Consider the following 57,671-nt stretch of genomic DNA (forward strand, 5'->3'; position numbering starts at 1 on the left):
CTCAATGTCCTCGTCGATGGGGGCTTGAGATGACAGAAAAACTACCTCGGGGATAACTGGGTGGTCGCAGGCAAGAGCCCATATCGACCCTGCGGCTTGCTACTTCGATGTCGGTTCTTTCCATCCTGGGTGTGCAGCAGCACCCAAGGGTGGGGCTGTTCGCCCATTAAAGGGGAACGTGAGCTGGGTTTAGACCGTCGTGAGACAGGTTGGTTGCTATCTAATAGAAGTGTTTTGTTGCTTGAGCGGAAGGTGGTTCCAGTACGAGAGGAACGAGCCGTCGGTGTCTCTGGTCTACCAGTTGTCTGACAAGGCATAGCTGGGCAGCTACGCACTATGATAATAAAGGCTGAAAGCATCTAAGCCTGAGGTATTCCGTGAAAATAAGCAGCTTTTTTAGGGCATGAGTAGAAGACTTGTTTGATGGGATTGGGATGTAAGCTTCGAGATATTTCTTCGAGTTGTTAAGTCCGCATTTTCCAACGCCCGATTTTAACATAATTTCATATAAAAAGAGAAGATTTATTAACAATTAGTTAAACATTAACAAATAGCTTATAAATGTTCAGATCAGATTCTTGTAGTTTTATGAGTAAATTTGATTTAGATAATTTGTTCTTGTTACATGATTTAAATTAATTTTTGTGATTTATAAGAAATCTTTTTCTTATTCTAGTTAGGTGTATTCAGTATTTGGATTATAATACTATTTTTTACTTGGATATGCATCGATGATAGTAAAGTATATATACTAGTAATTGTATATATAATAGTATTCATTGGTACGGCGACCATAGCGATAGGGTCACATCTGATCTCGTCTCGATCTCAGTAATAAAGTCTATCCACGTTTTGTTTGGTACTATAGATGGTAAGTCTATGGGAATTTCAGAAAGTTGCCGGCCTTTAAATTATTTTTAAAAGCTTATTTTAATTATTGTTTCTTATTAATTGTTACTTTTATTTTAATATGCCGTGGTAGTTCAGTTGGGAGAACGCCAGACTGAAGATCTGGATGTCGCTGGTTCAAGTCCGGCCCACGGCATTACTAGTTTAATTTTTAGATTTTAATTATTTTATTGAATTCTTTTCAATCACTTTTTTTATTATTTTGTTTTTTTATCTTATTTTTTCTATAGGTGCATTCTATTAGGTACATTCTATTTTACTTAAATATTAATATCTTTTCAGAAATAATATTAATTAATTAAAATACATGAAGGTTTAATATTAATGATGAGTGAATTAGAAAAATTAAAAGCGGGATTAGATTACTGTTTTGATGATCCTGAAGTGGCTGCTATAAAAGATAATGCTATAAAACAATGTGCTAAATTTAATAGTATAGACCCAACAGATTATGATAAAAGAGAAAAATGTTTAAAGAAGATACTTGGATCTATGGGTGAAGATGTGTGTATAGTTACTAATTTTAATTGTGATAATGGTAAGAATATTCATATAGGATCACATTTTCTAGCAAACTATAACTTCACTGTTCTAGATATGGTGGATGTACATATTGGAGACAATGTAATGATAGGACCAAATGTACTTATAACTACTGTAGGTCATACATTATCACCAAAGGGAAGACGTGAAAAAATGGGAGTAACAAGTCCTGTTAATATTGGTAATGATGTATGGATTGGAGCTAATGTGGTTATACTACCTGGAGTTACAATTGGTAATAATGTAGTTATTGGAGCAGGAGCAGTAGTAACTAAGGATATTCCCGATAATTCACTAGCTGTGGGTGTTCCAGCAAGAGTTATAAAATCTATTGAAAATGATTTATAAAATAGATTTCCTTTATTTATTCAGATGTTAATTTATTTTATAGTATTTTATTAAGTATTCACTTAATAGTTATCTGCTATTTTTTGATATTTTATTTCATACTTTTTTTGTTTATTTATCTTTCTATTTTTTTTAGAAGTAGGATTTGGATTATTCTTATTTTATTTTTTTCTTTTATTATCCGGGTAGTTATTCTTTTATTTTCTGTTTTATGGATAGGTTTTTTATTTATATGGCTTGGTCTATATATTGCATGGTTTTTTTGGGTGTTGTCATCTACCATTTATATTGTTTGTTCTTGTTTTGTGTTATTGGGTCTTATTTTCTTATTTTCATTATCTTTTCTTGTTTTGTTATTTTGTATAATATTTTCATGGTTTTATTATAATATTTTCATTTATTTTTTATTTTAATCTTTATCCATTTTTGTATTATTTTTCATTTTCATGACGTGTTTCTTATACTTTTTTTTATTTATTATAATTTATTATAATTATAATTAGTATGTTTTATAGAATAGTATATGTTATTCATGGATTCTTTTTCATGTAATAACTGCCTGGTACGAGGGTTGCTCGGTGAGGAATGTTGGTAATCTACCTGTGATCTGGAGAGTTAGTAAACAGGCAATAATCTTATTTAAAAAAAGGTTATATGTAGAGGGGTGTGGATGTTAATTCTAGTACTAGAATTTATCTAATATGTCTTTATATACACTTTTTAGTGGTTCTTCTGATTTTTCATATATTTTCTTAAGTATTAGTTCTGGTGTACTGTTTGCCAGGTAATTTATTTTTGGACTTCTATCTACTATTAGATTGTATTCTTTATCAAGTCCTTTTGCTTCTATACCATCGGTTCTTATTTTTATATTTTCGGTTCTTTTCAGTATTTCCGGTGCCATGTGTGTTACTATTACTGCGTAGGAGTTCTCGTCTTGTATGTGTTCTATGAATCCTATGATTATTTTCACTGCGGCTTCTAGTTCTGTTATTGATTCAAGTTCATCGATTAGTATTAGTTTTTTTTCTTTTCCTATTGTCACGGGTATGAATGATGTTAGGAATGTTTCGAATGCTCCGGCGTTTAGTGAGTGTTTTTTGGTAAAGTAGTGTACTTCATTGGTTTTGGGTATTGTTGCTTTTTCTGAGCATACTCCTAGTCCCATGTGTGTCATGATGGTATGTTGTCCTAGTGTTTCCAGTAGTGTTGTTTTTCCTCCACTGTTTGCACCGGTTAGCAGTATTATGTTATTGTCTTTGTCAAGGTGGTAGTTTATTTTCTGTATTGGGATGTTGTTTATTTTTTCTTGTTGTTTTAGTGATAGGTGTAGTGCTCCTTCTAGTTTGTATTCATCTCCTATTTCTGGTATTGTTAGGTCGTAGAATTTTGTGAAGCTTGCTAGTGTGAATTGGTAGTCGTAGTGTATTAGTTCTATTGTTTCGTCTTCGATTTGTTTTTCATATTTTTCTAGGATGTTACATGCTGTCAGTTCTTGTTCGTATTCTTTTAGATGGATGTTTGCTATTGTTTTTTCCTGTATTCTTCTTACTTCATTGTAATCTATTTCTAGGGGATATTTAATTATGAATGGATCAAATAGTAATCCTGTCTTGTTTCCTAGTTTTTCTCTTGCCTCGTCTAGTACGTCATTGAATATGGTCATTATTTTTGGTGGTAGGTTTCCGTCATGGTTTAGTAGTTGTAGCACTTCATCTCCTTCTAGTTCTATATTTTTTATCTGCTGGTTTATTGTGTCATTTGCATGGTCTTTGATTTCTTCTATTGTTTCATCTAGTGCTATTTTGTTCTTGTTTTCTATTTTTATGTTGTCTAGAACATCCAGTACTTCGTCGATGCATGTTTCTAGTCCGAGGTATTGTCTTAGCTGGCATACATTTTCTAGTGTGTCTCTGTTTTGTTTGAAGTATTCTAGTAGTATGTTCGGTTGTATTTCATGGTCTGGACTGCTATTGCTTATGGTTACAATATTTGTCGCATCCCCAGGGTCCATGTTGAAGTCGTTGTATAAGTATACTATGAATTCATATTCATTGAAATTCACATTATCTTTCAATGGGTATATGTTTGTGTATCTGTCAAATCCCTTTTTTATCAATGACAGATAATCATCATAGTCTTCACATACTATTGCGTATTCATCATGGAATTTTGGTCTTATATTCTTGTTTAGCGGATGTATTTTTTCATATAATGCACGTATATAATGGTAGTCTAATTCCTGTGTATGGTCTAGTGTGTCCTGTATCAGTTGGTTTGTCTGTTTTATCTTATTGTAATCAGTTGTTGGTGTTAGAAGCAGTACTCTGTTTCTGGCATAATCAGTATTTGCAAATTCAAGTATTCTTTTTATTATATCATTATATAGGTTCTGTGACTGTTCTGTTTTTAGAAATTCATCTTCCCTGTATCCATGAATATATCTTACTATTTCTAATGCTTTCTTCTGACTAAGTCCTGATATACTCATTAACTTGTCAATATCATAATTTTTTATTGATTCTATGAAGTTGTCATATGAGCCGTAGGTTTGTATTATCTTGTTGATTATCTTACTGCCTATACCTTTTATTTCATCTATCTGTTCTATGAATAATCCCCCCTCATATTCCATGTTTATTATATTAATACTCTTTTAGCAGCACATGACTGGAGTATAATATATTATTAATTATTAAAAAGATATCTATTATTGTTATGTTAGTTGTTACTATCATAAATTTTTATATGAATTTTTTCCATATTGTATTAGAGAATTTATGATATTAGTAATAATTAATATGAATAAGTAATTAGGAATTGTTATTTTGGATTTTATTATTTATATTATTTTATTATTAATTGGAGGATGCTTCGGGGGTCTTATGGCTGGTCTTCTAGGTATTGGCGGTGGTATAATTCTTACACCTATACAGTACTTCCTACTGTTATCTATGGGTGTGGATGCAAGCACTGCTCTGCCAGTATCATTTGCAACAAGTCTTGCAGTAATATTTGTAACTATGCTTAGAAGTTCCCGGGAGCACTACAGGAATGGTTTTGTAGAAACAAGATTTATAAAAATCATAATGGTCCTAGGATTCATTGGTGCAATTTGTGGTGCATTTATTTCTACTCATATTAATGTCAGAATACTGGAGATACTATTTGGATTAATGTGTATCATCGCTGCTATCAACATGATTCTGATCAAGTATCCTGATAATGATGATAATATCAGTACAAGTAAGTTAGCACACGGACTTCTTGGTCTAGTTGCAGGATTACTCTGCGGATTACTTGGTGTCGGTGGCGGAATTATCATGATTCCAATATTAACCATAGTATTAAAATATCCTACACATAAGGCAATCGGTACCAGTTCTGCATCAATTATCACAACTAGTCTTGGTGGATTAATAGCATACATCATACTAGGATGGAATGTTCCAGGCTTGCCTGCATATTCACTTGGATATGTTAACCTTATACAATTCGTATTCTTAACAATCACAAGTACTATTATTGCAGGATATGCTGCTAACTGGTCAAAGAAAATAGATCCACGTATACTAAAGGCAATGCACATAGTTCTTGTAGTATATATTGGAGTTAAAATGCTTGGAATAATATAAAAAAAAATTTAAGTAAAAAAGAGATTGGGTGAGGAGAAATCAGTGGTGAATGTATTTAATTATAAAATACATCTTCAATTTAATCTTTTTTATAAACTCCTCTTGTGAAGTTACCTGTATAATATTCACGGTCTTCACTTAATTCTAGTTCTGCAAATTCATTATTTCTAATTTTATCATAATAGTTAAGTATATTCAAGATATCCTTATTATTAAAGAATCGTGCATCTATACTGAGACATTGAACACCCGTGCTATCTAGTTTTCTAGTAAGTTCACCTATGTTAAGTATCCTGTAGTCATAGATGTGACTATGATTATAGCAATCCATCACTAGTCTGAACCGGTTATCTCTTTTATCAATTAAGTAATAATACTTGCTTGCATCATCCCTTATGAGTTTTTCAAAGTTATCCTCACTAAGCATTAACTGAACATTTCCAAATACAAAGTATTCAAGCTCAGTTCTATCTGAAGATAATAATTCCACATCACTAACTGATAATTCATTTGAAACAACCAATCTCTTAAATCCGGGATCTTCTCCTAACTTTTTAATAGAATAATTATTATAAATGTTTAAATTATTTCCGTATACTGTGCCGTTTAACATTGAAGCAACACCAATATTATCAGTCTGCACACTGATATTAACATCCTCTATTTCCAGTTTTAGCATAATCTCTGCAATGTGAGGTATGTCCTTGTCTAGCAGTAGCTGTGGTAGAACTAGCACTATGTTCTTTGAAGTCTTAGAAGATAACTCTACTATGTCATCATATATATTTTTACAGTATTCATCAATTGATTTATACTTAAAACTTGCATCATAGTATATTGTGTCAATATAATCATAATCTTCTATGATTTCAGCCATACTGGTATCGTCTATGTAGATATTCCATGTTTTATCACTCGTGTTTCTTGTCCTGGTAGTGTAGTGATTTTCTTTGAATGATTCTATATTTTGTCTTGTTGCTTCTATCTTATTTTTGTTGGGAGTGTATGTTTTCTGTATTATCTTCTCCACTGTTTGTAATAGTTCTCTTCGTATGTTGTTTATTGCTGATATTGGCATGAACAGGTCTTCTCTAAAGTTAGTATATGTTATATTATTTATTGTATAGTTGGTGTTTCCTGTTTTTCTTAGTTGTTTGTTTAAGTTTTCCTTTGTCACTGGCTTCTTTGTTGCTTTTTCAAATGTTTCTTTACTTGTATAATTCACTGGTTTTCTGAGCATGTCACTAATACAATTAACTACAAGATGCATCTCATTATTAACAGAGATTTCAAGGTCAAGACCTATTTTATGAACATGTTTTTCATGAATTATCCTGTTAGTAGTGTCACGTAAATATTTTGAATATGTGATATAGACCATGGCATCCTCATCAACATGAATATTCTTATTAGCCCTGATAGTAATCTTATTCTTTGACTGTGAAAGAATCTTACTTACATACATGCCACAGCTTTCACCATCCAATTCAAACTTAAGACCGTCACCATTAACAATACGGGTAGGATAACGACGATTACCAAACTTAATAGTTATACTATCACCATTAACCTTAATTACACGGCCAATAGGATAACCCTGATTACCGGAACGTTGTCTGCCAACAACATCATCAGGCTGACATCCAGAAATATAACCTTCAGTTAAACCCCTATTAAATGCAAGATTAAGCAGTAGAAAATCCTTGTCACTAGCATTGCCATTAACAGCATTCATATATGCATAAGTGCTGCTGCTGACATATTCTCTGGATTTCATCCGGCCTTCAATCTTAATACAATCCACGCCGGCATCCACTATATCCTTAACATTCTTATAAGTACATAGATCCTTAGTGCTTAACAGGTAATTACTGTCACTAAGATGAGTATAATAATCATCCTCTAACCTGTAACGCATACGGCAAGGCTGAGCACATAAACCGCGATTACCACTACGGCCACCTAGAAATGAAGACATAAGACACTGACCAGAATAACAATAACATAAAGCACCATGACCAAATACTTCAATACTGATACTATGATGATACTCATGTAACCTGTCAATAATAGACTTGATATGAGTTAATGGAACTTCCCTTGAAATATTGGCATTACTGTATCCGTTCATACTCAGCCATCGGGTAAATGAATAATCATAAATAGTCATCTGAGTAGAAGCATGTAACTCCAAGTCAGGAATTAACTTGCTAATAACTGATGCAAGACCAATATCCTGGACAATCACAGCATCAGCACCATGACTGTACAGGAAAAACACGTAATCAATAACATCATCCATTTCAGATTCAAGAATGGAAATATTAACAGTTACAAACACCTTAACATTATATTTATGACAGAAGTTAATAGCATTAACAATACCATCATAATCAAAATTATCTGCAAAATCACGGGCACCATAACGTGTACCAGACAGGTAAACATAATCAGCACCACTATACACAGCTGCAGGTAAAACATCCTTAGAACCTACAGGTGCAAGAATCTTACAATTATTACTACTACTATTCAAACCAGTTATTCCTCCTCTAAATAAAAAATCATTAATATTATATCTTAACTTAATCATTATTAATAGAATAAGATACTATAAATATAAACATAAAAAGATAATGGGTGAGCATGATAATATGTACATAGTTCTAGAAGGAATAGATGGAGCAGGAAAATCAACACAGACAGAGCTGCTAAGACAATGGCTAGAAAAACAGGGATATAATACAAAAACAATAGTAGAACCAACAGATTCAAGTATTGGCCGGTTAATAAGAAATGAATTAAAAAAACCCGAATCAACAGAGGATATAAATCAGCAAATGTTAGCACTACTATTTGCAGCAGACCGTTTAACACTAAAACAGGAAATACTTGAATCCAAGTCAACAGAAAAGATAATCTTAAGTGACAGATCATTCTATTCAAGCATATGCTACCAAAATAATCAGTCAATAGAACCGGAATGGGTTTACCTTATAAATAAATATACACCAAAACCAGATTTAACAATAATATTAGACCTTGATGAAAAAGAGGCACTTAAACGCTGTGACAGGGAAGAAGTATTTGAAGAACTATCTTTTCTGACAACAACAAGAAAAAACTATCAGAAACTACTTACAACAGAAGATAATATTATCATGATAGATGCAGCACCATCACTAGAAGAAGTACAAAAAGCTATACAAGAAAAAATAAAAGAAAAACTACTATAAAATAGATTGGTGGTTAGTGAAGGATAAATCTAGAAATCTAGACGTTCCTTCATTAAATCAACAAGATAATTAACAGCATCATTAATATCATATAATGTTCCATGGAATTGTGGACCATCATCTGATTGTTTAAGTTCTATGTTAAACTTGTCAACAGTCTCCTTGATTTCACTAACAGTAGGGCCTGGTGGCAGGGTAACATCAACAACATGCTTAGAAGCACGACGTAAATCCTCAAGTTCACCCTCAAATAATAATAGACCCTTATCAGTCTGGAGCATGTTAAGATGATACTCTGTTATCATATCATCAACTTGTCTTGGCTGCATTCCAGATAAAACTCTCATTGTATGTTTAGCACACATATATAATCACTTCCAAAAAAATCTAATTCTCTTTTATAAGTTTTAGTGTGTTTCCATGTATTCACGTGCAGGAGCAAATTTCTCTATTAAATATTTACTAACTGAATTTTTTAAGTCCATTGGATGTAAATTCTCATTACTATAAACATCTAGTAATTCTTCCTCTGTTAATTCAAGATTTCCACCAAATTTCTCTGGTCTTTCAATTAACATCTTTTCATGTTCATCAAATATGTAGTAATGAGCCATTTCAAGAACAGGGTTATCTTCAACTACTCCTGTAGGACAGAAACTCTTATTAATCTTATTCTTTATATCTTTAGGAGAATCATCAATTGCTATGAAGTTTCCTTTACTACTGGACATTTTATCTGACCCATCTGTTCCATGAATTAAGGGTATATGAATACATACAGGTGCTTTATATCCTAGTTTTGGAAGAATTTCACGTGCTAACATGTGTATTTTTCTCTGTTCCATTCCACCTACAGCTACATCAACATTTAAATCATCCATATCTATTACCTGCATTATAGGATATAATGATTCAGCAACGTTATGTGTTTCACCACGTGATACCTGAGCCATACTTCTCTGTGATCTTTGTATAGTTGTTAGTGTTGCTGCTTTGAATACTTTCTCCATGTATTCCATGGTTATACGGTCTGATCCCATGATAAATTCTGTATCATCACTTAATCCTAGTGCTTTGAAACATTTAATATTATAATCAGCTGTTTTTTGTAATTCTTTTAATGTACCTTTACCATTAAGGTATGCGTGTAGGTTTGCTACGAATATTTTTATCTTAAATCCTGCATCCTGTAATGCTTTCATTCTTTTTATTGTTAAAGCATGTCCTAGATGTATTTTACCTGATGGTTCAAAGCCCACATATGCTATTTTCTCATCTTTTTGAAGTACTTCCTTTAATTCTTCTACTTCAATTACTTCTGCAGTGTTTTCTGTAATCTTTGCAATAGTTGCGTCTATATCCATTAACTCTCCTCCAAATATTCCTGTTAGTAAAATCATAATTTGATATAATTCTTTTTTTTTATGATATATTATATTACTATATATGTTTTATTCTTTATTTTTATGACGTTTATTTCCTGACCAATTTCAAGATTATTCATGTTATCTGTTTTCTGTAAATCCACAGTCATATACGTGTCAGGGTCAAGTACCTGTATCTCAGTTGGTGTGATATTAGTTATGGTTGTCAGTCTTAAATCATCCATAGTAGCCACTTTGTTAACATTATCATATTCCTTCCATGTTAATGATTCTGTTTTACCATTGTCCAGGTTTGTACCAGAGAATTTATGACTTCCAATTTTCTCTATCTTAATAATTTTATCTTTATATTCTATGAAGTCATCCCTATGGAATGATGGTAATCTTACAGATATCCATGACCTGTATAGGTCTCTGCTTTTACTTTTATCATGACCTACAAGTTTTCTGGATTCTGTTATTAATCCGCCATACTGTTTTTGCATGTTTACAGCTATCTTATGAGCAGCATTATATGATCCAATATGATAATCCACACCCTCTTTTAGCACAATTCTTTCTGTTACATATGCTAATTTATTTGTTTTACAAATTCTCTGTATTTCACTTGATATGAATTTATCAGCATCATTTATTTCAGTATCCTCTAGTTTTCTATCATCTGCTCGTAATTGGATTACTGCCTCATAATAACCAGAATAAAATTTACTGCAATCAGGACATACTCCACGTTCCACCTTCACTTCTATTGGGTATTCCTTTTCTATTCTGGTATCCAGTATATCTCCTGATACATGGAGTACACATTCATATACTGTTCCCCTGTTATTGGTTATTTCTGTGAACATTTCAACATTTTCTAGCTTATCATTTATTGTAATATCTTTCTGGATAGCATCATTAATTATTTCATCATCATAATATCCTGCCTGAATCCATTTATTATTCTTAAATGTCGCACCACAATGTGAACATACAGTAAATGTAGTATATTCTGGTAGTTCCACTAGTTTGAATTCTTTCAGATAACAGCTTTTACATAATCCGTCATATAATTTCTCTTCACTGTTACATAATATACAAAACATTTAATCACTTGTTGAATTAATTATTTTTCTTTCTAAAAATTTAATATTATTATAATAAGTTAGTTCTTTCTCTTCTCTGGGTTAATAATTGTAAAATAAAAAAAAAATAGTATAATATAGATGATATTACATCTAGATTATAATGATTTGAGTGGTGCTCTAGCTCCACATGCACTACATTTTAATATGTCAACACGGTCTTCACGTATGATAACAGTATCAGGTCTGTTACATTCATGACACATTACAAAGTCGTCAACATATTCTTTTATACGATCATTGATTACGTAGTGTGTAAATTTACCCTGGAGTATTGCACGGTTTCCTTCTACATTACCAGATGTACCTAATTCTCTTAATAAGTATTTAAGTACATGCTGTGGGTCTCTGTTTAATGTTCTTGAAACATCACCGAAGTTTTTGATAATGGTACGGTTTCCCTGAATAACAGAGTATCCTTTAGGTACTTTGAATCTTTTTGCTTCAAATATTTTATCTGGTAATTGTTCATATGCTTTGTCTAATAATTCTTCATATTCCCTAAATTCTGGGTCAGTTTTCTTATTGTTACCTTTTTTAGCCATCTAAGACTACCCTCCTTTTAATCTTGTATCCTTAAATTAATGTTATAAAACTACATCATCATGAATAATTTATTTTTTTATTATTTAATTATACAGTATAATATAATATTTATAAAACCTTATTAATTAATTTTTACAATTTTTTTTAAGCTATTTTATAGTGGTCAGATGTAGGTTCATAAATTACTCCTTTACTCTTGAGCATATTTATTATTTCATCAGCCTTAATTTCACCAATATTATATTTATCAGATAGTTCGGCATATACAATGTTTTTAGGAGCATTACCCTCATACTCATCACTTAAATCTCTAATAACTTCTGTTATTATGTTAATTTTATCTCTTTCAGAGTGTGATGTTCTTCCTTCAACTTTATCTATGTCTACTTTACCAGTATCTGGATCATAACCTACCTGTTTCATACAATCTTCTTGTAGTTTAATTGCTCTTTCAGCATCCTCTTTTAATACTTCATTACTTAATCGTATACGTGCACTGGCCTCTGATAAACGTACAAGTGCTTCTAGCTGACGAGCTGTAATTGGTACTGGTGCATCTTCATCTATTGCTCCACTACGCATGGTTACATAGAAGTCCTGTAATACTTTTGCTGCTTCATTAGTTAGTGTTGGATGTACATTTCTACGAGCATATGCAATGTATTTACGTAGTAATTCAGGTTCTATTGCATATGGAACAGTGTTTTCCTGGTGTATCTTTAGAATGTGTCCTGCTAGTTTATGGTCTCTTTCAGCATTAGGTTTATCTTCAATAATGAATATTAAGTCGAAACGTGATAGGATAGGTGATGGTAGGTCTATTTGTTCTGCTACAGATTTATATCGGTCAAATCTACCAAATTTAGGGTTTGCTGCAGCTAATACACTACAACGACTGTTAAGTGTAGCCATGATTCCTGCTTTAGCAATAGATATTGTCTGTTGTTCTAGAGCTTCGTGTATTGCTGAACGGTCCTCTTCACGCATTTTATCTAATTCGTCTACACATACATTACCTTTATCTCCCAGTACAAGTGCACCTGCTTCCAGGCTCCATCCTCCTAGGTCGTCACGTACTGCTGCTGCGGTAAGTCCTACACCACTAGTACCTTTACCACTAGTGTATATACCACGAGGTGCAAGTTTAGATACATATTTTAGTATCTGAGACTTACCAATACCTGGATCTCCAACAATTAGTATATGCATATCTCCTCTTATACGTGTTTTATCTTCTAATTCTTTTGCAGTACCACCAAATAATTGGAATGCTATAGCTTCTTTTACTTCATAGTATCCCTGAATGGATGGTGCAGTTGAATCAATAATTTTCTCGTATATGTCTGGAGATTTTGCTAGTTTAAGTATTTCTTCCTCGTCTTCTTCGTCAATATGTAGCTCCTCGAATTCCTGTTCTAATGGTTCAATATAATTACCATAGATGTAATTATTAAATCTCTTAGTTCTTTCGTCACGTGCAGTTTTTAAGATTCCTGTTACTCTGACTTTGTCTCCAGGAGCTAGTGTGTCGACCATGTCATCTTCTAATATGATGTTTATTTGTCTTGGCTGGTCTCCACCTGATAAGTTTTCAAGAGGTTCTTGTAGTTTTACGGTCTGAGTATCCATGTATCTGGATTCATCTTGTATTAGTTTGAATGATCGTCCACCACATTCCTGACAGACTGCGGGTTCATGGATAATATTGGTTTTTTGTTCTACTTCATGTATTCTCATACAACTTCTACATTCAAAAACAGCAGTCATTATTCGTGGATGTATTTCATCAGTTTTACGTACTATACCATCTACTGTAATGAATTTTCCTATGTATTCACTACGTAGATATCGTAATGGTACATTGTTACGCACATTTTTAAATCTTACATTTAGTTGTGCGTTTTTTCGTTGTGGGTCTATGTTTACAATAGATTTACTAGCTGCTTCGAGTGTTTCCGTAGGTTTTTCTATTAATAAATCAGCACTGTCCGGGTCGAACATTTCAAGTTCGTTGTAATCGACAACTACTGATTTTTCCTCTGGATATTTGTCTAGCACAGCAAATACTTCATCTTTACAACGAGTACTGAAGAATTCTTCCAGTTTTACTGTTGATGATGCAGATGAATTTCTACTATTTTCTGCTATCGGTGTCATATGATATACTTTATAAATTTCATGTTTTTTATATATTGGTCAGAATATTTTTCATGATATAATATTATATATGAAATTTAATGATATTCAAAGGGATATTGATTTTTTTAAATTAAATATGATATAAATATTAATAGTCTGAATTAGAAAAATAGTATAAGATATATAAGTATATTATAATATTATAGAATACTTATAGCGGGTAAAATTTTTTTATCAGAGGATTCACATGAAACGATCAAGGTTAAAATTATTCAAAACTACCTCTTTAACGATTTCTTTAATTGGAGTTATTCTGATTTTATTAACAGTGGTGGTAGCTGGTTACGTACTTGTTTCAGATTTAACAAATTCTGTTTCAAATACTGTTAGCACTGGTTCATCATATGATAATTTAACTCAGTTAAAATCAGAATATGCTAATGTTTCACAGCAATACTCTAAATTAGATGAACAGTTAGGTACAACTCCTGATGCTAATGTCAAATCAACATTTAATAATGGTAAATTAAAATTATCTGAGGTTAATTCGACATTAGGTTCAGCACAGAGTGATATTGAAGCTGGTGAACCTGATGATAAGGTCAATAATGAGTTGAATCAGGCAAGAAACGAGCTTCATGAAGCAGAGGGAATTTATAATAATATAACTGCTAATAGGTAGTTATATTATATTTTCCCTTATCAAAAAAATCTTTTTTTTATTATTTATTTTATTTTAAAAACTAGTTTTTGTTACTACCTTTAAATCCACGAGCAATAACATACATTTCAGCACTACGTTTTCTAGAAGAATTTGGCTTTGTTGTTTTAACAGTTTTAAACTGCTTTTTTAATGTCTTTATTAAGTCCTGATATGCTTCTCCTTGGAATGCTTTCATAATAAGATTACCGTTATTTTTAAGTATATTATTACTAATTTTAATCACAGCCATTGCAAGGTCATATGCTCTGAAATTATCAATATCCTTAATTCCTGTTAGTTTTGGTGAAGCATCAGATAATATTACATCTGCTTTACCATCAATGATTTCCATAATCATTTCCTGTATTTCAGGTGTTGTGAAATCTCCTTTTACTCCAGTATATGCTTCATGGTCTATTGGTTTAATATATTCAAGGTCTACACTAATAATTTGACCCTTGCCTTCTTCTCCAATAACCTCAGCTACAACTTGACTCCATCCACCAGGAGCAGCACCTAAATCCACTACATTATAGTCAGGTTTTAATAATTTATATTTCTTATCTAACTGTTTAAGTTTATAAGAAGCTCTTGAACGATAATTCTGCTTCTTTGCTAATTTATAGTAGTGTTCTTTATCATGTTTTGCTTTCCAACGACTCATAATAATCATTCTCCATTAATTTTAGTGATTAAATTGTGTGAAATCTAAAGCCTTACAGGTGGGTTTCCCAATTTTCACAATCTCTGCTTCAACATCTGACCCCTCAATTTTTAGTAACATTACAGTAGGATCAGTTAAACGTGGCTGTGTAGGACTTCCAGGATTTAATAATAATACATCATCCATTTTTTCAATCATTGCCTGATGTGTATGACCAGTAATTAGGATATCAACATCTAATTCCTTAGCAATATAATATAATTGTTGAGTATCACCCTTAGGATATACAACTCCATGAGCTAATCCAATTCTGACATTTTCTATTTCTATTACTTCTCTTTCATTAAGTCCTAAATTAGGGTCACAATTACCATATACTGCTGTAACTGGTGCAATTTCTTCTAATGATTTGATAACATCTAGTGATTCGATGTCACCTGCATGTAATATCATATCTACATTTTTAAATACATCAAATACCTTTTCAGGAATTTTTGAAGACCTGACAGGTATATGTGTATCTGATATAACGCCTATTAGCATAAATATCTCCTAACAATTTATTTTTAAATAGTCTATTATACAATCCAATTTTTATATTATTGATTCTAATAAAATATTTAACTATTCTTAATTATCAACTTTATGAAAATCAACTAAATTATATATAACTAGTGAAATATCATTTTATATAATAGAAAAGATTTAACATATACTTATAATTCTTAGTTTCATATAAGGGTAATTCAAGAAAAACGAGATATGATACTAGAAATAGGGGTTGAGAAATAATATGAATGAATTAATAATATGTGAAAAGCCTAAGGTAGCTGAGAAAGTTGCAAAAGCTTTATCTGATTCACCTGTTAAAAATTCTTACAAGAGAGTACCATATTATGAGATTGTAAAAGATAATGGAGAAAAGACAACAGTACTATCCGCTGTAGGACACTTGTTTTCTCTAAAAGCAACAAATAAAAAGGATAAAAGATTATTTGATGTAGAATGGGTACCATTAAGTGAAACAGATAAATCAAAAAAATATGTGAAAAACTACATAGACACTATAAAAAAATTTTCAAAAGATGCAGACCGATTCATACATGCATGCGATTATGATACAGAAGGAACACTGATAGGATACAATGCCTTAAGATATATTTGTGGTAAAGACAGTATTGATAAATCATTCAGAATGAAATTCTCTGCACTAACAAAAAAAGACCTGATAAAATCATACTCTGAGGCATATCCTCTGAAAAATGATGAAAAATGGGCAGATAGTGGAGAAGCTAGACACGTACTAGACTTCCTATTTGGTGTAAACATATCAAAAGCAATGACTGATTCAGTACTAGCAGTAACTAAGAGATATGTACAATTATCAGCAGGAAGAGTACAAACACCAACACTAGCAATACTCACAGAAAGAGAAAAAGAAATACAGAAATTTGTACCAGAACCATACTGGCTAATAAAAGCAAAAATCCAGAAAAGAATAATAGCAGACCATAAAAAAGGTAAAATCTTCGATAAAAAAGAAGTAGATAAAATCTTAGCAAACTGCAAAGGAAAAGATGCAAAAGTAACAAAAATCACCACAAGAAAATCTAAAAAAGGATTACCAGTACCATTCGAGCTAGGAACACTACAATCAGAGGCATATGCACAATTCGGATTCACACCAAGAAAAACACAGCAAATAGCACAGAACTTATATGTGGAAGGATACACATCATATCCAAGAACATCATCCCAGAAATTACCGGAATCACTAGGACTACCAAACATACTAAATCAACTAGCAAAAAACCCTAAATACAAAGATAAAATTTCACAACTAAAAGAACCATTAAAACCAAATGAAGGTAAAAAAACAGATGAAGCACACCCTGCTATACATCCAACAGGAACATTACCAAAAGATATATCAGCAGATTACCAGAAAATATACGACTTAATCACATACAGATTTATAAGCTTATTTGGAGAACCAGCAGAACTAGAATCAATAAAAGTAGATCTGGATATAGGGGAAGAACCATTCACATTCTCAAGACAAAGAATATCCAAGGAAGGATGGTTAAGTCTTGATCCATACCAATACAAGAAAGTAAAAAATGAGGAATTCCCAGATATATCTGAAGGAGAAACCACAAAGGCAAAAGTAAAAAGTGAAGAAAAAGAAACTAAACCACCAGCAAGATATAATCAAGCATCAATTATCAGAGAACTAGAAAAACGTGGTCTAGGAACAAAGTCAACCAGAGCAAACATAGTATCAATATTATACACTAGAAAATATGTTGAAGGTAAAAAGATAGAAGTCAGTCAACTAGGCGAACAAATAATTGATACACTAGAAAAATACTCTGAAAGAATAACTAGTGAACAAATGACCCGTGAATTTGAGATTGATTTAGACAAAATTAAGAAAAATGAATTAACAGAACAAGATGTAATTGATGATGCAAAATCAGAATTAACAGGTATTCTTGACAAAGTAGATGAAAATAAGGAAAATATCGGTAAAGAATTATATGGTGCTTATGAACAAAGCCGTATAGTCGGAGAGTGTAGCTGTGGCGGAAACCTAATTATAATCTCATCACCAAGAGGCGGAAAATTTGTAGGATGCTCTAATTATCCAAAATGTAAGAAAACATATTCTTTACCAGCAGGAGCTAATGTACTTAAAACAAAATGTGAAAAATGTGGACTTCCATTAATATCCTACGGAAAACCAAGACAAAGGGCATGTCTCGACTTTGAATGTGCTAATGGTGGTAAAAAATCTAGTAATGACATTGTAGGTAAATGCCCAGAATGTGGTAATGATCTCATAAAAAGAATGGGAAGATATGGCGAATTTATCGGATGTACAGGTTTCCCAAAATGCAGATTCACATCATCAATAGCTGACTTTGAAAAAGCACAAACAGATACTGAAAAAACAGAGGCTAAATAGGCCCTGTAAATTACCTAACATCCAACCCCCTTTTTCTATTTTCTATTTTTTTTATTCATTTTTTGAAATATTATTATATAATTCCTTTAATATTAGAAGTGTACCCTCTTTATTTAGATGTTTATCATCAGTTTGTTGCTGTGATGAATATATACATGCAGGACAGCCTGATTCACATTCACAGTCTCTTACTAATTCATAAGACATTTTAATAATATCTTTAAATAATTTATATGCCTTTTTAGTTAATCCAACACCATCCTCAAATCCATCATATATGAATATCGTTGCGTTTAAGGTGTCTTCATGCATATTTTTTGTAACACCGCCTAAATCATAAGTATCACACATTACATGATAAGGAGTTACTGATAACATAACATTAGCCACGCCCTGTAAGCAGCCCATAAATGCGTCTTCAAATTTAGTGTCAGTGTTAAGTGTTTCTTTTACTTTTTCTCTTATTTCAAATGGTATTGTAAACCATAATCCCTTAGTTTTGAAGTTTAATGGGGGTAGGTTTAATTTTTTGGATGATGTGATTTTACTGAATTTTATGACATTATATCTATCATATTTCTCTGTTACATTAAGTCTACCATAGCTTAGTTTAATGTTATTTATAGTGTTCTGTTGTTCTTCTTTAATTATCTTCACATCAACTTCTTTTAATGCTTGAGTGTAATAATTAAGGTCTTTCTTTTTCACATATACTCGTTTTTTATGAATGTCTAATTCTTTGACAAGATATGTGTCACCATTATGTATTAATACAGCGTTTTCATGTGCTTCTCTGAATGCTTGTTTTTCACTCATTTCTTCTAGGAATGTACGTCCATTGAATACAGCATATGGCTCTGACCTTACATCGTTAAGGTTTAATTCAAGATTTGGTGTTTTATCTTGTTTTAATATTCTTTCATCATTGTAAATCCATTGATTGTTAGAATATTTTAGTATACCCTCTGTTTCAAGGTCACTTATTTCATCAATAACTATTCCTTCATCATCAAATCCGAAACTTTCTATTTCATTGAGTTTTAATGGTATTTCATATGCTGCACATTTCAGATGTTCTCTTAGTATTTGCTGATTGTTAAGGTCGATTATTGCATGTTCATGTGTCTTGTTAAAAAATCTTTCAGGATGTTTCATGAAGTATTGATCTAACGGATTCTGGAATGCTACCATTGTTATTAAAGCTTCCTGGTTTCGTCTTCCTGCACGTCCTGCTTGCTGCCATGTTGAGATTAATGTTCCAGGATATCCTGATATTATTACACTATCTAATGAACCAATATTTATTCCAAGTTCTAATGCATTTGTAGTTACGATTCCTTTTATTTTTCCTTCTTTCAGATTATCTTCAATCTTTTTTCTTTCTTCAACTGTGTATCCTGCACGGTATGCTGTTATCTTATTTGATAGTTCGGGCTGTTTTACTTCTAGTTCTTTTTTAGATCTTAAAGCTATAACTTCTGCCATTTTACGTGATATTTCAAAGCAGATTGTTTGTAAATCATTCTGTACATATGTGTTGAATAGTTTTAATGTGTCATTGTGGATTGATGGGTTTTTGGATTCAATTGCATATGGATTGAAGAACATGAAGTATTTCTTTCCGGAAGGTGATCCATTGTCATCAATTATTTTATAGCTAAGTCCTGTTAGTTTTTCACTAAATTCCATAGGATTTGCTAGCGTTGCTGTTGATATAATAAATTGTGGCTCTGAACCATAATATTTACAGATTCTTTTTAATCTTCTTATTAGAAATGCCATGTTTGACCCAAATACGCCACGGTACTGGTGTGCTTCATCTATTATTATGTATTTAATATTTTCAAAGAATCTTTGCCATTGTTCATGCCATGGTAGTATATAGTGTAGTTCGTATGGATTTGTTATAACTAGTCTTGATTTTCTTTTTATTTCTGGTCTCTTGGATTTTGGTGTGTCTCCGTCATACTTTGCGGGGTATATGTCTAGGTTACATTCATTATCTATACTTAATATGCTTTTTAACTGGTCGTTTGCTAATGCTTTTGTTGGATATATGTATAGTGCTGTGTCTTCTCTGTTATTAGTCAGGTCTTCTATTACTGGTAGTGTAAATGATAATGTTTTTCCACTTGCTGTTGGAGTAGTGATAACTACATTTTCTCCATTTCTGACATGTTTTAGTGCTTCGTATTGGTGAGTGTATAATTTTATGTTATGGTCGTTAAGATAATTTTCCAGAGGTTCGGGTAATTCTACCTGTTCAAGAGTGTATCTTGCTCGTCTTGCAGGTATTTCTTCTATATGTTCTATTCTGTCCCTGAACCATTTTTTATTTTGAAAATAAGTTAGTATGTCTTTTATCATTCTATTTAACTACCTTTTGTTTATTGTACTAGAAATTTATTAATTCATTTTGAAAATTTAATGTAAAAATTGTTCTATTATATTATATTTGATTTTATTATTTTAATAAATATAATTTTTCAGATTGTTAGATATTTTTTGATGTTAATCTATTTTTTTTAAAGGTATTGACACGCTTAATCTTTTATTAAGATTTCACTTACAGTTATTAATCAGAAGGAGTTATTAAACATTTTAAAATATGTATTATTTAGTTTTGTTATTTATTTTTTATTTTTCAATATTTTTATTAATTTTTTAATTTTAGTTTATTCTTTATAAATTTAAATATATCTTTAATCATAAACTTCTATAAGGATATTTTTTGATTGATATAAATAAACAATCTAAATTTATATTTAGTTAATATATTCTCGTTAGATACAGTTTATAATTTGATTTAACTAAAAATTATCAGTAAAACGAAGATTATCCTATTTTTTTTATCAAAATTGGAGGTAAAAAGGAGAATTATCACATGGACAATAAAAACTTAGTAAGAAAGATAGCGCCATTTATAATAGCAATATTACTAGTACTGGCCGTTTTTGCTGTTAGAGCAGAAACTATTAATCTCGGAGGAATAACCGATGAAAGTCAAAAGGCATTATATGAAGACGATAGTGGCATGCCTTATTTTACAGAGATAGACTCATATTATAACTATCGTTTAACAGAGAATTATTTAAACACGGGACATCTGGGAGATACAGTGGTTAATGATTCGGACTGGGATTCACTGTCTACGTCACCGAATGGTCGTGAAGCGGATTATCAACCAACCATAGTTGTATTAGCAGCAGCAGTTTATAATATTGTTAATATGTTTGGAAATGTATCATTAACTCAAGTTGCATTTTGGTTAGGCCCAATAATTGGATCATTAGCAGTACTACCAGCATACTTCATTGTAAGAAGAAGTACAGGTAATGAATGGGGTGCAATAGTTGCAGGTGTAATTGCAGGTGCGGCACCAGCATACTTCTCACACACATATGCAGGATTCTTTGATACAGATATGTTCAACGTATTGATACCATTGATGATTGCATTATTCTTAACAGAAAGTGTATATGCGAAAAAACCAGTATATAAAGTACTGTATTCAGTAATAGCAGCATTATTCCTAGCATTATTCTCTCTATCATGGAGTGGATACACTTACATGGTGTTATTAACATTTGGTACATTAATATTATACCTTCCAGCTTCCTATTTTATGGATAGACTGGATGGTAAAAAGATTCCGAATAATGTTCAATGGCTTAAAGATAATCCAGTAACAATACCCTTAGTAGTATTCATAGTATTATCATGTATATTACTATTAATTACTGTAGGAACAGGAACAATCGAATCCTTGATAAATGTTATAGGAATGTCAACAAGTCTTCAGAATGCTACTGTAGGTTCAGCATACCCTAACGTATATGTATCTGTAGGTGAGATGCAAGTTCCAGCAGTTATTGATGTAGCTAATCAATCAGGTGGATTATTCGCATTATTATTCGCAGTATTATGTATACCATTATTCATATATCTTTTAAGGAAAAAACCAAAAACCGAAAAGAAATCTGCTCAAAAAGTGGAGAAAACAAAAACTGATGTTTCTGATAAGAAAGTTAGAAACAAAAGATACACTCCTAAAACTAAAAAAGCAGAAGAAATGGTACAGCATGAACATGTATTTAGACCAGGTAAATTCGAATGGACACAACATGAAAAATATAATCAATTGTTCTTATTCCTATTAACATTATTCTGGATAATTGGTATTTCAATAATGTTAATGCAGGGTACAAGATTTATAGAACAGTTCGCAGTTCCAGTAGCATTATTATCAGGTCTATTTGTAGGATTCATTGTAAAATACATTGACCTTAAAACTGAAAAATACAGTTATGTTGCACTACTTGCAGCAATACTAGTATTATTAGCAGTGGTAAGTCCTGTTGTAGCTGACCATACAACAGCATCACAGGCAGTAGGCAGTACTGATGATAACATGTATAATACACTAACATGGGTAAAAGCTAACACACCTCAGGATACTGTATTAGCATCCTGGTGGGACTTTGGTCACCTATTCACAGCAGTAGCTGATCGTCAAGTAGTATTCGACGGAGGTTCACAGAACAACATGAGGGCCTATTGGATAGGTAATGCTCTGCAGACGCATAATGAAAACTTATCTGCAGGTATACTAAGAATGTTAGCAAACAGTGGTGAAGATGCATCTAACACATTAGATTTATACACTAACGATACAAGTAAATCAGTAGAAATATTAAATGCGATATTACCAATGGACAGAACACAGGCAAATGCAGCACTAATAGGAACATATGGATTAAATCAGCAGCAAGCAAACTCAGTACTGGATTTAACTCATCCAGCACATACAAAACCAATAAACTTAATCCTAAGTTCAGATATGCTTTCAAAAGCAGCATGGTGGTCATACTTTGGTACATGGAACTTCACAAGTGAAAATTCCACACACTACTCATACTATCCAGCACAAAGTTCTACAGAGAATGTAAATGGTCAACCATTCACAATGGGAATGGAAAATGGAGTAATTGGAGTAGGGTCAACAAGTAATGATACCAATAGTACACCAATGACCTTTGCATACGTGGACCAAACAAAATTAAACAAATCATTAAACATGTCTACAGCAGAAGACAAACAACGTATGGCTAAAGAGTTAAGTGACGGAACAGGTAATGAATTGATTAAACCACATAAAATAATTTATATAAGTGGTAATCAATTATCTGAAAGAATTGTTAACAATAACAGTAACATGTCAATAATGGCTATGCAACAAGATGATGGTTCATACTTCACAATATTATTTGACTCATATCTTGAAGATTCAGTCTTCACAAAATTATACCTAGAAGGTGGAATGAACACCACTAGATTTAACATGACTCACTCAGAGCCAGGTATAAGTGTATGGGATGTATATGAGTATCCTAATAATAACACTAATGCGGTACAAGCTGTAAATACCACATCATAACCTCCCTCTTTTTTATTATTTTATTATTTTTAGAATCATGAAAAGCATTTTAGAATCTATTTTTTTAGAAAATTAATTCAAATATTTATATTATAAATGATAGAATTATCTATTACTATACAATTTTATTAGATATGGGGATTTTTTTAAATGAAAACACTTTCAGATTTAACAAAATATAATTTAATTCCAACTAATTCCTCACTTGATGAAATACTAGGGGGAGGCGTTGAGAAAGGTTGTATCACACAGTTTTATGGACCACCGGGCTGTGGAAAAACTAATATTGCCTTGAAAATATTATATGAAGCCACAAAGAATGGTAAAAAAGCCATATTCATGGATACTGAGGGTGGATTATCATTGGAACGTATTCAACAAATAGCGGGACCTGATTTTAATTCTATATCAGGTAATATTTTTCTATTAGAACCATCTTCCTTTGATGAACAACAACTAGAAATACAAAATATAGAAGACCTACTAAAAAAAGAAGAATCCATTGATATATTAATCATAGATTCTATTGTAGCATTATATCGTATTGAAGAGGGTGACCCCTCTGAAATTAATAAAAAACTAGGAAGACTAATGGCACATCTGCTTAAAATGAGTAGAGATTATGACATAGCGGTAGTAATAACAAATCAAATATATTCCCCATTTGATTCTGATGATTTAATAGTTGAACCTATTGGGGGAACAGTCCTAAAGTATTGGAGTAAAGTAATTATTGAAATTGAAAGAAAAATAGGTTCAACGGCGAGAACTGCGATATTACAAAGACATAAAACAAAGGCGCCAGGCCAATCAGTAACATTTGAAATTGTAGATAACGGAATAACATAAGAATATACTAAAATAATAAAACAAGGGGGTAATTATTCATGGTATTTAAGAAAAAAGAGAAAAGAGTACCGAATGGATTTGATTCAATTAATGATTTTTTCGATTACACATACAAAAAAGAGGATCTAATATGGATGGGACAAAATACAAACCATCTACAGAAAGATAAACATATAGAGGATGCTCTAATAACAGCAGCAAAGAAGAGAGATTACTGTAAATATCCACCACCAGAAGGATTTCCAGAATTAAAAAAATTAATACTCAAGGATTTAGACTTAAATCCTAATCTATTTGATGTGCAAATTACTTCTAGTGCTACAGAATCATTATATCTAGCAATAAGTACATCATTATATCATGTTACAAATACAATAGCATCAGATCCGGGATATCTTATAATCAATAACTTCTGTAATAGATTTGGAAACCACGTAAAAGAAGTACCAATATACAATGAGGAATGCGGTTACAAGTTAACACCAGATTTAATTAAAGAAAATATTGACATGGAAACAAAACTAATAGTATTAATTGATCCATTAAATCCACTGGGAACAGCATATACTAAAGAGGAAATAAAAGAAATAGCAGAAATAGCAAAAGAAAATAATATCATTGTTTTACATGATATAACATACCGTGACTTTGCAAGAGATCATACACTAGTAGCAAAATATGCACCAGAACATACAATAACAATATACAGTTTTTCAAAAATATTTGGTATGGCAGGTCTACGTATAGGTGCAGTAATCTGTTCTCCAGATTTAATGAGACCTATAAGAGCAAGTGTTATAAATGATTTAGGAACAAACTCATTAGCACAGGAAGCTGCAATAGCAGGACTAGAAACAAAGGATAAATGGGTTAATGATATAAGAGAAACTTGTTTCAGAAATCAAAAAATAATAAAAGAAGCTGTTGATGAAACACCTGGAACATTTCTGCCTGTATATCCTTCAGATGCTAATATGATGGTTATAGATGTGTCAGGAACAGGATTAAAACCAGTTGAAATATCAGAATACTTGTTACAGGAAAAGAATATCTTTGTAAGAGAAGGAAACTATACAAGTAAACTCTTTGGTGAGAGATATATAAGAGTAAGTTATTCCATACCAACAGAAGAAGTTATGGAATTCAAAAAAGAGTTTAAAAATGCTATTTTAACATTGCAGGAACGGAAAAAAGAATAAAAAAAGAATTAAGTGAATTAGTTAGATTTACTTTTTTCTTCTAATTCACTTGGATTAACTACTTCTACATCTGGAACTTCTTTGGATTCGTCTGTTTTGGAAATTTCAGATTTAGGTACATTTAATAATATATAGTCACCTACCTCAGAAATCATATCTATATCTGCTACTACCACAGTTTTTCTTAAACTTAACTCATTAGAGTTGATAGTAATATTATTGATTCTATTTTCTTTAAGATCAACATCAATATCTTGAACTTTACCTATTTCATTAGCATCGTCATCTAATACTTTTTTATCGATAATTTCAGTAATTTTCATAAAAGTTCCTCAATTTTATTTCTACTATATATTATTATTAACTAACTTAAAATAATGTTTGTATGTTTATATTAGATTAAAAATAAAAAAAACTATTAAATAAGAATTTTATGATAAGGAGAATTGAATAATGGAAGATGCTTGCAGACTAATAATTGAAAAAGCTCTTGAAAACAACATCACAACAAAGAAAGAGTTGGAAAAATTAAAAATACAAACTTGCAGGGATTTAAAATTAAAGGGATTTATGAGTAATTCTAAGATATTACAATATGCAAAACCAGAAGAACTAGAAACATTAAGACCTATTTTAATGAAAAAGCCTACTAGGACAATTTCTGGAGTAGCTATTGTTGCAGTCATGTGTCATCCACATAAATGTCCTCATGGACGATGTAAATATTGTCCTGAAAGTAGTGTAGCTCCTCCTAGTTATACTGGTGAAGAGCCTGCAGCATTAAGAGCAAGAATGTTTAGCTTCCATCCTTATGTACAAACATTTAATAGATTATATCAATTAAGAAATATTGGACATCCAATTGATAAGGTTGAATTAATAATAATGGGTGGAACATTTGCATCAAGACCACTTGATTACCAGGAATGGTTTGTAACACAATGTTTAAGGGCAATGAATGATTTTGAATCTATCATCAATACCATACCAAGAAATCAGAAAGAGGCAGATATAGTACCGCCAACAGATTTCAAGTACTTACATGATGTGAAGAAAAGTAATGAACATAGTAAAGTAAGATGTGTTGGTTTAACCTTTGAAACAAGGCCGGACTACTCTAAAACTGAAGATGTTAATAGAATGTTAGGATTTGGAGTTACAAGAGTAGAACTGGGAGTTCAGACATTATATAATTATATTTATAAACGAATAGATAGAGGTCATAGAATTCAGGATGTAGTTGAGGCAAACCAGACACTCAGAGATTCTGGAATAAAAGTAGCAATGCATATGATGCCGGGATTATATTCAACGCCTAGAAGTGACCTTAACATGTTTAAACGATTATTTACAGAGCCATCCTTCTGTCCAGACATGTTAAAGATATATCCATGTTTAGTAACAGAGGGCTCTGAATTCTATGAAATGTGGAAAAGAGGCGAGTATGAACCATACACCTCTGAGCAGGCAGTGGATTTAATAGTTGAAGTAAAGAAAATACTACCAAAATGGGTACGTACAATGAGAATTCAGAGAGATATACCAGCTACTTTAATTGATGCGGGAGTAAAGAAATCAAATCTTGGGGAATTAGTATACAACAGATTAGAAGAGGAGAATATTCAGTGTCAATGTATACGTTGTAGAGAGGTTGGTCATAAGAGAGCTCATGGTATAGAACCAGATTATGATAATATTGAATTACTACGAACTGATTATGATGTCACGGGCGGTCATGAAATATTCTTATCAATAGAAGACCCTGGTAATGATATTATCATAGGATTTACTAGGCTAAGAATTCCTTCAAAGAATACATTTAGACCAGAAATAACACCAAATAGTGCTCTTATAAGAGAATTACATGTTTATGGTCAAATGCAGAAAATAGGTAAGAACAAGGAAAATCTATGGCAACACAAAGGATATGGTGGAAGACTGCTACATGAGGCTGAACGAATAGCTAAGGAAGAGTATGAAAAGAATAAATTACTAATAATTAGTGGTATTGGTGTTAGAGATTACTATAGAAAACTAGGATATCATAAAGATGGACCATACATGTCAAAATTTATATAAACAAATTCTCTTTTTTTCTTTTTTTATTATCTTTAGTTATTTTTCTCTTTTTTTAATCTTATCATAAAAACTATAAATAATAATTCACAAACATAAATATAGTTTATAAAACATTAAAGGAACATTATATTAGGTTGTATCATATTGAGATTGGAAACTTCAGCAAGACTACATTTATCATTAATTGACCTGAATGGGTCAGAGGGACGTGTTGATGGTGGTATTGGAATAGCCATTAAGGAACCATCATTAATTATAGAATGTGAGGAGAATGATTCTCAAACTGAAATATTGTTTAATGATAAATGTAATATTTCTAATTCTGATGATGAATATACTTCAAAGATGTTAATTGCATCAAAGAATATGCAGGATTATCTTGGTATAGAAAAGCATTATACATTTAATGTAGAGGAAATATATCCTATACATCAGGGTTTAGGATTAGGAACACAGTTGCTCTTATCAACTGGACAATTAATTGCTAAATTAAATGAGATTGACCTAGGAATCTATGAATTAGCAAAGATAATACATCGTGGTGGAACAAGTGGTATTGGTGTACATTCATTTAAGTATGGTGGACTACTGATAGATGGTGGTCATAGAACGTCAATAAAGAATGATTTTTTACCCTCATCAGCATCAAATGTAGCTCCTCCACCCTTACTGGCACGATATGATTTCCCCGAGGATTGGAATATAATACTAGCAATACCAAACACAGATAATGGAGCATCAGGAACAAAGGAAGTAAACATCTTCCAATCATACTCACCAGTAGATATACGGGATGTTGAAAGAATATCCTATCTTACATTAATGAAGTTAATGCCAGCAGTAATAGAAGAAGATATAACCTACTTCGGTGATGCAATAAATAAAATACAATCAATAGGATTTAAAAAAGTAGAACGAAACCTGCAATCAGATAAAATTAACAATACTATAAATTACATGATAGATAATGGTATTCCTGGAGCAGGAATGAGTTCCTTCGGGCCGACATGCTTTGGTATAACAGATACAAATCCCAAGGCAATAAAAAGAGACCTAATTGATTTAATGGATAATGACGGTAAAGTAATAATAACTAAAGGAAAAAATCACGGAGCATGTATAAAAGAATAAAAGGTGTAAACAATGAAAAATATGGAAGGAAAAGTTTGGAAATTTAGAGATTGTATAGATACAGATGTAATAATAGCAGGAAGATACCTAAGAACATTTAACCCAGAAGATTTAGCAGCACACGTAATGGAAGCAGAAGACCCAGAATTTGCAGGTAAGGTAAATAAGGGTGACATAATAGTCGGCGGATGGAATTTCGGATGTGGATCTTCACGTGAACAAGCACCAGTTGCAATAAAAACAGCAGGTGTATCAGTAATAATAGCTAAATCCTTTGCTAGAATATTCTATAGAAATGCAATAAACATAGGATTACCAGTAGTAACCGCAGATATAGAAGTAGATGAAGGAGATATTGTAGAAGTAAATGTGAATGATGGTATCATAATAAACAAAACAACCAGAAAAACATTTAAAATAAAACCATTTGACCCAACAATGTTAGATATACTAGAAAATGGTGGAGTAGTTAATCAATACTTAAAAAATAAGAATGAGGGATAGAAAATGGTATGTCCAGTATGTGGCTATGATGAATTTGAAGTAATAAAAAGTAAGGGTAAAAAAAACAGAGATTTACTAGTAAAATGTGACGAATGTGGTCATGTTTATCATGAAACAGCACCTGAAGAAGCACATGAAGTAAAAGTAAGAGTTATTATCAGTGAATTTGAAACATCATGGAAGACTAACGTTACCCTGTACTCTGATGAATACTTGGAAGTAGGAACAATATTATATATTGATGATAAAGATGTTGAAGTAACTTCTATCGAAACCAAGGAAGAAAAAAGATTATATGAATGTCCTGTCATTGATATAAAAACAATATGGGCTAAATCACTAGATACCTTAGCACGTATAGGATTATCAATTGATAATCATGGAACTGTATTATCACATAAACTAGAAGTAGAACGTGACTTTATATTCACAATAGGTGATGTTTGTGAAGTCAACGGACTAAAATTCAGAGTATATGCATTTAAAACGTTAGAACGTAATATGAGAAAAGGATATGCATATGCTAAGGTAATTAAGAGAGTATATGGAAGATTATTACCTAGAAACGATAAATCAAGGGTAAACTATGATTTATCTGAATATGTTGTAAAAACCACTATAAAAGAAAAAGACTATAATTAAACTGTAAATATCTCTGTGATAAAATGAAAATATATATAGAAACTCATGGCTGTACTTTTAATCAAGCTGATAGTGATATAATGGCTAAGATGCTGTCAGAAACTCATGAAATTGTTCAGGATATGGCTGATGCTGATGTTATTATATTAAATACTTGTTATGTTAAACTTCCAACAGAACAGAAGATGATTACTCAGATTCGAAATATAAAAATGAAGTACCCTGACAAGAAGCTTATCGTTGGAGGATGTATGGTTGAAGTAGATCCTGAAAGACTTAATAAGTTTGCAGGAGATGATTGCTGGATTGGTCCTCATAAAGTAGATAAAATTAATGATGTTGTTGACAAGGCAATTAAAGGCGAAGTAGTTCATGAATATGGAAAAACAAATCTCGTCAAGGCAGGAGTAGGTATAAAATCAAGTAATTCCTTAATACATATCTTACAAATTTGTGAAGGATGTGAAGGTCAATGTACATTCTGCTGTACACGTCTTGCAAGAGGATATCTTGTAAGTTATCCTATTGATGTACTTGTAGAGGAAGCAAAGGATGCAATTAGCAATGGCTGTAAAGAATTACAAGTAACTGCTCAGGATACTGCATGCTTTGGTAATGATACTGGTGAATCCTTTGCCGAGTTATTAAATAGGCTTGGTTCTCTTGAGGGTGATTTTAAGATTCGTGTTGGAATGATGCATCCTAAAAGTCTTAAGGGTAAACTTCATGATGTTATTGATGCATTTAAAAATAATGATAAAATCTTTAAATTTGTACATCTTCCAGTTCAAACAGGCAGTGATAAGGTTTTAACTGAAATGAATAGAATGCATACACTTGATGAGTACAAATATATTGTGAATGAATTCCGTAAAGAGATACCTGATATTTCTTTAGCAACAGATATTATTGTTGGTTATCCAACAGAGACTGAAGAGGATTTCAGTGAAACACTTGATTTAATAAGGGAGATTAAGCCAGATATTATTCATATTTCTAAGTATATGCACAGACCTGGTGCTATATCTAATAGTCTGGATGAAATTGATCACAAGGTTATGAAGGATAGATCTCACAGAGTAAATGATGTGAAATCAGAAGTTATGCTTGAAAATAACAAGAAATATGAAGGTACCACACAACGTGTGTTAATAATAGGCGAAGGTTCTACAGGTGGATATGTAGGCTACACAGATACTTATAAAAATGTTATAGTAGATAATGCTAAAATAGGTACATTTGTTAATGTAAAGATTTTAGAAGGGAAAAGAACATACTTACTAGCAGAAGTAATTCAATAACTATATAAATAAAAAAATATAATATATTTAAGAATAGAAAAAATAAAATAGAAAATAAAACATAATAATACATAATAATAATGAAGATTGATAACTATGAGTTACATTGTATGCCCAAATTGTAAAAGATTTGTTAAAGTTAATGATTCAGCTCCATTAGCCTTTGACAAATGTGAAAATTGTGGACATGTATTAGAATTTGCAGCTGATGAGCAGGAGTTACAGTTTATATTAAGAGGTATTGAATTACCTAAAATTTCATACTATAAAATATGTTCCAACTGTAAATCAGTTAATCCTAGAGAAACAGGAACATGTTTATACTGTGGAGGTACACGTTTTCAGTTACAATATGATATGGATAGTGTAAATAAATATAATCAAAGTGTACGTAACATGGTAGGAGTATCATCTACAGATAGTCAACAAAATAATACACATCAATTTTCATATACTAGTCAAGGAGATATTCATACTAATTGGTTATTCAGAGTAGTTGCAATGATTTTGGGAGTAATTGATTTCTTCTTCTTTGCATTGGTTGGTCTAGGATTTATTGTTGATGAATCAAATCTACCATCATCTACTGCTGAGATAATGACATTTGTATCTCAAAACATGGAGTCTTTAATGATAATACTGGTAGGTTCCTTACTAATTGCAGGAATATTAGCGGTATTTATATTACCTCGTATGAGCTATAAGGATTCATTCACTACATCCTCTACAATTGGATTAATAATTGGTATAATAACCATAACTGTATCTAGAGATGTATTAGTAATTCTATCATCAATTGTAGTCTGTGGTATTATAACTGGTATTGGCGGAGTAATTGGTGAATTTATAGTTCAAAAATTAACCAAGATGATAGGATCTGGATAATTCTTTTTTTTTATTTTTTTTTAGATTTTTAGAAAAATAGCTTTTTTTATTACTCAAATTAATTTTTTAATAAATATAATACTTATTTTATAGAAATAGTAGATTTAATTGTTATAAAAATACTTTATTATTAATGTAAAAATATGCCGTGGGCCGGACTTGAACCAGCGACATCCAGATCTTCAGTCTGGCGTTCTCCCAACTGAACTACCACGGCATATTAAAATAAAATTATGTTATGGGCCGAACGAGATTCGAACTCGTGATCCCCTCCACGTCAAGGAGGTATCATACCTCTAGACCACCGGCCCAGAAATACCTTTTTTTAAGACTATTATAATATTAAGTGATACTACTATTTATATTTTTTGGTTAATTATTCATTCTTTTTTATTTTTAATAAAAAATAATATATGTTAATTAAAAGATATCAGTAACTAAAGACAATAAATGTAGGAGCATATTTATGAATCTTGATAACTCAATAGAAAAAACATTATCTGAAATTCAGAAAGTTATGAATACTGATAGTATCATTGGTTCACCTTTAACAATTAAGGACAAAACAATTATTCCTATTTCAAAAACAGCTTTAGGTTTTGGAATAGGTTTAGGTAACCATGAAGGAGATAAAAATACTGAAATTGGCGGAGCTGGTGGTGGTGGCTCAATAGATCCTATTGCATTTGTAGTTATATATGATAATGTTCCAGGACCTAACGGCGTGGAAGTAGTACCTGTTGAAGGTAATGATACACCAATTGAAGATTTATTAAATGGTTTAGGACAATTTGTTTTTGATTTTCTCAGTAACAGAAATGCTCAGCCAGCACAAGATGTTCCGAACGATGTAGATATTGATGATATTAAAACAAAAGTTAAAGAGGTTCCTGAGGAATAGGCCTCTTTTCATTTTTTTCTGATTTTTTTAAATTACATATAACTTAACCTAACAAACACTATTTTAATTTAAAATTATATTAAATTATATGGAAATGATTGATAATGATACTTGAAATATTAATGGTTATTTTATTTATTCTCATTGTATTATTATTCATGATAATTATTAAACCACTAAATATACATGTATTATTTAATAATAATAACTTAGACTATAATGGTGAAATTACAATTAATCATTATCTGATTAATGTAGAATATAATTTTAAAAATAAGACTATAATCATTAACTTAATATATAAATCCCATAAAATAAAAATCAAAACATTTAATTTAGAAAAATCAGATGAAGAAACATCCCTGGAAAACACGTCAAAAGAAGATATAACAAACAAACTCAAAGAATTATATCCTCTATTAAAGAAAGCTTTTCCTGACATAATGGAATTAATAAAACTATTGACAAAAACATGTAAATTTAATACAAGTAAAATAAATGCTAACCTCGGATTAAATAATAATAATTTAACAATCAAAACATGTAATATAATATGGGCAATATCAGCTCCATTTTATCCATTAGGATTACAGGTTTTACTAACTCCAGAAATAAATAAATTTCTAATAAAAACAGATATAGACATATCTCTTAGAATTATATTAACTAATGTGATAAGAATACTTATAAAAATATTTACAAATAAAAATCTTAGAAATATTATAAAAATATTAAGAAATTGATTTTATGATTGGTAATAAAGTTTACACACTAGAACCATTAATTGTTGGTAATAGAAAAATATACCCTATCGTAAAACTAGATGTTCTAGTAATAGATGGTATTTCATTAAATATAAAATGTGAAGTCATATCCTTAAAAATAGTTGAAGGGACTGATGTTTATTATAAAGATATTTCTAAGTCAAATATCTCAAAAAAAGATATAAAATTAAAAAAATAAAAATTTGAATTATTATCGTACTTTTTATAATTTTTTGTAAGCTACTGCAATATCTTCTGCTTTTAAAGTTTTTCTACTGTTTTCTTTAGCATTGTCTAATGCAAGTTTTGCTAGTTCAGCAGCTTGATCTTCTAAAAATTCTGATAGTTCTACTTTAGCATCTTCGCTTACACGTTCTGCTCCACCATTTTTAATAATTCTTCCTAATGGTGTTAATGGTAATTGAGACATATTATACCTCCTTTCAATATATAAATCATAATATTTATTTTAAACATTATTTATTTGTATTGATTTTTCTATATTGTTCTATGTCTAAGATTATAATTTATATCAACTATCTTAGTTTAAAAGATAAATTATAATATATTCATCTATTAATAACTTCTACTATTTATATTTTTTACAAAATAGTATAGTTAAATGAGATATGTATGTGTTTATTTATTATTATTAATAAACATTGTTAAAATCAATTCGTTTGTATTAAAATTAATAATTATGAATATATTCAAAAAATAGTTAATTATTTCTTTAATATTTGCTCTTCAGAAATAATTTATTTCTTAGTAAAAAAAAAAATTTAAAAAAAATAAATGATACAAGAAAAATAATTAATATAATTCTATTTTCCTGCTTGTTCTTTTTTAAGACTATCTAATTTTGCTTGTCTAATATTTTCCATTATAGCTTTAGCTCTATCAGAATCTAATGGAACGTGACATTTTTCCTCAATTTCTTCTCTGTATATATTATTCATTGAACAGAAAGGAATAATTCTACCATCAGGAGTTGCGTAATGAATTACACATTTTTCCACTCTGTTCTGATCAAAGTTAAATGGATCCATGAAGTGCATTGATGAAATAAGTAATGCATTCATATGGAAGTCACCAAGTGCATCATAATCCTTTTTGATAAATATGTTTTTAAGTAGACTTGTAATATCAATGTAAGATGGTGATTTATCAGTATCAATAGTTTTAGGTAGGTTTTTAACTGCTTTTGCAATTGCTTTAGATTTTGATAATTTTGAATCTTTTTCTAGACCAGGAATTGTGTTTTCAAGTATTTCCATGAATTTATCCACGTCAATAAAGTCAGTAATTGGGATTACACTACCATCTTTTTCTTTAAATACATAGGTACCTACACCACAATGTTCGTGACAAGTTAATGTAACTTCTTCATCTGTTCCATTGAGTGCTGCTATTAAATCAGATATTGGAGCTACTGTTGAAGCTGAATAGAATGCATCCTCAGTTATATCACAATCTGTCTGTTCTTTAACAAGATGCATAAAGTCATCTATGGTGATACGTTGTTCTTCTACTTTATCTGTTGGTGTACGGCCTGCAAATGATACAGGTTGGAAGTTTACGCCTCTTATAACATCAATATTATCTAATGCAAATTGAATAATATCCCCAATTTGATCTTCATTTATTCCTTTTACTAATGTAGGTACAAGAACTATTCCTAAACTTGCTTTCCTACAGTTTTCTATAGCTTCTATTTTTTTATGAAGTATGTTTGCATTTCTTGTTTTTAGATATGGTTCTTCTGTTACACCATCGAATTGTAAGTATACTGTGTTTAAGCCAGCGTCTTTTAATTCCTGTGCTAAGTTTTCATTATTTGCTAAGGCAATTCCATTTGTTGCAATTTGTGTATGGGTAAATCCTTCTTCTTTAGCCATTTTAATTAAATCTACAATGTCATCACGTACTGTTGGTTCTCCACCTGCGTATTGGATAGCTGGTGTTGGTACTGGCTGGTTTTTACGTAAATTTCTTAGCATTTGTCTTATTTCATCTTGGGATGGCTCGAAAAGTGTTCCTGATGCAGCTGCATTTGCAAAGCATATTGGACATCTTAGGTTGCATCTGTTAGTAACGTCAATCAATCCGAGCACTGTTTGACTTTCATGTTCTTTACATAATCCACAGTTTGAAGGACATTCCCCTTTAATATTTTCATTTAAGTTTGTTAGTCTATGTGGCTCTGCTTCATATTTTATTGCTTTTTTATATGCTTCAGCGTCGTGCCAGTAAGTGTTCTTAAATGTTCCGTGTTCTGGGCATGTTTTTTCGATATATATTGTATTGTCCTCTTCATATACCTCTGCATCTAGTATTTTTAGACATTCTGGACATAAGCTTTTAGTTTTTGTTATTTTAATCCCCCTCCAATAAATTGATTCAAAAGTTTTGAAAATATTATAATTTATTTTTGATTAAATAATTAGAATATATTCTTTTATTTTAACCATTTATTATAATTAATACTTAGGTTAATTTTATTTAAATAATTTTATGTATGATTTTCTGGTAATTAATAAGAGTGTTTTCTATTTCTTCAAATCATTTTATAAATAAATAAAATCATATTAAATATTATTATTAAAACGGGAGTTAATATTAATGGACATCATAAATTTAATAATTTATTCAATATACTTGATGATTCCAGCATATCTTGCTAATGGTTCAGCATTAGTATTCGGTGGAGGAACACCCTTAGATTTGGGGCATGATGCATGGGATGGTCGAAGATTAGTTGGTGATGGTGTCACATGGAGAGGTATTATTGGAGGAGGCCTTTTTGGAATGATCATTGGTGGTCTTCTAGGATGGTTAGCTTCCTATGGATTAGGTGATTACTTCTTTAACATCTCAGCTATTCAGATAACAATGGTTTCCGGTTATATTCCTAAAGGATTACTAATTGGATTATTATTAGGGTTTGGTGCTTTAATCGGTGATGCAATTGGTAGTTTTATTAAACGTAGACTTAACTTTGAACGTGGAAAACCAGTACCACTACTTGATCAATTAGATTTTGTAGTTGTTGCATTAATATTCATATCACCATTCATACAATTAACATGGCAAATGATATTGATTATTCTTGTAGTTAGTGTATTTTTACATTTAGGTGCAAACATCTTTGCTTATCTTATTCATTTAAAAGATGTTTGGTATTGAATAATTAATGTTTCTTTAAAAAATAGTTATTAATAGTAAATTAAAATATTTACTATCTTTTTTTTTGATTTAAATTTAACTTATACGTAGTATCCTAGAGGTAATTCCTTGGCTACGTATTCCTCCAGATACATTTGAATAGCACCTATGGCGGTGAGGATACTCATAGCTTCTTTTGAAAAGTAATCGGCTATGTTAATAATATTTAATCCAAGACGTTTTGCTGCTAGTTCACATACATTTCCATGACCGAGGTCTGTTATTATTACAGTGTCCATTCCATTATTTTCAACAACTTTTAATAAACCCTTTGTTAATTGATGAATCTGTTTTTCATGAATGTAGTGAGTTATATTGTTAATATTAGCATCTGATAGACTATCTAAATCAGCACATACTAGACGGCTTAATCTTCTTTTACAGGATACAATATCTTTACCTTTACCATCAGGAGTATCACAGGTGTACTCTTTTTCGGAGATATGTCCAAGAATTCTATGGATATCTGCGGTTATTGAAAATAATTCACTACTTACACCTGTTTTTACGTTGTTAACAGGAACTTGATTAACTATAGTTGCAAGATTTGTTCTTAACATACCAGTATAAACTAATTCACCAGTACCTAATCTTTCAAGATCAGTATGGCCAGATGCTACTTCTTTTCCATCTTTTATTGGTATAATATCTGTAGTTGTACTTCCCATATCAATAAATATACAATCCTTTTTAATATATCCTATAATATGAGCAGTTCCCACCCAATTAGCAGCAGCTACAATTAATGGATTTTCTAAAATTTCTTCATAAGTTTTTAAACCTTCCAAGGTTACGAAAAATATATCCTTATCTGGAAAAGTAGTTACTACTTTGTTTGATATGTCAAGTACTCCTTCTTTTTTAGTAGTGTATGAATCAGCAAGTTCTGCTGTCATTGTTACACATATTACATCAATATCCTTATCATTTTCAGTTAATTTTAGTAAGCATTCTGGTAATTTGTCATTATCCTTCCACATTGGTAAATATACTTTATTTTTTTTAATAGAAGTCATGATATTATTTTCGTTAAGATTAACAATAGCACAGTCGGTGTTTGCTCCACCAATATCTAAACCCATAATTTTCATATATAGTTCTCCAAAAAATATTATTTATAAAAATATCCAGTACTCTTTATTTTTATCTTTCTACTTTCATTGTTTAATAAGTTTTCAATTAATGTCTTTGTTAAATTTTCATCTGTTAATTCATGTAAAACAATGTATGGTGTTGTGATTCTCGAATTTATTTCAATGAAATATATGCTCTTATCATGAATAATGTAGTCTACACCAACAAATCCTCTTAACCCTGGAATGTTTGTTAATATTTTCTTTGTTTGTTCTATAATTTCCTTTTTTAGTGGATGTTGTATAGGTGTTTTACACCCTGTGTATTCGATTTGTGTAGTGTTTTCCTTAATTTCCTGTGAGTTGATACTAATAATGTCTATGTGGTCATTGTTACATATAGTACTTACACTTATCGAATTACCTGGTATGTATTCCTGAATTAATGCTTTTAGTACATCTTCTTTTTCATATTTCTTTATAATTTTTCTTAATTGGTGTATGTCATTGAATTTGTATATTAAGTCAGACGATGTTCGATTGTCTGGTTTGATTATCAATTTCTTTTTCTTTAAAATACTATTAATATTTTCATAATCTATATTATTTACATTGATTATTTTTGAAGGAACTTTTAATATATTATCAGGTATTTCATCATATGTTCTACTTTTACTAGTACATGTATAAGAAGCAGAACTATTTGAGCCAATTATAGGAATTCCATGTTTTTCAAGAATAAGTGTAATCTTATACTGAATCAAATCATCTTCAGGAGCAATAAATAAACAGCAATCATAGTACTCACAATTAACATCTAACCAGGAGAACAAATCATCAACATGAATAACATTACAATTAGGAAACTCATCAAAAGATAAATTATCACTTACTATGTAATCAACTAAATAATCCTCAACATCATTTAAATCAGAAAGAATACTTTTTAACATATTAACACCCTCTGACATTAAGATATTATCTAACAGAACAGTTGAATACTCAAAAACCAGAATCTTCATATTAAACACTCAAAAAAAGTAGTAAAAGGATATTTAATCAATATCTCCAATTGCCTGGAAATTAACACCATTTTCACGGAATTTATTTGAATCCAGAATAGGTCGGGTAACTATAATAAAATTATTTTTAATCATGTCCGGCGTAATATCTTTATATAAATCATGGTCAGTCATAATAATAACACAATCAGCATCCAATGCTTCATCATAAGACACTGATTTAACACCAAATGATTCAATAACATTGTCCGATACTAATGGATCATGGGCAACAACATTAAAACCCTTATCTTTTAATAATTCAATAAGTGTTTTAGATGGTGTTTCACGTATATCATCAACATTACCCTTATATGCTATTCCAAGAATACTGATAACAAAATCATCACCAACATCATCAATGTTATCTAACAGGATATCCACAACATGCTGTGGCATAGAATTATTAATCTTTCTTGAATCACTAATTAAACGAGCAGATGTACCATAAGTCTCTGCTAATTCAATAAGGAAGTAAGGGTCAACTGGAATACAATGACCACCAACACCAGGACCTGGAGTATGAATATTTACTCTTGGATGATAATTAGCAGCACGTATAACCTCATTAACATCAACATCAATCTTTTCACTAATCAATGCAAATTCATTACTTAATGCAATGTTAACGTCACGATACGTGTTTTCCATTAATTTAACCATTTCAGCACTCGTAATATTTTTAACTTTAATAATGTCTCCCTGTGTTATATGAGAATATAAATTAGCTGTTAAATCAGCACTCTTATCATCATATCCACCAATAATTCTGACATTATGTGTCATCTCATAAATAGTATTGTTAGGCAATGCTCTTTCTGGACTATATGATAGATAGAAGTCTTCACCACATTTCAATCCAGACTCTTCTAGTATTGGTTTAATAACATTAATCCCTGTTTCTGGTGGAACAGTACTTTCAATAACAACAAGATTACCCTTCTTCAGTCCCTTTTTAATACTTTCACATGCAGATATTACAAAAGATAAATCGGATTTCTTATTTTCATCAATAGGTGTTGGTACAATAACTAATAATATATCGGATTCTACTGCTGCAACATCCAGATTAGATGTTGCTTTAAGATAATTATTAGTAACAGCTTTTTTAACTAAATCATCTAATCCTGGTTCTTTAAATGAACAGAGTCCTTTGTTTATATTATCAACAGTTTCTGTATTAACATCAGCTCCAAGAACATGTATGTTATTATTAGCTAGTATTGCTGCTGTAGGTAATCCAATATGGCCTAAACCAAATATTCCTACTTGTATTGTATCAAAATTCATTTTAACATTCCCTATTATTGTTTTCATATATTATTATTGAAAGTATTTAATCTACTTAAACTTATGATTAAACTAATATTTTAGTATTATTATTTTTTAAAAAATAAATAGGATTTAGTGGCGGTTAGGTAAACAAATAAAACAGGTTATCAATCGATTTTTTTAAATCTTTTATAGATAATTGTCTTATTATTAAGATTTAATTCCTCAGAGATATACTGGGGGATTCCTTCAGAATACACTTGTTCTATAATATTTCCAGAATTTCTTGCTTCATATTCCTTAACAGTAATATCTTCATGGACAGTGTCCATGAAATATCCTTCAAAGTCTTCTATTTCATCAGCACGCCTAATTTTAAGATTATCTTTATCATATCTTTCCTTAATTATTGAACATATCTGTTTTGCTGTGGTTCCATCACCATACGGATTCTTGGCACGGCTCATTTTATCATAAATATCCTTATTGTCTAGAATATCGCTGATATTTTTCATTATCTCCTCTGATTCAGTTCCTGCAAGAATATTTCCACCAGCAGTTATTGTTTCTGGACGTTCAGTATTATATCTTAGTGTTACACATGGAATATCAAGGGTTATTGCTTCTTCCTGTACTCCTCCAGAATCAGTTAATGTTAATTGACTTTGTGATAGTAAGTATAAGAAGTCAAGGTAGCCTAACGGTTTAGTAATCTGTATGTGGTCACAGTTAGCTATTTCTTCATATAGTCCCAGGTTTTCTAGTGATTTTCTTGTATGTGGATGTACTGGAAATACAAAGTTGTATGGTAAATTGATTAGACTATGAACAATATGTCTTAAGCGTTCTTCATCATCCACATTTTCTGCTCTGTGTAATGTCAATGCAATATATTCGTCGCTATTTATTTCTTCTTTAATTTTACTAGTTTCTAATGCTATTTTTAGGTTTCTTTTACATGCATCTACTACGGAGTTTCCTGTTACATATATTGAGTTGTGATTTATTCCCTCATTTTGTAGGTTTATTGCTGTTTCCTCTGTTGGCACAAAGTATAGTGTTGAGCATCCATCTGCTACTATTCTATTAATTTCTTCAGGCATGTTTTTATCAAATGATCTTAATCCTGCTTCAACGTGTCCTACAGGTATTTTTAGTTTGTTTGCTGCCAGAGCACCGGCAAGAACTGCATTTGTATCACCCTGAACTAGTACTATGTCCACCTGTTCTTTTGTTAATATTTTTTCTAGTTCTGATATGATGATACTTATCTGGTTTATAGCAGTGTTTGATCCAATACCAATATTATAGTCTGGTACAGGTAGTTTTAAGTCAATGAAGAATTGTTTTGACATTTCTATATCATAATGCTGTCCCGTGTGTATTAATAATAGCTCTGAGTCACTATTTTCTATTTCTTCAATTATCGGGGACATCTTTATTATTTCAGGTCGTGTTCCCAGTACTATTCCTATTTTCATTTCATATCACTTATTCTTGTTTTTCTAGTAATTCGATTAATTTGATATCTGCCTTTTTTTCCTGGTCATGTTTTATGTACTCTTTTTTAAGTACTTCTATTAGCTTATCTTTAGCATATTGTGAATCTTTAAATTTTATATTCTTATATTCCATGTCACTAAGAATTAATCCATTTGCAGGAGCTGGTCTTAATCGAATGTATTGTCTTAATTCTACTGGCTGAAGTAGTTTATTTATGGTATCAACTTCAAGTTCTCCATATCCTACTAGCAGGAGGGATGTTACCATTTTTCTTACCATATTCCATAGGAAGCTTTGTCCTGTAATTGTGAATATCAGTATGTTGTCTTTAACTTCAACTTCAATATTTTTTATTTCTCTGTTTGGATTTTTCTCGTTCCGTTTAGAGAAGTTTCGGAAATTATGTTTACCTATAAAGTACTGCATTGCTTGTCTGATTTTAGTTATGTCTAGTTTATCTTCTTTAAAGGGGTCTATTGGTTGGATGTATGTGTATGTTCTTGTTAGTGGAAAGCGTACCTTGAATCCATAGGGTACTCTTGCCTCGCCAATGATTTTAATATCATCAGGTAGTAATCCGTTTAATTGATTAATATGTATATCTTCATCGGTTATGAATGAGATTACATTTCCTGTTGAATGTACTCCTTTGTCTGTTCTTCCTGCTACTGAGTAATGGGCATCCCATGTGTCTTCTATAATATGTGTTTCCTTGAATACTTTTAATAGTTCTCCTTCTACTGTTCTATAATTTGGCTGTCTTTGGTATCCATGAAATCCTGTACCAATATAGGCTATTTTTAGTGCAACGCGTCTCATTTTACATACTCATCCAAAATTTTATATATAGATTATATTTGTTTAAATTACTTTAAGTTATTTCGTTAGGAATCCTTGAATAACATAGTTAATAACTTATTATATTAATCACATAAATTGATAATAAATTTATAAAACGAATCAGTAATATTTAATTTTAATTTTTTTTGATGGATGGAATAAGATTATGATAATTATACCAGCAGTAGATATTAAACATGGAAAATGTGTACAATTAGTACAGGGAGAACCTGGAACAGAACAAATAGAATTAGATAATCCTGCAGAGGTTGCAAAACAGTGGGAGTTAAAAGGTGCTAAAAGGTTACATATAGTTGACTTGGATGGTGCTCTTGGCAGTGGTGAAAATATTGGAATTGTTCATGATATTATTGAAAATACAACAGTACCTATCCAGATGGGTGGAGGTATCAGAACAAAAGAAAATGTTAAAAACTTACTAGATGCTGGAATCCAGACAGTTATCATTGGAACAATGGCTATAAAGAATCCTGATATTATTAAAGAATTATCTGATGAATATGGCTCTGAGAGAATATGTGTATCATTAGATAGTAAAGATAACAAGGTAGTTACACATGGATGGACAGAATCTACTGATAAAACACCATTAGAATACGCACAAATTTTTGAAGATAAGGGTGCTGGTTCAATATTATTTACTAATGTTGATGTCGAAGGATTACTTGGTGGAATAAATATTGAACCTGTTAAAGAATTACTTGAAAACATATCTATTCCAATTATTTATTCAGGGGGAATAACTTCTCTTGATGACTTGAAAACTTTAAGTGATTTAGGAACTGATTATGTTGTCATAGGTTCTGCTTTATACAAGGGTTTAATTGAATTTGAAGATGCTTTAGAATATCAATCTGATTAAAGGGAGGAATTATTATTAAAGTAATGGCTTCTGGAACTTTTGATATCATTCATCCGGGACATAGCTTTTATTTGAATGAAGCAAAGAAATTAGGTGGACATGATGCTGTGTTAATGGTTGTTGTAGCTACAGATAAGACAGTAAAGGAACATAAACGTATTCCTGTTATTGGTGAAGATCAAAGATGTGAAATGATTAGCATGCTTAAACCTGTAGATGAGGCTTATGTAGGTAATGAGGATGACCCATTTAAAATAGTTAAAGAAAAAAAGCCAGATATCATTGCAATTGGTCCTGATCAACACTTTGACCCAGAAGCATTGCATGAATCTTTGCTTAAAGAGGGCTTAGATATTAAAGTCGTTAAAATTAAGAATTACAAGAAATTTGAGTTAGATAGTACTTGTAAAATTATTAGAAAAATCAAAAATACTCATTTTGATGATGATTCTCTTAGGGATTGTGGGGATTAATATATAATAAGTATATAATAAAGTTAATATAATGCATTGAATATAAATATATATTAATATATTTTTATGATTAAATTAGGGAGGTTTCTTATGGTAGCAAAAGAATATTATGATACTTTATTAAAAATTACAGACATCATGGAAGAAAAAGGTGGGGGCATTATATACATACGCAATGAACCTGACTGTTATACTATAGGTACCCGTTACTACGATGATGATATTGCAGAATATTTAGATGACACTGTTTCTGAATGGTCTGGTGAAGAATCTACTCTTAAAAAGAAATCTAAAAAACGATCTAAAAAACAAGATAAAGTAGAAGAATTATATTATTTATGGAAAATAACATTACCTGAATAGAATAATTATTTTTTTTTCTTGTAACTTTTTTTGAAACTCTTTTTTTATTTTTAATAATATTATTTTACTATTTCTATACTAATTATACTGATTAATAATGATAAATTATAATACAAAGATATTAACAACATAAAATATAATTAATAATAGAAAATTATTCTTAGTAAATATCAAAGAATTTACAAATTTAACATTAATAAAAAAGGTCGTGAGTGTAATGTTAGATGAAATATACAATAAATCATTAGATAATGAAATTACAAAAGAAGAAGCTCTGGACTTAGTACGATCAGCAAATCAATTTGAATTATTTGACACAGCAGATAAACTAAGACAAGAAATAGTGGGTGACAAAGTAACATACGTAGTAAATAAGGCTATAGATATTACAGACCACTGTATGATAGGCTGCAAATTCTGCTCCTTCAGAAATCATGAAAATTACCAAATGTCTGACGAAGAAATATCAGACAGCATAGTTCAAGCTAAATCAGTAGGAGCAACAGAAATATGTCTATTTGGTGGAATAACAAAAGACATGACTATAGACTACTATTGTAATCTCATAAAAAATATCAAAGATGAACACGACATATGTTTACATGCATTATCCCCTGCAGAGGTATATCAGACAGCAAAAAATTCAAACATAACAACAAAAGAGGCATTATCACAATTGAAAGATGCAGGAATGGATACAATGACCGGAGCCTCAGCTGAAATATTAGTAGATTCAATAAGAAAACAAATATGTCCGAACAAACTAACAACAGCACAATGGTCACAGGTAGTAAAAGAAGCTCATGAACTAGGAATACCAACAACATCAACAATAATGTATGGAAGTATCGAAACATGGGAAGATAGAATAGAACACATGTTCATATTAAAAGAAATACAAGAAGAAACCCATGGATTCACAGAATTTGTACCAATGACATTCCTTGGAGAAAATAATGAATTAGGTAAAATATCAAACGGTGCAACAGGAATAGAAGATTTAAAAATACATGCAATTTCAAGAATAATCTTCGGAAACATAATACCTAATATTCAAGTTTCATGGGTTAAATTAGGTTTAAGAATGACACAAGTAGCATTAACATGTGGAGCTAATGATATTGGTGGAACCATGATTGAAGATAAAATATCTACAGCAGCTGGTGGAGGCTATGGTGGATATTTACCTGTGGAAAAAATCAAACAATTAGTAACAGATATTGGAAGAATACCACAAGAAAGAACAACTAAATATGATTTATTGTAAAATCTAAGTATTCTTTATTCGTAAATCTAGAATTAAGAATAATTATTGTTAAATTAGTTAATAATTGTATTATCTAAGATTAATAACCAAAGGAATTATACTTGTCTAAAACGAATAGATAGATTATATCTATTTTCACTATTTTTTAATAATTTAAAATTATCTAATAAAAAAAAGGTAAAGAGTGGAGTTTAAAATTCACTAGTTGCATGTTTATTAAGCATTTTAGTTTTTTCTTGTGATGTTAATTGATCCACTATTTCTTCAGGTTTTCCTTCGTCTAATAGTTTTCCATCACGCATTAGCGCTGCTGTATCACAGCATTCTAATACAAAGTCCATATCGTGTGATATAATTATGAATGTTTGATCTAGTTCTTCTCTTGCATTTAATATTGATTCAGTTACATCTCGTCTTGTAATTGGATCCATTGTACCTGTAGGTTCATCAAGTATAACTATGTTAGGTTCTTTTATGAGTACTTGTGCTATTGCTACTCGGTGTCTTTCTCCTCCACTCATTTGGTCAGGATATTTTTCAAGTAGTGATGCTGCTTCTTCTTCTTTAAATCCTACTGCTTCTAACACGTGTAGTGATTTCATTTTTGCGAATTCTGATGGTAAGTCTAGACTAATTGCATCTGTGAGGTTACCTAGTATTGTTTTGTATGGGTATAGGCTGAAGTCTTGGTGTAGTAATCCTATATGTGGTGTTACACGTCCTCTGTGTGCTGGTCCTTTTTTGGACATGTCTATCCATTCTTCTCCTAATCTTATTTTAATTTCTCCATCACTTGGTTCTACTAGTCCTGCGATTAGTTTGGATAGTGTTGTTTTTCCAGCTCCACTTAGTCCTACAATACTTGCTATTTGTCCTTCGTTGATTGTTAGTGTTACTCCGTCTACTGATTTAACTACTCCTCTTGATACTGAGAAGTAGTATTTTTTGAGGTCTTTCATTTCGATTAATGGATCACCTATTGATACTGCTTCGTGTTTTTTAGGTAGTGGTATTTCTTTCACGAATTCTTTAACTATTTCTTCTGGCTGGCCCATTTCTTTGATTTTACCATTTTCTAACCATATTACTCTGTCTGATAGGTCTTCTATTACTTCTGGCCAGTGTGAGTTTATAATCATGGTTATATTTTTTTCTTTTACTCCGTTAAGTAGTGCTGCATGTATTAGTTCTGCTGTTTTAGGGTCTAGTGTTCCTGTTGGTTCGTCTGCTAAAAATAGCATTGGATTTTTTGCTAGTTGTCTTGCTAGTACAATTCTTTGTTTTTCTCCTCCGCTTAAATCACGTGCTATATGTGTTGTTCTGTGTTCCATTCTTGTCATTTTTAGGAGGTTTATTGCCTTGTTTATGTTGTCTGGGTCTCTCTGGTCTTCAAATGATTTCATTATGTTTTCGATTACTGTGTCTTCTTCGTATAATGCAAATGTTCTTTGTAGCATGATTGAGATTCGTCTTTTTATTGCAGTAAATTCTGTTCTTGATGCTTCCCATAGATTTAGGTCACGGGATTCTAATTTATGTCCACATTTGCATCTTTCGTTTATTTTTGATGGGGAATCTACGTAATCACACTCAGGGCAGTATGCGATGTGGTATATTACTTCTCCTTCGTCTGGTGCATATTCAGGTATTCCTCTAAGCATGTTTAGGAGCACTGATTTACCTGATCCACTTCTTCCAAGTATACCTAGTACTTCACCTTCCTCGACAGTTAAGCTAATATTGTCTAGTACTGCTTTGTTATCAAACATTTTTGTTACATTTTTAACTTCTATAAAGTTCATAATCTCACTCTAATCTGTTATAATTAATATTGGTATATTAATGCAATTTAGTTCTATCTCATTCAAACTTTTATTATATTATATTTTGTTTTTAGCTATTATTATATATTAATGCCTATTTTTAAAATTTTTATGTTATTTTTTAGAATATTTATCTTATTTAAGATATTTATAAAAATAGATATATATCAAATATTCTATAACTATTTATCATAAACTTTTTATTACATGGGAAGTATAAATATAACTAATTAATTATAATTATTAATAATTAGATTTTTAGATTATTTGAAAAGGTCTTTTGTTAATTCAATACTATAATAACTATTAAAACGAGGGAAAACAATGCTTACAGCAGTACAAAAAGAAATATTGCAAAGTTTGATAAATCTTTACAGAAAATCAAAATGTACCTCCGTGAAATGTGAAAGTATAGCAGATGTAATGGGTAGAAACTCTGGAACTATCCGTAATCAAATGCAATCACTAAGGAGTTTAGGATTAGTACAAGGAGTTCCTGGTCCGAGGGGAGGATATAAGCCTACATTAGAAGCATATCATGCATTAAACATAGAAAATGATCCATGTGAAATACATGTACCAATCTATGTGAATAAAGAACTAGTTTCTGATATATCTGTAAATAAAATAGAATTTACTAGTATCTTACGTCCAGGAGATTGTGAAGCAACAATATCTGTTTTAGGAGATATTAAACAACTAGATTTAGATGATACTATTAAAATAGGACCTACACCAGTAAATAATCTAACAGTAAGTGGTACAATCATAGGAAGAGATGATGTTGATAATGTTTTATTAATTAAAACAAAGAATATACAAAGTATTCCAAACATTAAAATAAAAGAGATAGCAGTACCATTAACTGATAAAGTAGCACCAAATACATCAGTATACGAGGTAAGTAAACTATTATTAAATGATAATATAAGAGGTGTACCAGTAGTAGATGGTGATGAAATACTAGGTGTAATAAGATACCCTGATATATTAAGCGTAGTAGCTGAAAAAAAATTAGACAGTACTGCAGAAGAATTTATGGATGAAACTGTTGTAACAGCTAAAGATAATATTAGCTTAATAAATGCTATGGATTTACTACAACAAAACAATGTATCCTCATTAGTACTATTAAATGAGAAAAGTGATATTTCAGGAATAGTATCCTTCACTGATATATTACATAGATTAGTAGTATTTGATGACTAATCACCCTTATATTCTTTTTTTAGAAATAACTATTTTTTAATCATAATAACTATAATTTAATGGGAGCAATAATTTTATGAAAGTTAAACAATTAGAAATAACCGAAAACATGACAATATCTGAATTTATGGAACAATTAAAACAGTCTGGAGGATTAGGTGCAGGACGTATTTCACATGCAACAGACCTATTAGCAGATTCAATGAAAGACCCTGATACAAAAATATTTCTAAGTCTAGCAGGACCAATGATTCCTGGCGGATTAAGAAAAGTAGTAAGAGACCTAATTGATAAAGGATATGTAAATCTTATTGTTTCAAGTGGAGCAAACCTAACCCATGACTTACTGGAAGCATTTGGCGGAAGACATTATGCAGGAATACATGAAGATGATGAAACCCTTCAGGATCATGGAATAGGAAGAATAGCAGACGTCTATACAAAAGCAGATGACTTTGAAGTATTTGAAGAAGAAATACAAAAAATATTTGCACAAATCAATGAAAAATATGATAAAATATCAATACAACAATTTATCAGAGAAATAGGATTACTAGTGGATGATGATGAATCATTCATAGCAACAGCAGCAAAAAATGATGTACCAATATTTGCTCCAGGTTTAATTGATTGTATGATAGGATTACAATTATGGATATACTGTCAAGACCATGATTTTACTATAAGTGCAGTAGGGGACATGCCATACCTGTCAGACTTCGTATATAACTCTAAAAAGGTAACAGCATGCATGCTTGGAGGAGGATTACCAAAACACTACACATTAGCATCTAACATACTAACTGGTGGAATAGATGCAGGAATACAAATCACATTAGATAGAAGTGAAGGTGGAAGTTTAAGTGGTGCACCACTAGAAGAAGCTAAATCATGGGCTAAAGCTAAAAAAGGATCAAACTTAGTTACAGTAATAGGTGATGCAACAGTATTATTCCCCTTAATAGTAGCTGGAGCATTATCAAAAATAGAATAACATGAGGTATTATTCATGTTATTTGATGTAATTTGTTTTGCTTTATCAGGATTTTTCATGAAAATATCTGATGAGGCAATGGATGAAAAAAATAATATAATTCTAGCAATAATAACTGGAATATTATGTGTAGCATTCACAGTAGCAATATCAATAACAAATGGTGATGCTGCATGTATTTTCATAGCTATACTTATAGGTAATATCTTAGCAAAAAAAGTAGATTCAATAAATCATATAATTTCAGCCATATTATTAATAGCACTATTAATTTATGTGGGAGTTCCACATTTCAGCTGGTTTTGTCTAATTGTATGCATAATTGCAGCATATATTGATGAATGGGGTAATGATAAATCAGATGAAAGAGAAGAAAATGAAATGATTCACGAAGAGGATTATGGATTATTAGATAAATTCTTCAAGTATCGTTATGCACTTAAAGTAGCAGTATTGATATTATCCATGTTAGGTTTAATTAATATGATGATACCTAATTCCCCATTAATAGAAGGATACTTCTTTGAACCATTAACATTCATATATTTCTACTTATTTGATTTAAGTTATGAATTTGCAGGTTTATACTTTGATAGAATATATAACCTCTTCTAATACTTCTTTAGGAGATTCGGAGTTATATATACTTCTTCCTATAATAGCAGCATCTGCAAATTCTAACGTGTCTTTAGCTTTACCGCCCTGAACACCTACGCCTGGTGAGATGATAAATGCATCTTTACCTACTATATTTCTAATTTTTTCAAGTCTATCTAACTTTGTAGCAGGAGCAACATAATTATTTATTCCAAGCTCAACACCCATCTGTGCAATATCAAGAGATACTGGTTTTAAAAACCTGTCTGCTCCAGGATTAGACATTTCTGTTAATAAAAATATTTCCTTATCTAACTCTTCTGCAGCATGTTTACATGCTAATACACTATCTTCACCAGGGAATCCATGAACTATAATTGCATCAGCACCCCAATTTAAGGTAGTTTTTACTATTTTTTCGTTTGTAGCATCAATATCTGCAACTTTAAAGTCAGCTATGATCTGTACATCATAATCTTCTTTGATAGATTTTATGATTTGTGGTCCTTCGGCTAATGTGAGTGGGTAACCTATTTTTATTGTATCTAAGTAATCTGTTACTTGATCTAATATTTTATAAGCTTTATTTTTTTCTTCAACATCTAATGCTAAAATAATCTGGTTTTTTACTTTCATATTTATTAATTTATTTCATGTGTAAAAAATAAGTTTTTATCATAATATTTTTTGGTTTATTTTTTTTTGGTAATTATTATAGTATTCAGGCTGTATTTAAATGGTATTTGCTGTATGTCTTTTTGGAATATTGTTATTTTATGTATTATTTTTATTTTAGTTCTAATTAATGAATTTTTATCTAAATATGAATAATTATATTTATATTTATGGTAATCTATTTATATTACCAATGCTCTTTTTTTATTTGTAAATACTGGTTTTATACTAAAATTAAATTAATTTTTAATTTTTTATCAATACATTTAAATAATATATTCTATAGAATAATAATCATTATTTTATTATGGGGATTAGAATTACTTGATAATAAAATAAGTAGATTATTATTTATATTTTATAAAATGGAGGAATTAAAAAATGCACATTATGGAAGGTTACTTGCCTCCTGAATGGTGCGCCGTATGGTTTATCATATGTATTCCTATAGTAATCTATGGTATAATGCAAATAAGAAAAGCAACTGAAAACAATGATCAAGCTATGCCTTTATTAGCTTTATCTGGTGCTTTCATGTTTATCTTATCTTCATTAAAAATGCCATCAGTTACTGGAAGTTGTTCACACCCATGTGGTAACGGTTTAGGTGCAGTATTCTTTGGACCAGCAGCAACCTCAGTATTAGCAGTAATAGTTCTTTTATTCCAAGCTATCCTCCTAGCACACGGTGGATTAACAACACTCGGAGCAAATTGTTTCTCTATGGGTATTGTAGGTCCATTCTGCGGATGGTTAGTATGGAAAGGACTAAGAAAAGTAAATGTATCTGCTCCAATTTCAATGTTCTTCACAGCATTTGTAGCAGATTTAATGACATACGTAACAACATCAATAGAATTAGCACTTGCTTTCCCAACACCAAGTTTCGGACAAGCATTTACAACATTCTTTGTAATATTTGCTGTAACTCAGATACCATTAGCTATAGCTGAAGGTATTTTAACAACAGTTATATATAATTACATACACAACGCAAGACCAGATCTTCTTGTTAAATTAAATGTAATTAGTGAAAACGAAGCAGGAGCAAACTAAAATGGTTGATTATAAAAACTTAGGCTTACTAGTCATAGTAGCTATATTAATTATAGCTCCTCTTGTAATGTTCAGTGGTCACGGTGAAGATGACGGTTACTTCGGTGGATCAGATGACGCTGGAGGAGAAGCTATAGAACAAAATAACCCAGGCTATCAAGTATGGGCACAACCTCTTTGGGAGCCACCTAGTGGGGAAATTGAAAGTTTAATCTTCTGTCTCCAAACCGCTATCGGTGCAATAATCGTTGGATATATCTTCGGTTACTGGCATGGTGGAAACAGAGCTAAACAAGGTAAATACGAATAAGTAAAATACTAAGTGGAAACAATTATCTTTGTTTTCACTTTTTTTTATAAAAAAATTTTTTATTTTTTATGAAGTGGTGGATTTATAATGTCAATATTTGAAGATACATTAGATCACTATGCATCAAATAACCATTTAACAGAAAACAACATATATTATAAAATATTATTTTCTGTAATTACATTAGTTATAACTTTGTTTGCTAATTCACCAATAATGCCATTCGTCATATTTTTAATATGTACTGTATTAATAATATGGAAGGCAGGAATACCAGCTAATTTTTATGTCACATTTATGTCTGTTCCAGCAGGTTTTGCATTTATAACAGTTATATTCATGGCATTTTTCTTCGGAATTGGCCCTCATATCTGGGATTTAGGGATCTTTGGATGGGGTATAACTGCCGATGGATTAAATAGAGGTATACTGATATTCTTCAAAGTAATGGGTGGTGTATCAGCATTAGCATTTTTAATACTTACAACACCTATGAATAGGGTATTTACAGTTTTCCAAGATATGAAATTACCACCTGAATTAACTGATTTAGCAATATTAATGTATAGATACATATTTTTATTCTTAGATGTAACTGCTACAATGTACAATTCACAGAAAACAAGATTAGGATATCATAGTTATACAAGTTGGATGCATTGTTTATCACAATTAGCAGGTATGGTATTTATAAGAACATGGGAACAAGGTGAAATAGCTTATAATGCTTTAGCTTCTAGAGGATATTCTGGACGTTTAAACATGCTTGGTAGTGAAGAGTCAATTCATGATATTACAGTTAAAGACTGGGCTGTATTAATAATATTTGAAGTAGCACTTGCTTACCTTATTTATATAACAGGTTCAATTAATGTAATACCATATTTAATACCAGTATAGATAAAATTAATATAGGATAAGTGGGATGAATTTATGACAATAATTTTAGAAACAAAAGATTTAACATTTAAATATCCGGATGGAACAGAAGCTCTTAAAGGAATTAATTTTAAGTTAGAAGAAGGAACAATGGTAGCTTTATTAGGTCATAATGGAGCTGGAAAAAGTACTTTTTTCTTACATTTTAATGGTATTAATGAAGCAACTAGTGGTTCTGTTGAAATTGAAGGAAAACCTTTAAAATACGATAAAAAAAGTTTATTAGAAGCTAGACAAAAAATTGGAATTGTATTCCAGAATCCTGATGACCAACTATTTGCTCCAACGGTACTCGAGGATGTAGCATTTGGTCCTATGAATATGGGATTACCTGAGGATGAAGTAAGACAAAGAGCATTAGATGCTCTTGAAAAAGTAGGAATGAGTCATGTAGCAAATAAAGCACCTCACCATCTTAGTGGAGGTCAGAAAAAACGTGTAGCAATTGCAGGTATTTTAGCAATGAAGCCTAAAGTAATGGTTCTTGATGAACCTACCAGCGGATTGGATCCAAATGGTGCTTCCAGTATCATGCAATTATTATATGATTTAAATGCTGAGGGAATGACTATAATGATTTCAACTCACGATGTAGATTTAGTACCTCTCTACTCTGATAATCTTCACGTAATTGTTGGTGGACAAATTATTAAATCTGGAACATGTAAGGATATCTTCGGTGACCCTGAAGTAATGGAAGAAGCAGATTTAAGATTACCATGGATTGGCCAATTATTTGAAAAATTTGATAAAGAAGATGGCATAGTTTTCGAAGAAGGTTATCCATTAACAGTAGGTGATGCACATGATGCATTACTTAAAAGAATTACGAAATAATATTTAGATTATTTTGTAATTTCACTATTTTTTTTTAATTAAGTAAAATATTATTAATTAATATTTTATGATTTCACCATCACTTCTTTTAATACTATATAAAATAAAAGTATTACAAATATGCTGTTTTTAGATTAAAAAGTAATACAATTAAAATAAGTAAAAATCTTATTAATCACATAAAACATAAATAAACTTAATGAATAAAGACCAAAAATATTAATGAATAATAATAAACTATTTTTTATTTAAAAAAAGAATAAAATCATACTAACCAATTTAACAAAACACTAAAATAACAAAATAGGAGGATAAACATGGCTAATGAAATAGATGTAGATTATTTCCAAAAGATTATCAATAAATTAGACTCAAAGGTAGACTATGCAGATATAAGAGTAGGCGATTCAACAAGTAACACTATTACAATGAAAGATAGTAAAATAGACAATGTTGATACAGGAATACGATTCGCTGTTGGTATAAGAGTACTTAAAAATGGAGCATGGGGCTCAGCATACACTACAGATATAAAAAAAGTAGAAGAAGTAGCTGAAAAAGCAACTACACTAGCAGGAAGATTAAACAGTGATGTAGAACTAACCGAAGCAAATCCTCATGAAGACGTAGTAGAATCAAAGGCAAAGCTAAAAATCAATGATATACCATTTGAAGAAAAAATAGAAGCAATGAAAGAAGCAGACAGTGCAGCACAACTAGAAAATATTCAAAGTGTAAATGTAACATACTCCGAAGCAGAATCAAAACAATTATTATTAAGTACAGAGGGCACTAACATACTTTCAAATAATAACAGAACAATTTTTGCAATGAATTCAGTAGCATCAAATGGAGAAGTAATGCAAATAGGACATAAAAGTCTAGGTGGAGTACAGGGCTTTGAATTAGTAAAAAATGCTGATTTAGAATCATTTGCAAGAGGAATTTCTGAAAAAGCAATCAGTCTATTAGATGCAAAAACACCACCATCTGGTGATTTCCCAGTAATTCTTGATCCAGAGTTAGCAGGAGTATTTATACATGAAGCATTAGGTCATGCATCTGAAGCAGACATCATACTTCAAAATGATTCAATACTAAAAGGAAAAATGGGTGAGAAAATTGGTTCTGATTTAATCACAGTAGTTGATGATGCAAGTATGGAGTCAGGCTTTGGTTATTATCCATATGATGTAGAAGGAACTAAAACAGCTAAAAATGTACTGGTAGAGAATGGAGTATTAAAATCCATTTTAAGTTCACGTGAAACAGCTAAAAAATTAGGACGAGAATCAAGTGGTAATGCTAGGTCAATCATTAAGGACCAACCGATTGTACGTATGAGTAACACATACATCCAACCAGGAGACTCATCATTTGATGAATTAATAGGTGATATGTCCACAGGAATATATCTTAAAGGATCACGTGGAGGACAAGTAGACACTGGTAGAGGAGTATTCCAATTTAATGCTGTAGAAGCATACACTATAGAACATGGTGGAATAGGTGACCACTTACGTGACGTATCACTATCCGGAAGTACATTAGATATCCTAAACAATGTAACAGGAGTAGGCTCTGATCTTAGCTTTGGAGTAGGATTCTGTGGTAAAGACGGACAAACAGCACCAGTAGGTGATGGTGGACCACACATACGTGTAAGTAAAGCAACAGTAGGTGGAGTACAATAAATGAATAGTAAATTATCAGATGAGGAAGGACAATTACTCATAAAAATAGCAAGAGATAACATCGAAAGCCATTTAAAAAACGAGGAATATATTCCACCATCTGACTTACCTGATATATTTTATGAAAAATTAGGCGTATTTGTTACACTAAATCTACATCAGAATCTAAGAGGATGCATAGGATACCCTGAACCATACAAACCACTAATTGATGCAGTGCTAGATGTATCACTGTCAGCAGCATTTGAAGACCCACGATTTTATCCATTAACACTACAGGAATTTAATGATATTGAAATAGAAGTAAGTGTACTAACAAAGCCTAAAGAAGTAAAAGTAGTTAACTACAAGGACTACCTAGTAAAATTAGAAGTAGGAGTGGATGGACTAATTATAGAAAACAACTATAATAGAGGACTACTACTTCCACAAGTACCAGTAGAACAAAACTGGAATATAAGAGAATTTCTTGAAAACTTATGTTATAAAGCAGGTTTACCTAGCAATGCATGGAAGAATGAAAAAACAAAAATATATAATTTCCAAGCACAAATCTTTCAAGAATAATGTTGAATAAAGGAGACAATTAATATGAAATTGCCACAAGCACCAACACCTGATGAAATTATTGATAAAGCATTTAACCGTGCAAGTAAAGCAGCTTCAAAAGTAAGAAGTTCAAAGTTACACCCACGTGTTAAAGGAAGAAGAATAGAAGAAGTAAGAGTACAGACAGCCTGTGAAACAATAAACAGCACATTCAATGGAATTATCACAGGAACACCAATAATAGAAGAATTACCAGAATTCTATCAAGATTATATAGATATAGTAGTAGGTGTTGACCCATACAAACATGCACTAGGAGCAGTATTCTGGGCATTAGGTGTAATAAAACAAATAGAAGCACAATACACTTCCAGAATCAGAAAAACAGATTCATTAAGTGCAATACCAATACGTAAAGAGGCATATGGTAGAATAGTATCCGTTGTAAAAAGAATAGGTGATGAACTAGACTTCCTAGACTTTGCAAAACGTGAATTAAAAAACATGCCAAACATAAACTTCAACGCAGTAAGAGTTGTAATAGCAGGTTTTCCAAATGTAGGAAAATCAACACTATTAAACAATATAACAGATGCAAGCCCAAAAGTTGCAAATTATCCATTTACAACTCAGGGATTACAGATTGGAAATTATGAATTAAATTACACTAAATATCAAATAATTGATACACCAGGATTACTAGACCGATCAATTAATGATATGAATGAAATTGAATTAAATGCTATAGCAGCATTAGAACATTTGGGAAATATTATCATATACATATTTGATCCATCTGAAACATCAGGATTTATAATGGAAAACCAATATTTATTATATGATGAGATTAAAAAAGTATTTGAAACACCAATGATAGTATTATTCAATAAAACTGATTTATTAGAGGATAGAAAAGTTATTGAAGAATATTCTGAAAAAATAGATGACCCAATATTTGAAACAAGTATCAATGATTTAACTAAAATTAATGATATAAAGAAACTGATAGCAGATATGGGTGGTAGTAAGAGTTTAGATGATGAATACAATCAAAAATATGCTCTTAGACATCCTAGAAAATAACCTCACTCTACTTCACCATAATCTTCTTTTTTATATTTTATATATTAAAT

Annotated in this window: 52 protein-coding genes, 3 tRNA genes and 2 rRNA genes (1 of these 57 only partly in view); 35 read left to right on the forward strand and 22 right to left on the reverse strand. The window is 30.9% G+C overall.

Annotated features, from left to right (window positions below; genetic code table 11):
• From OTK55_RS04680 to OTK55_RS04695, 4 genes are all read left to right on the forward strand, one after another.
• Positions 1 to 502: ribosomal RNA gene (locus OTK55_RS04680) — 23S ribosomal RNA — on the forward strand; it begins 2,521 nt to the left of the window's first position.
• Between the two features lie 281 nt (positions 503 to 783).
• Positions 784 to 905: ribosomal RNA gene (rrf, locus tag OTK55_RS04685) — 5S ribosomal RNA — on the forward strand.
• Between the two features lie 67 nt (positions 906 to 972).
• Positions 973 to 1,045, forward strand: a tRNA-Phe gene (locus OTK55_RS04690).
• Between the two features lie 188 nt (positions 1,046 to 1,233).
• Positions 1,234 to 1,800 carry a sugar O-acetyltransferase gene (locus OTK55_RS04695; RefSeq protein WP_274870895.1) on the forward strand — a complete coding sequence of 189 codons (567 nt, stop codon included), beginning with the start codon at positions 1,234 to 1,236 and terminating at the stop codon, positions 1,798 to 1,800.
• Between the two features lie 685 nt (positions 1,801 to 2,485).
• Here the strand turns inward: OTK55_RS04695 and OTK55_RS04700 are convergent.
• On the reverse strand, positions 2,486 to 4,435 hold the full coding sequence (locus OTK55_RS04700; RefSeq protein ID WP_274870896.1) for a MutS-related protein: 1,950 nt from the start codon (positions 4,433 to 4,435) through the stop codon (positions 2,486 to 2,488).
• 193 nt (positions 4,436 to 4,628) lie between these two features.
• Here OTK55_RS04700 and OTK55_RS04705 point away from each other — a divergent pair, with 193 nt between their 5' ends.
• The gene (locus OTK55_RS04705; RefSeq protein WP_274870897.1) at positions 4,629 to 5,435 is read left to right on the forward strand and encodes a sulfite exporter TauE/SafE family protein; all 807 of its coding nucleotides are present in this window, start codon (positions 4,629 to 4,631) and stop codon (positions 5,433 to 5,435) included.
• 79 nt (positions 5,436 to 5,514) lie between these two features.
• On the opposite strand, the gene OTK55_RS04710 is transcribed toward OTK55_RS04705, so the two are convergent.
• Positions 5,515 to 7,971, reverse strand: a complete 2,457-nt coding sequence (locus OTK55_RS04710; protein WP_274870899.1) for a U32 family peptidase — start codon at positions 7,969 to 7,971, stop codon at positions 5,515 to 5,517.
• 118 nt (positions 7,972 to 8,089) lie between these two features.
• Here OTK55_RS04710 and tmk point away from each other — a divergent pair, with 118 nt between their 5' ends.
• A complete protein-coding gene (tmk, locus tag OTK55_RS04715; protein WP_274870900.1) occupies positions 8,090 to 8,671 on the forward strand; it encodes a dTMP kinase in 582 nt (193 codons plus the stop codon).
• A 29-nt stretch (positions 8,672 to 8,700) separates the two neighbouring features.
• On the opposite strand, the gene OTK55_RS04720 is transcribed toward tmk, so the two are convergent.
• The 5 genes from OTK55_RS04720 to OTK55_RS04740 form a co-directional block, all read right to left on the reverse strand.
• A complete protein-coding gene (locus OTK55_RS04720; RefSeq protein ID WP_274870901.1) occupies positions 8,701 to 9,036 on the reverse strand; it encodes a hypothetical protein in 336 nt (111 codons plus the stop codon).
• A gap of 42 nt (positions 9,037 to 9,078) precedes the next feature.
• Positions 9,079 to 10,035 (reverse strand): tyrosine--tRNA ligase, encoded by a 957-nt coding sequence (locus OTK55_RS04725; protein ID WP_274870902.1) that lies wholly within the window; start codon positions 10,033 to 10,035, stop codon positions 9,079 to 9,081.
• Between the two features lie 68 nt (positions 10,036 to 10,103).
• Entirely contained in the window at positions 10,104 to 11,144 is a 1,041-nt protein-coding gene (locus OTK55_RS04730) for a 60S ribosomal export protein NMD3 (RefSeq protein ID WP_274870904.1), read from the reverse strand.
• Between the two features lie 137 nt (positions 11,145 to 11,281).
• Positions 11,282 to 11,728 carry a translation initiation factor IF-2 subunit beta gene (locus OTK55_RS04735; RefSeq protein WP_274870905.1) on the reverse strand — a complete coding sequence of 149 codons (447 nt, stop codon included), beginning with the start codon at positions 11,726 to 11,728 and terminating at the stop codon, positions 11,282 to 11,284.
• Between the two features lie 145 nt (positions 11,729 to 11,873).
• On the reverse strand, positions 11,874 to 13,886 hold the full coding sequence (locus OTK55_RS04740; RefSeq protein ID WP_274870906.1) for a minichromosome maintenance protein MCM: 2,013 nt from the start codon (positions 13,884 to 13,886) through the stop codon (positions 11,874 to 11,876).
• Between the two features lie 229 nt (positions 13,887 to 14,115).
• Between OTK55_RS04740 and OTK55_RS04745 the strand changes: the two genes are divergently transcribed.
• Complete coding sequence (locus OTK55_RS04745; protein WP_274870907.1) at positions 14,116 to 14,550, forward strand: hypothetical protein; 435 nt, start codon at positions 14,116 to 14,118, stop codon at positions 14,548 to 14,550.
• A gap of 61 nt (positions 14,551 to 14,611) precedes the next feature.
• On the opposite strand, the gene OTK55_RS04750 is transcribed toward OTK55_RS04745, so the two are convergent.
• Entirely contained in the window at positions 14,612 to 15,238 is a 627-nt protein-coding gene (locus OTK55_RS04750; protein ID WP_274871771.1) for an RlmE family RNA methyltransferase, read from the reverse strand.
• A gap of 18 nt (positions 15,239 to 15,256) precedes the next feature.
• Positions 15,257 to 15,778 carry a metallophosphoesterase gene (locus tag OTK55_RS04755; protein WP_274870908.1) on the reverse strand — a complete coding sequence of 174 codons (522 nt, stop codon included), beginning with the start codon at positions 15,776 to 15,778 and terminating at the stop codon, positions 15,257 to 15,259.
• A 250-nt stretch (positions 15,779 to 16,028) separates the two neighbouring features.
• Between OTK55_RS04755 and topA the strand changes: the two genes are divergently transcribed.
• Positions 16,029 to 18,203 carry a DNA topoisomerase I gene (topA, locus tag OTK55_RS04760; RefSeq protein WP_274870910.1) on the forward strand — a complete coding sequence of 725 codons (2,175 nt, stop codon included), beginning with the start codon at positions 16,029 to 16,031 and terminating at the stop codon, positions 18,201 to 18,203.
• 51 nt (positions 18,204 to 18,254) lie between these two features.
• Here the strand turns inward: topA and OTK55_RS04765 are convergent, their stop codons facing one another.
• The gene (locus OTK55_RS04765; protein WP_274870911.1) at positions 18,255 to 20,570 is read right to left on the reverse strand and encodes a DEAD/DEAH box helicase; all 2,316 of its coding nucleotides are present in this window, start codon (positions 20,568 to 20,570) and stop codon (positions 18,255 to 18,257) included.
• A gap of 517 nt (positions 20,571 to 21,087) precedes the next feature.
• On the opposite strand from OTK55_RS04765, the gene OTK55_RS04770 reads away from it, so the two are divergent.
• The 3 genes from OTK55_RS04770 (at position 21,088) to OTK55_RS04780 (ending at position 25,688) form a co-directional block, all read left to right on the forward strand.
• Positions 21,088 to 23,640 (forward strand): STT3 domain-containing protein, encoded by a 2,553-nt coding sequence (locus tag OTK55_RS04770; protein WP_274870912.1) that lies wholly within the window; start codon positions 21,088 to 21,090, stop codon positions 23,638 to 23,640.
• A 150-nt stretch (positions 23,641 to 23,790) separates the two neighbouring features.
• Positions 23,791 to 24,489, forward strand: a complete 699-nt coding sequence (gene radB, locus OTK55_RS04775; RefSeq protein WP_274870914.1) for a DNA repair and recombination protein RadB — start codon at positions 23,791 to 23,793, stop codon at positions 24,487 to 24,489.
• A 38-nt stretch (positions 24,490 to 24,527) separates the two neighbouring features.
• Positions 24,528 to 25,688, forward strand: coding sequence for a pyridoxal phosphate-dependent aminotransferase (locus OTK55_RS04780; RefSeq protein WP_274870915.1), 1,161 nt, complete (start codon positions 24,528 to 24,530; stop codon positions 25,686 to 25,688).
• Between the two features lie 17 nt (positions 25,689 to 25,705).
• Here OTK55_RS04780 and OTK55_RS04785 read toward each other — a convergent pair whose 3' ends face one another.
• Positions 25,706 to 26,011, reverse strand: coding sequence for a PRC-barrel domain-containing protein (locus OTK55_RS04785; protein WP_274870916.1), 306 nt, complete (start codon positions 26,009 to 26,011; stop codon positions 25,706 to 25,708).
• A 130-nt stretch (positions 26,012 to 26,141) separates the two neighbouring features.
• Between OTK55_RS04785 and OTK55_RS04790 the strand changes: the two genes are divergently transcribed.
• The 6 genes from OTK55_RS04790 to OTK55_RS04815 all read left to right on the forward strand — a co-directional run bounded on the left by OTK55_RS04790 (position 26,142) and on the right by OTK55_RS04815 (position 32,230).
• Positions 26,142 to 27,767 (forward strand): tRNA uridine(34) 5-carboxymethylaminomethyl modification radical SAM/GNAT enzyme Elp3, encoded by a 1,626-nt coding sequence (locus OTK55_RS04790; RefSeq protein WP_274870917.1) that lies wholly within the window; start codon positions 26,142 to 26,144, stop codon positions 27,765 to 27,767.
• 144 nt (positions 27,768 to 27,911) lie between these two features.
• Positions 27,912 to 28,898 (forward strand): beta-ribofuranosylaminobenzene 5'-phosphate synthase, encoded by a 987-nt coding sequence (locus OTK55_RS04795; protein ID WP_274870918.1) that lies wholly within the window; start codon positions 27,912 to 27,914, stop codon positions 28,896 to 28,898.
• Positions 28,899 to 28,910: 12 nt separating this feature from the next.
• A complete protein-coding gene (hacB, locus tag OTK55_RS04800; protein WP_274870919.1) occupies positions 28,911 to 29,402 on the forward strand; it encodes a homoaconitase small subunit in 492 nt (163 codons plus the stop codon).
• Positions 29,403 to 29,405: 3 nt separating this feature from the next.
• Entirely contained in the window at positions 29,406 to 30,044 is a 639-nt protein-coding gene (locus OTK55_RS04805) for an HVO_0476 family zinc finger protein (protein WP_274870920.1), read from the forward strand.
• A gap of 23 nt (positions 30,045 to 30,067) precedes the next feature.
• On the forward strand, positions 30,068 to 31,345 hold the full coding sequence (locus OTK55_RS04810; protein WP_274870921.1) for a tRNA (N(6)-L-threonylcarbamoyladenosine(37)-C(2))-methylthiotransferase: 1,278 nt from the start codon (positions 30,068 to 30,070) through the stop codon (positions 31,343 to 31,345).
• Between the two features lie 96 nt (positions 31,346 to 31,441).
• Positions 31,442 to 32,230, forward strand: a complete 789-nt coding sequence (locus OTK55_RS04815) for a hypothetical protein (protein WP_274870922.1) — start codon at positions 31,442 to 31,444, stop codon at positions 32,228 to 32,230.
• 144 nt (positions 32,231 to 32,374) lie between these two features.
• Here the strand turns inward: OTK55_RS04815 and OTK55_RS04820 are convergent.
• Both OTK55_RS04820 and OTK55_RS04825 read right to left on the reverse strand, forming a co-directional pair.
• Positions 32,375 to 32,447 (reverse strand) — tRNA-Phe (locus tag OTK55_RS04820).
• 22 nt (positions 32,448 to 32,469) lie between these two features.
• Positions 32,470 to 32,541, reverse strand: a tRNA-Val gene (locus OTK55_RS04825).
• Positions 32,542 to 32,696: 155 nt separating this feature from the next.
• On the opposite strand from OTK55_RS04825, the gene OTK55_RS04830 reads away from it, so the two are divergent.
• The 3 genes from OTK55_RS04830 (at position 32,697) to OTK55_RS04840 (ending at position 34,094) form a co-directional block, all read left to right on the forward strand.
• Positions 32,697 to 33,131, forward strand: a complete 435-nt coding sequence (locus tag OTK55_RS04830; RefSeq protein WP_274870924.1) for a GerW family sporulation protein — start codon at positions 32,697 to 32,699, stop codon at positions 33,129 to 33,131.
• A 104-nt stretch (positions 33,132 to 33,235) separates the two neighbouring features.
• A complete protein-coding gene (locus OTK55_RS04835; protein ID WP_274870925.1) occupies positions 33,236 to 33,874 on the forward strand; it encodes a hypothetical protein in 639 nt (212 codons plus the stop codon).
• 4 nt (positions 33,875 to 33,878) lie between these two features.
• Positions 33,879 to 34,094, forward strand: a complete 216-nt coding sequence (locus tag OTK55_RS04840; RefSeq protein ID WP_274870926.1) for a hypothetical protein — start codon at positions 33,879 to 33,881, stop codon at positions 34,092 to 34,094.
• A gap of 24 nt (positions 34,095 to 34,118) precedes the next feature.
• On the opposite strand, the gene OTK55_RS04845 is transcribed toward OTK55_RS04840, so the two are convergent.
• Together OTK55_RS04845 and tes are read right to left on the reverse strand one after the other, a co-directional pair.
• Positions 34,119 to 34,325, reverse strand: a complete 207-nt coding sequence (locus OTK55_RS04845; protein ID WP_274870927.1) for a histone family protein — start codon at positions 34,323 to 34,325, stop codon at positions 34,119 to 34,121.
• Positions 34,326 to 34,719: 394 nt separating this feature from the next.
• Entirely contained in the window at positions 34,720 to 36,276 is a 1,557-nt protein-coding gene (gene tes / locus OTK55_RS04850; protein WP_274871772.1) for a tetraether lipid synthase Tes, read from the reverse strand.
• Between the two features lie 241 nt (positions 36,277 to 36,517).
• On the opposite strand from tes, the gene OTK55_RS04855 reads away from it, so the two are divergent.
• A complete protein-coding gene (locus OTK55_RS04855; protein WP_274870929.1) occupies positions 36,518 to 37,081 on the forward strand; it encodes a CDP-2,3-bis-(O-geranylgeranyl)-sn-glycerol synthase in 564 nt (187 codons plus the stop codon).
• A gap of 80 nt (positions 37,082 to 37,161) precedes the next feature.
• On the opposite strand, the gene OTK55_RS04860 is transcribed toward OTK55_RS04855, so the two are convergent.
• From OTK55_RS04860 to truA, 5 genes are all read right to left on the reverse strand, one after another.
• The gene (locus tag OTK55_RS04860; protein WP_274870930.1) at positions 37,162 to 38,211 is read right to left on the reverse strand and encodes a hydantoinase/oxoprolinase family protein; all 1,050 of its coding nucleotides are present in this window, start codon (positions 38,209 to 38,211) and stop codon (positions 37,162 to 37,164) included.
• 20 nt (positions 38,212 to 38,231) lie between these two features.
• Positions 38,232 to 39,146 (reverse strand): ATP-grasp domain-containing protein, encoded by a 915-nt coding sequence (locus OTK55_RS04865; protein ID WP_274870932.1) that lies wholly within the window; start codon positions 39,144 to 39,146, stop codon positions 38,232 to 38,234.
• Between the two features lie 102 nt (positions 39,147 to 39,248).
• The gene (locus OTK55_RS04870; RefSeq protein WP_274870934.1) at positions 39,249 to 40,544 is read right to left on the reverse strand and encodes a nucleotide sugar dehydrogenase; all 1,296 of its coding nucleotides are present in this window, start codon (positions 40,542 to 40,544) and stop codon (positions 39,249 to 39,251) included.
• A gap of 149 nt (positions 40,545 to 40,693) precedes the next feature.
• Positions 40,694 to 42,007, reverse strand: coding sequence for a non-hydrolyzing UDP-N-acetylglucosamine 2-epimerase (gene wecB / locus OTK55_RS04875; RefSeq protein WP_274870935.1), 1,314 nt, complete (start codon positions 42,005 to 42,007; stop codon positions 40,694 to 40,696).
• Positions 42,008 to 42,017: 10 nt separating this feature from the next.
• Positions 42,018 to 42,848, reverse strand: a complete 831-nt coding sequence (gene truA / locus OTK55_RS04880; protein ID WP_274870937.1) for a tRNA pseudouridine(38-40) synthase TruA — start codon at positions 42,846 to 42,848, stop codon at positions 42,018 to 42,020.
• A gap of 187 nt (positions 42,849 to 43,035) precedes the next feature.
• Here truA and hisA point away from each other — a divergent pair, with 187 nt between their 5' ends.
• The 4 genes from hisA to cofH all read left to right on the forward strand — a co-directional run bounded on the left by hisA (position 43,036) and on the right by cofH (position 45,855).
• Positions 43,036 to 43,752: a 1-(5-phosphoribosyl)-5-[(5-phosphoribosylamino)methylideneamino]imidazole-4-carboxamide isomerase gene (gene hisA / locus OTK55_RS04885; protein WP_274870939.1), complete on the forward strand. Its 717-nt coding sequence runs from the start codon at positions 43,036 to 43,038 to the stop codon at positions 43,750 to 43,752.
• A 23-nt stretch (positions 43,753 to 43,775) separates the two neighbouring features.
• The gene (locus OTK55_RS04890) at positions 43,776 to 44,225 is read left to right on the forward strand and encodes an FAD synthase (RefSeq protein ID WP_274870940.1); all 450 of its coding nucleotides are present in this window, start codon (positions 43,776 to 43,778) and stop codon (positions 44,223 to 44,225) included.
• Between the two features lie 90 nt (positions 44,226 to 44,315).
• On the forward strand, positions 44,316 to 44,588 hold the full coding sequence (locus OTK55_RS04895) for a hypothetical protein (protein WP_274870941.1): 273 nt from the start codon (positions 44,316 to 44,318) through the stop codon (positions 44,586 to 44,588).
• 217 nt (positions 44,589 to 44,805) lie between these two features.
• Entirely contained in the window at positions 44,806 to 45,855 is a 1,050-nt protein-coding gene (gene cofH / locus OTK55_RS04900) for a 5-amino-6-(D-ribitylamino)uracil--L-tyrosine 4-hydroxyphenyl transferase CofH (RefSeq protein WP_274870943.1), read from the forward strand.
• Between the two features lie 191 nt (positions 45,856 to 46,046).
• Here cofH and atwA read toward each other — a convergent pair whose 3' ends face one another.
• Complete coding sequence (gene atwA, locus OTK55_RS04905) at positions 46,047 to 47,657, reverse strand: methyl coenzyme M reductase system, component A2 (RefSeq protein WP_274870944.1); 1,611 nt, start codon at positions 47,655 to 47,657, stop codon at positions 46,047 to 46,049.
• A 345-nt stretch (positions 47,658 to 48,002) separates the two neighbouring features.
• Here atwA and OTK55_RS04910 point away from each other — a divergent pair, with 345 nt between their 5' ends.
• From OTK55_RS04910 to OTK55_RS04920, 3 genes are all read left to right on the forward strand, one after another.
• Positions 48,003 to 48,887 carry a CBS domain-containing protein gene (locus OTK55_RS04910; RefSeq protein ID WP_274870945.1) on the forward strand — a complete coding sequence of 295 codons (885 nt, stop codon included), beginning with the start codon at positions 48,003 to 48,005 and terminating at the stop codon, positions 48,885 to 48,887.
• A gap of 76 nt (positions 48,888 to 48,963) precedes the next feature.
• Positions 48,964 to 49,881 carry a deoxyhypusine synthase gene (locus OTK55_RS04915; RefSeq protein WP_274870946.1) on the forward strand — a complete coding sequence of 306 codons (918 nt, stop codon included), beginning with the start codon at positions 48,964 to 48,966 and terminating at the stop codon, positions 49,879 to 49,881.
• Between the two features lie 15 nt (positions 49,882 to 49,896).
• Entirely contained in the window at positions 49,897 to 50,496 is a 600-nt protein-coding gene (locus OTK55_RS04920; protein WP_274870947.1) for a hypothetical protein, read from the forward strand.
• Here OTK55_RS04920 and pyrF read toward each other — a convergent pair.
• Positions 50,464 to 51,114: an orotidine-5'-phosphate decarboxylase gene (gene pyrF / locus OTK55_RS04925; RefSeq protein ID WP_274870948.1), complete on the reverse strand. Its 651-nt coding sequence runs from the start codon at positions 51,112 to 51,114 to the stop codon at positions 50,464 to 50,466. The genes OTK55_RS04920 and pyrF overlap by 33 nt on opposite strands.
• A 420-nt stretch (positions 51,115 to 51,534) precedes the next feature.
• Between pyrF and OTK55_RS04930 the strand changes: the two genes are divergently transcribed.
• From OTK55_RS04930 to OTK55_RS04960, 7 genes are all read left to right on the forward strand, one after another.
• Positions 51,535 to 52,209: an energy-coupling factor ABC transporter permease gene (locus OTK55_RS04930; RefSeq protein ID WP_274870950.1), complete on the forward strand. Its 675-nt coding sequence runs from the start codon at positions 51,535 to 51,537 to the stop codon at positions 52,207 to 52,209.
• 1 nt (position 52,210) lies between these two features.
• Positions 52,211 to 52,519, forward strand: coding sequence for an energy-coupling factor ABC transporter substrate-binding protein (locus tag OTK55_RS04935; RefSeq protein WP_274870951.1), 309 nt, complete (start codon positions 52,211 to 52,213; stop codon positions 52,517 to 52,519).
• A gap of 87 nt (positions 52,520 to 52,606) precedes the next feature.
• Positions 52,607 to 53,419 (forward strand): cobalt ECF transporter T component CbiQ, encoded by an 813-nt coding sequence (gene cbiQ / locus OTK55_RS04940; protein WP_274870952.1) that lies wholly within the window; start codon positions 52,607 to 52,609, stop codon positions 53,417 to 53,419.
• Positions 53,420 to 53,452: 33 nt separating this feature from the next.
• The gene (locus OTK55_RS04945; protein WP_274870954.1) at positions 53,453 to 54,295 is read left to right on the forward strand and encodes an ATP-binding cassette domain-containing protein; all 843 of its coding nucleotides are present in this window, start codon (positions 53,453 to 53,455) and stop codon (positions 54,293 to 54,295) included.
• A 317-nt stretch (positions 54,296 to 54,612) separates the two neighbouring features.
• Positions 54,613 to 55,989, forward strand: a complete 1,377-nt coding sequence (locus tag OTK55_RS04950; RefSeq protein WP_274870956.1) for a TldD/PmbA family protein — start codon at positions 54,613 to 54,615, stop codon at positions 55,987 to 55,989.
• Entirely contained in the window at positions 55,990 to 56,556 is a 567-nt protein-coding gene (locus OTK55_RS04955) for a TIGR00296 family protein (protein WP_274870958.1), read from the forward strand.
• Positions 56,557 to 56,580: 24 nt separating this feature from the next.
• A complete protein-coding gene (locus OTK55_RS04960; RefSeq protein ID WP_274870959.1) occupies positions 56,581 to 57,621 on the forward strand; it encodes an NOG1 family protein in 1,041 nt (346 codons plus the stop codon).
• Positions 57,622 to 57,671: the final 50 nt, after the last annotated feature.

The organism is Candidatus Methanosphaera massiliense (genome assembly GCF_028890305.1).
GTDB classification, from domain to species: domain Archaea; phylum Methanobacteriota; class Methanobacteria; order Methanobacteriales; family Methanobacteriaceae; genus Methanosphaera; species Methanosphaera massiliense.

Bases quoted from the DNA above. Each gene is read 5' to 3' on its own strand.
- cofH (WP_274870943.1), top strand. From the start codon at position 44,806: ATGTTAGATGAAATATACAATAAATCATTAGATAATGAAATTACAAAA.
- OTK55_RS04765 (WP_274870911.1), bottom strand. From the start codon at position 20,570: ATGATAAAAGACATACTAACTTATTTTCAAAATAAAAAATGGTTCAGG.
- tmk (WP_274870900.1), top strand. From the start codon at position 8,090: ATGTACATAGTTCTAGAAGGAATAGATGGAGCAGGAAAATCAACACAG.
- OTK55_RS04845 (WP_274870927.1), bottom strand. From the start codon at position 34,325: ATGTCTCAATTACCATTAACACCATTAGGAAGAATTATTAAAAATGGT.
- OTK55_RS04725 (WP_274870902.1), bottom strand. From the start codon at position 10,035: ATGGATATAGACGCAACTATTGCAAAGATTACAGAAAACACTGCAGAA.
- OTK55_RS04895 (WP_274870941.1), top strand. From the start codon at position 44,316: ATGGTAGCAAAAGAATATTATGATACTTTATTAAAAATTACAGACATC.
- cbiQ (WP_274870952.1), top strand. From the start codon at position 52,607: ATGTCAATATTTGAAGATACATTAGATCACTATGCATCAAATAACCAT.
- hisA (WP_274870939.1), top strand. From the start codon at position 43,036: ATGATAATTATACCAGCAGTAGATATTAAACATGGAAAATGTGTACAA.
- OTK55_RS04835 (WP_274870925.1), top strand. From the start codon at position 33,236: ATGATACTTGAAATATTAATGGTTATTTTATTTATTCTCATTGTATTA.
- OTK55_RS04840 (WP_274870926.1), top strand. From the start codon at position 33,879: ATGATTGGTAATAAAGTTTACACACTAGAACCATTAATTGTTGGTAAT.
- radB (WP_274870914.1), top strand. From the start codon at position 23,791: ATGAAAACACTTTCAGATTTAACAAAATATAATTTAATTCCAACTAAT.
- OTK55_RS04890 (WP_274870940.1), top strand. From the start codon at position 43,776: ATGGCTTCTGGAACTTTTGATATCATTCATCCGGGACATAGCTTTTAT.
- OTK55_RS04950 (WP_274870956.1), top strand. From the start codon at position 54,613: ATGGCTAATGAAATAGATGTAGATTATTTCCAAAAGATTATCAATAAA.
- OTK55_RS04745 (WP_274870907.1), top strand. From the start codon at position 14,116: ATGAAACGATCAAGGTTAAAATTATTCAAAACTACCTCTTTAACGATT.
- OTK55_RS04860 (WP_274870930.1), bottom strand. From the start codon at position 38,211: ATGAAAATTATGGGTTTAGATATTGGTGGAGCAAACACCGACTGTGCT.
- OTK55_RS04865 (WP_274870932.1), bottom strand. From the start codon at position 39,146: ATGTTAAAAAGTATTCTTTCTGATTTAAATGATGTTGAGGATTATTTA.
- OTK55_RS04955 (WP_274870958.1), top strand. From the start codon at position 55,990: ATGAATAGTAAATTATCAGATGAGGAAGGACAATTACTCATAAAAATA.
- OTK55_RS04855 (WP_274870929.1), top strand. From the start codon at position 36,518: ATGGACATCATAAATTTAATAATTTATTCAATATACTTGATGATTCCA.
- OTK55_RS04780 (WP_274870915.1), top strand. From the start codon at position 24,528: ATGGTATTTAAGAAAAAAGAGAAAAGAGTACCGAATGGATTTGATTCA.
- OTK55_RS04945 (WP_274870954.1), top strand. From the start codon at position 53,453: ATGACAATAATTTTAGAAACAAAAGATTTAACATTTAAATATCCGGAT.
- OTK55_RS04830 (WP_274870924.1), top strand. From the start codon at position 32,697: ATGAATCTTGATAACTCAATAGAAAAAACATTATCTGAAATTCAGAAA.
- OTK55_RS04870 (WP_274870934.1), bottom strand. From the start codon at position 40,544: ATGAATTTTGATACAATACAAGTAGGAATATTTGGTTTAGGCCATATT.
- OTK55_RS04805 (WP_274870920.1), top strand. From the start codon at position 29,406: ATGGTATGTCCAGTATGTGGCTATGATGAATTTGAAGTAATAAAAAGT.
- hacB (WP_274870919.1), top strand. From the start codon at position 28,911: ATGAAAAATATGGAAGGAAAAGTTTGGAAATTTAGAGATTGTATAGAT.
- OTK55_RS04790 (WP_274870917.1), top strand. From the start codon at position 26,142: ATGGAAGATGCTTGCAGACTAATAATTGAAAAAGCTCTTGAAAACAAC.
- atwA (WP_274870944.1), bottom strand. From the start codon at position 47,657: ATGAACTTTATAGAAGTTAAAAATGTAACAAAAATGTTTGATAACAAA.
- OTK55_RS04700 (WP_274870896.1), bottom strand. From the start codon at position 4,435: ATGGAATATGAGGGGGGATTATTCATAGAACAGATAGATGAAATAAAA.
- OTK55_RS04735 (WP_274870905.1), bottom strand. From the start codon at position 11,728: ATGGCTAAAAAAGGTAACAATAAGAAAACTGACCCAGAATTTAGGGAA.
- OTK55_RS04930 (WP_274870950.1), top strand. From the start codon at position 51,535: ATGCACATTATGGAAGGTTACTTGCCTCCTGAATGGTGCGCCGTATGG.
- OTK55_RS04785 (WP_274870916.1), bottom strand. From the start codon at position 26,011: ATGAAAATTACTGAAATTATCGATAAAAAAGTATTAGATGACGATGCT.
- OTK55_RS04810 (WP_274870921.1), top strand. From the start codon at position 30,068: ATGAAAATATATATAGAAACTCATGGCTGTACTTTTAATCAAGCTGAT.
- OTK55_RS04695 (WP_274870895.1), top strand. From the start codon at position 1,234: ATGATGAGTGAATTAGAAAAATTAAAAGCGGGATTAGATTACTGTTTT.
- OTK55_RS04815 (WP_274870922.1), top strand. From the start codon at position 31,442: ATGAGTTACATTGTATGCCCAAATTGTAAAAGATTTGTTAAAGTTAAT.
- pyrF (WP_274870948.1), bottom strand. From the start codon at position 51,114: ATGAAAGTAAAAAACCAGATTATTTTAGCATTAGATGTTGAAGAAAAA.
- truA (WP_274870937.1), bottom strand. From the start codon at position 42,848: ATGAGACGCGTTGCACTAAAAATAGCCTATATTGGTACAGGATTTCAT.
- OTK55_RS04915 (WP_274870946.1), top strand. From the start codon at position 48,964: ATGAAAGTTAAACAATTAGAAATAACCGAAAACATGACAATATCTGAA.
- OTK55_RS04935 (WP_274870951.1), top strand. From the start codon at position 52,211: ATGGTTGATTATAAAAACTTAGGCTTACTAGTCATAGTAGCTATATTA.
- OTK55_RS04720 (WP_274870901.1), bottom strand. From the start codon at position 9,036: ATGTGTGCTAAACATACAATGAGAGTTTTATCTGGAATGCAGCCAAGA.
- OTK55_RS04730 (WP_274870904.1), bottom strand. From the start codon at position 11,144: ATGTTTTGTATATTATGTAACAGTGAAGAGAAATTATATGACGGATTA.
- topA (WP_274870910.1), top strand. From the start codon at position 16,029: ATGAATGAATTAATAATATGTGAAAAGCCTAAGGTAGCTGAGAAAGTT.
- OTK55_RS04920 (WP_274870947.1), top strand. From the start codon at position 49,897: ATGTTATTTGATGTAATTTGTTTTGCTTTATCAGGATTTTTCATGAAA.
- wecB (WP_274870935.1), bottom strand. From the start codon at position 42,007: ATGAAAATAGGAATAGTACTGGGAACACGACCTGAAATAATAAAGATG.
- OTK55_RS04910 (WP_274870945.1), top strand. From the start codon at position 48,003: ATGCTTACAGCAGTACAAAAAGAAATATTGCAAAGTTTGATAAATCTT.
- OTK55_RS04770 (WP_274870912.1), top strand. From the start codon at position 21,088: ATGGACAATAAAAACTTAGTAAGAAAGATAGCGCCATTTATAATAGCA.
- OTK55_RS04960 (WP_274870959.1), top strand. From the start codon at position 56,581: ATGAAATTGCCACAAGCACCAACACCTGATGAAATTATTGATAAAGCA.
- OTK55_RS04740 (WP_274870906.1), bottom strand. From the start codon at position 13,886: ATGACACCGATAGCAGAAAATAGTAGAAATTCATCTGCATCATCAACA.
- OTK55_RS04755 (WP_274870908.1), bottom strand. From the start codon at position 15,778: ATGCTAATAGGCGTTATATCAGATACACATATACCTGTCAGGTCTTCA.